Genomic DNA, 57,671 nt, shown 5'->3' on the forward strand with positions numbered 1-57,671 from the left:
CTCAACACACTGGCCGCGGCCGCGCTCGCGATGTCGACGATCATCATTCCGCCCGGAGGCGCGCCCGGCACGACGCCCCCACCGGACATCATCACGATCGACGTCGTGACCATCAACGGGTCGGGCTGCAAGGCGGGTACGGCAGCGGTCGCCGTGAGCCCGGACAACAAGGCGTTCACCGTCACCTACAGCGAGTTCATGGCGCAGGTCGGCCCCGAGGCGAAGCCGACCGACTTCCGCAAGAACTGCCAGCTGAACCTGCGCGTCAACGTGCCGTCCGGCTTCACCTACGGCATCGCGTCCACCGACTACCGCGGCTTCGCGCACCTCGAGCGCGGCGCCACGGCCCTGGAGAAGGCCAACTACTACTTCCAGGGCATGTCGGAAACGGCCTACAAGCAGCACAACTACAAGGGCCCGTTCAGCGACGACTGGCAGGCGACCGACACGACGGACGTCGCCGCGATCGTCTACCACCCGTGCGGTGAGAAGAGAAACTTCAACATCAACACGGAGCTGCGGGTCTCGGCGGGCACGTCGGACCCGAAGAAGGTCACGAGCTTCATCTCGATGGACTCGACCGACGGGTCGATCGAGACGACCTACCACTTCGCGTGGAAGACCTGTCCACCGAAGCCGTGATCCCGGTGCCGGGCACTTCGGGAAGAGGTGCCCGGCATCTCCGTTCTTCTGCGAAGATCGTCTCCTGACGACGTCTGGGGGGACGATCATGAATCTGCCTGTGCTGGCCGGTGTGGAGCCCGGCGCGGACTTCCACGCGATGGTGGACGCCATCGCCGAGCGGGTACGACCGGAGAAGAGCTGGGTCGCGGTCCTGCTCGACGACCAGCCGGACAGCTCCGCCCGCCTCGACCTGGTGCGGCTGGCCGTGATCGCGGCGCTGGAGCGCGGTGCCAGGGCGTTCCAGGTCGTCCCGGTCACCGCCTGCTACTGGCATCCGGTCGGCGGTGAGTGGCTCGTGTCGCGCGAGGAACCGGCCCGTCCGTTCACCTTCTCCAACGGCTCGGCGCAGCCGCCCGAACGCACGGTGACGCTGGCCGAGACCGGCAGCGGGACGGTGCTGGTGCGGGTGAACGGCACGCAGGTCGAGGTCCGGCCGCCGTCCGAACACCAGTGCCGGACTCTGCTGGAGTCAGGGGTGCGCGGCACGCCGCTGCGGTTCCCGGTCTTCCCGAGCTCGGGTCCGTCGATGATCGCGCGCGGCACCGGCCCGCACGAGCTCGTGCTGTGGCGGTGCGGTCTGCCCGCGACCCGGTTCCGGCTGCCCGGTCCCGTGCTCGCCGCGATCCACGTGACCGACCCGTACCTGGAGTCGCTGACCGCGCTGATCGAGGTCGACGGCGAGCTGGTGGTGCACTGCGAGGGCAACCAGGACACCGGCCTGCACGAGCTGCGCGTGCCGATCGGCTTCAGCGTCGCCGAGGAGGCCGAGCGCGACCTGTCGCCGCTGTACCTCGACCTGGACGAGCCGTGGCGGTTCGGCGTCTACTTCCGCCGCGCCGGGCAGTGGTGGAACCTGCACTACCGCGGTGGCGACATCACGCTCGAACCGTCGAGGGCCGTGCTGCACCAGCCGGGATCGGTCCCCTTCCACACCAAGATCGACGGCGCCGGCCGGGTGCTGTTCGGGCCCGACCACTCGACCGCCGGCCTGCGCGACACCGGCTGGACCGCGTGGGGTCCAGGCCTGGAGGACACGGTCATCCCCGTGCCGTCCGGTGAGCAGGTGCTGGCCCTGACGAAGATCGCGGGCCGACCGGCGCTGCTGACCCGCGAGGGCGATGCCCTCCGGGTGCGGCTGGAGACGGAGGCGCGCACGGTCGTGGAGCACGCCGGGCCGGTGGTACACCACTACGGGCTGCCGTGGGTGGCCGTGCAGCGCTCGGCCCACCTCGTCGAGGTGCTCGACGTCGCGACCGGCGCGGTGCTGCACCGCCTCGGCACGGCCTGACCGATGAAGGGCTCCTTCATCCACCTCACGTGGATGAAGGAGCCCTTCATCGTTGATCAGATCAGGAAGCGGTAGGCGGTGGTGCCCGGCGCCACGTGCTGGATCTTGAGCGGGGACTCCTTCATCCGGCCCCACAGCAGGTCGTAGTCCTCGCGACGGCCAAGCTCGATGCACACCAGCGCGGCGCCGGTCTCCCGGTTGTCGCGCTTGATGTACTCGAACTGCACGATGTCGTCGTCCTTGCCCAGCACCTCGTCGAGGAACCGCCGCAGCGCGCCAGGCTCCTGCGGGAACTCCACCAGGAAGTAGTGCTTGAGGCCGCGGTGGACCATCGACCGCTCGACGATCTCGGCGTAGCGCGAGACGTCGTTGTTGCCGCCGGAGAGCAGGCACACGACCGTCGAGTCGGGCGCCACCGTGATCTCCTCCAGCAACGCCGCCGAAGCGAGCGCGCCCGCGGGCTCGGCGATGATGCCGTCGATCTGGTACAGCTCCAGCATCTCCGTGCACACCGCGCCCTCGGCCACGGTGAGGAGCTCGGCGCCGCTGTCGCGCACCATCGGGAACGTCACGTCGCCCACCCTGCGCACGGCGGCGCCGTCGACGAACGAGTCGACCTCCGGCAGCGTGACCGGGGTGCCCGCCTGGATGGCGGCGATCATGCTCGCCGCGCCCGCCGGCTCCACGCCGATGACGCGGGTCTGCGGGAAGCGCTCGGCGAACCACGTGCCGACGCCCGACAGCAGTCCGCCGCCGCCCACCGGCACCACGACCACGTCGGGGGCGCCGCCGAGCTGCTGCACGATCTCCAGGCCGACGGTGCCCTGGCCCGCGACCGTGCGGCGGTCGTCGAACGCCGGGACCAGGGTCGCGCCCGTGGCCAGCGCGTACTCCTTGGCGAGCGCGGCCGCGTCGTCGTAGGTGTCGCCGTCGACGACCAGCTGCACCATGCCCTGGCCGAGCGCGGAGATGCGGTCGCGCTTCTGGCGCGGGGTGGTGCGGGGCACGTGCACGCGGCCGGGGATGCCGAGGCGGCGGCACGCGTAGGCCATGCCCTGGCCGTGGTTGCCCGCCGACGCGCAGACGGCGCCGCCGACGGCGAACTCGGTCTGGCAGAGCAGGTTGAACGCGCCGCGCAGCTTGTAGGACCGGCCGACCTGGAGGTCCTCGCGCTTGAACCACACCCGCGCGCCGGTCCTCTCGGACAGCCGCTGGTTCACCTCGAGCGGTGTGGTGCGGGCGACTCCACCGAGCCGGGCTGCGGCGGCGGACACCTCATCAGCGAAGGACATGACATTACATCTTTCGTGAACGACTCGGGTCTGGCACGCGTACCCCTGGAAAGACAGGGGAGGTACTCGTGTTTCGCCTTGTGGGCGTTCTGACGCTGCTCATGATGCTCTCCGCGGTTCCCGCGCACGCCCATGGCGCGCCCACCGACCCGGCGAGCAGGGCTTTCCTGTGTTCGCCCGGTCAGACCACAGCATCATCCTCGCCCTGCCGCAGTGCCGTTCAGGCGGGGTTGCCGTCCACGGAGTGGGACAACATCCGGCTGGCGAACGTGGCGGGGCAGGACGCGGCGAGGGTGCCGGACGGCAAGCTGTGCAGCGCCGGGATCCCGAAGTACGCCGGGCTCGACCTGCCCTCGGCGGAGTGGCCGGCGACGAAGCTCAGGAGCACGTCCTTCACCTACCGGGCGACGATCCCGCACCAGGGGTCGTTCCGCTTCTACGTGACCCGGGACGGCTACTCACCGACGCGCGCGCTGCGGTGGGCGGATCTGGAGCAGTTCCTGAGCGTGCCCACTCCCCCGCTGGTCAACGGCGCGTACGAGTTCAAGGTGCAGCTGCCGAAGCGGACCGGGCGCCACCTGATCTACACCGTCTGGCAGAACACCGACACGCCGGACACGTACTACTCGTGCACGGACGTCGAGATCGCCGCACCGGCACCCGCACCGGCACCCGCGCCCGCGCCTGCTCCCGCACCGGCGCCCCAGGCCAAACCGGCTCCGGCGACGCCGGTGACGACCTCCAGCTCCGCGGCACCGTCCACGCCGAGGTCGAGCACACCGCGTCCCGTTCCTGTTGCGTCGAGCGCCGAACAACCTCCGTCCAGCGCAACGAGGTTCGGCCTGTCCGCCGTGGTGGCGGCGCTGGGCGGCCTGGTCGTGATCGGCGGATTCATGTTGTGGCGCAAAAGAATTCTGTGAACGTCCCGGTCCCCGATAGGTCTGGACCATCCCTACGATGATCTTCGGGCGCGCAACCCTGCGATGGTGAGGTGTGTGCCCGGATGGCTCGAAAACTGGTGACACTGCTGGCTTTGCTCGGCGCCGCGCTCTTCCCGGTCGGCCTCTCGGCCACCGGCCCGGCCCAGGCCGCCCCGTTCAAGGTCCTCGGCTTCTACTACGGCACGAACGACCTCGCGCACATCTCGTTCGTCAAGGAAGCCAACCCGTGGCTGACCCGCGCCGGGCAGGAGAACGGTTTCACCTACGAGGCGACGACGGACTGGAACCGGCTGAACACCCTCACCCCGGCCCAGGCCCAGGTCGTGGTCTTCCTCGACGACCTGCCGAGCGGCACCCAGCGCGCGGGTTTCCAGCGCTACATGGAGGCGGGCGGCGCGTGGCTCGGCTTCCACGTCTCGGCGTTCACGCAGAACGCGAACGAGTGGTCGTGGTACCACAACACGTTCCTGGGCAAGGGGAACTTCGTCAACAACACCTGGGGGCCGACCACCGCGACGCTGAAGGTCGAGACCCGCACGCACCCGTCGACCGCACGCCTGCCGGAGAGGTTCACCTCCTCGGTGAGCGAGTGGTACAGCTGGTCGCGCGACCTGCGCACGAACCCGGACATCCAGATCCTCGCGAGTGTCGACCCGTCGAGCTTCCCGCTCGGCACCGACCCGAACCAGCAGTGGCGCAGCGGCTACTACCCGATCATGTGGACGAACAAGAACTACAAGATGATCTACGCGAACTTCGGCCACAACGCGATGGACTACGCCAGCAACAGGCCGCTGTCCTCCACCTTCGCGAGCGCGGACCAGAACAGGTTCCTGATCGACAGCCTGCTGTGGCTGGGAGGTGGCGGCACCCCGCAGCCGCAGCCCGACTGGAAGACGCTCGTCAACAAGGGCAACGGCAAGTGCGTCGACGCGCGGTCCGCGGGCCTCGCGAACGGCACGGTCGTCCAGCAGTACTCCTGCAACGGGACCACCGCGCAGAACTTCCGCGCGGTGCCCACGAGTGACGGCTACTCACGCCTGGAGTACCGCAACGACCCGGCCAAGGTGCTCGACGTGAGCGACGTGTCCACTTCGGACGGTGCGGGCATCCACCTGTGGGACTACGTCGGCGGCGCCAACCAGCAGTGGCGCGTCACGACCGGCGCCGACGGCTACTCGACGCTGACCGCGCGGCACTCGGGCAAGTGCCTGAGCGCGCCGGCGGGCGGCACGGACGGCGTGCAGCTGGTCCAGGCGACCTGCACCGGGTCGGCTGCGCAGAGCTTCAAGATCGGCTAGTGCGACTGAGCGCAGGCCCGGTCACGGTCACCCGTTCCCCCGGTCTCCTGGCAGCGGAGGCCGGGTGGGACGTGCCCAGGAACCCGTACATGTCGTTGAGCTGGTGCAACGCGGACACCGCGTCCCGCCACACCGGGCACGGCCACGCGCGATGGCGCCCGTACCAGGCGCGGCACGACTTGCACCGGTGCCGCTCGTTCGGCTCGTGCACGCGCAGCAGCCCACGCCACCACGGCAGGGCCGCGCGCAGCTGTTCGCGCAGCTCGTAGACCTCGTCCGGGGAGGCCGTCCGCGCGAGCTGGTCCATCGTCCGGTAGACGACGTCGATCACCGTCCGGTGAAAGGAACCCTGGCGCTCCGCAAGGGCCATGTCCGCGCTCCTCCTCACCGCAGTTGAGACAGGATCGTCAGGAGTCTATGTTGACCATAGGCGGGTTTCAACTGGCGAAAATCCCGTCACCCAGATAGCCCTTTCCGTGAGTGGAAACGCTCACCGCGCGCAACGGGGGGAGCCGGCAATGGCGGGGGAACGGTCCCTGGCTGACAAGCTCAACCACCTCTTCGCCGTGCACACCGCCCGTTCCGGCCAGGAGTACAGCAACGAGCAGGTGGCGGCGGCGATCGCGGACACCGGCGTGACGATCTCCCAGAGCTAGATCTGGCAGCTGCGCAAGGGCAAGAAGGACAACCCCACGTTCAAGCACTTGCAGGCACTGGCAGGCTTCTTCGGTGTGCCCGTGAGCTACTTCTTCGACGACGAGGTCACCGACCGGGTCGACGAGCAGCTGAAGTCGTTGCAGGACGAGCAGACCCGGCTGAACGAGCTCGCCGCGGGCAGCGACGCGCAGCTCATGGCCATGCGCGCGGGTGAGCTGTCGCCGGACCGCCGCCGCCTGGTGATGGAGCTGCTGGACGTCGTCTACCGACAGGAACAGGCCGAACGCGGCGAAGGATGACTCGTGGCCGAACGAGAGTTGCGCAGGCGGTGCCGCCGCCTGCTGAACGAGCTGGACATCCAGCCACCCCTCGACGTCGAGGAGCTCTGCCGCCGCGTCGGTGACCAGCGGGGCAAACCGATCAGGCTGATCGCGCACCCGATCCCGGTGCCCGGCCCGTTCGGCGTGTGGATCGCCACCGCGAAGGCCGACTACATCCTCTACCAGCGGGAAACGTCGAAGGCGCACCAGAACCACATCATCCTGCACGAGCTCGGGCACCTGCTGGCGGGCCACACCAGCGACGAGCAGGACGACGAGCTGCTCGCGGGCCTGTACCCCGACCTCGAACCGGACGCCGTGCGCAGGGCGTTGCGGCGCACCTCCTACGACACCGAGCACGAGCGCGAGGCCGAGACGGTCGCGACGATCATCCTCGAATGGGCGTCGGTGCTGGACAAGGTCGCGCCACGCGCCTCGGAGGGCCCCGCCCGGCGCATGGCCAGCTCGCTCGCCGACCGGCTGGGGTGGCTCTGACGTGGAGTACCTGAAGGAGACGCAGGGCATCGTCGCCCTGAGCTGCCTCGCGATCATGCTCTACCTGCTCGCCCGCCGCCCGCACGACCCACGGCTGCGCAGCGTCACCGGCCTGGTCGCCGGCTGGGCGATCGGGCACCCGTTCGGCAGGGCCGCGGCGGACGGCCGGTGGTTCCTCGGGCTCGACCCGATGGTCTGCCAGCTGATCCAGCACGCCATGCTGCAGATCGGCGTCTACGGCCTGATCTGCTTCTTCGTGTTCTCCGCGCTCGACGACGCGCGGGCGCGCAGGCAGGCGTTGGTCCAGCTGGCGCCGCTGGTCCTCGGCATCACGGTCATGACGTCGGCGGTGCTGGCGATTCCGGACGACCTGCGGGTCGCGGCGGCGCTCGTGCCGCACTCGCTGGGCGGCGGGCCGACCGGTGTCCTCGCGATCACGGTGTTCTACGCGATGGGCAACGGGTATCTGCTCTACGGGTTCGCGGCGATGTTCGTCTGGGCCCGCCGCTACGCCCGCGGCGCCGAACCGCGGCTGCGCAGGGGCCTGCTGATCACCTCGACCGGCCTCGGGCTGCTGGTGCCCGCCGACGCGATCTTCGTGGCGTCCAACGTGTCCCGCTACTTCGGCGAGCCGCTCCCCCGCTGGCTGCTCACCACCGCGGTGTGGTTCCTGCTGCCCGGCGTGCTGTTGTGCTGCGTCGGGGTCGTGTACCCGATCGCGGCGATGCGGCTCTCGGCGATGCGGCTGTGGTTGCGGCACCTGCGCGCCTACCACCGGCTCGCTCCGCTGTGGACGTTGCTGCACCAGTCGTTCCCCGAGGACGCGCTGCACCGCGTGCCGTCGAAGCGCGACGCGTTCTCGCTGCGGGGTGTGCACCGGCGCTACTACCGGCGCGTGATCGAGTGCCGGGACGGGCTGGTGCGGATCAGCCCGTACGTGGCCGAGACGCCGGAGGAGCTGCCTCTCGCCGACCGGCTGCGGGCCGGGCTGGAGACGCGGAGGTCGGGCGCGGTGACCCTGCGGCGCCCCATCGCGCTGGCCGTTCCAGACGGCGACGGGCTGGACGCCGACGTGCGGGAGCTCGAAAAGCTCGCGGTGGCGTTGCGCTGAGCTTATGGTCCGGGGGTGGACCTGCCCGTGATGCCGCCGGTGAAGCCGATGCTCGCGAAGTCCGTGCCCGAGCTGCCGCGCGGGACCGGTCTCGCGTACGAGCCGAAGTGGGACGGCTTCCGCTGCATCGTGTTCCGCGACGGCGACGAGGTGGAACTGGGCTCCCGCAACGACAAGCCGCTCACCCGCTACTTCCCCGAGGTCGTGGAGCTGCTCAAGGAGGCGCTGCCGCCGCGGTGCGTGGTCGACGGCGAGATCGTGCTGGTCACGCCGGACGGGCTGAGCTTCGACACGCTGCAGCTGCGCCTGCACCCCGCCGCCTCGCGGGTGCGCAAGCTGTCCGTGGAGACACCGGCGTCGTTCGTGGCGTTCGACGTACTGGCGTGCGGCGACCAGGACGTCACCGGGCTGCCGCTGGGCAAGCGCCGCACGATGCTGGAGGAGATCGTCACCGAGGTCCCCGGCGTCTACCTGACACCGTCCACGACGGACCCCGAAGTCGCGCAGGACTGGTTCACGCGGTTCGAGGGCGCCGGGTTCGACGGTGTGATGGTCAAGGCGGTCGACGGCGTCTACGAGCCGGACAAGCGCGTGATGTGGAAGGTGAAGCACGAGCGCACGGCCGACTGCGTGGTCGCGGGTTACCGGTGGCACAAGGACGGCGAGACCGTCGGGTCGCTGGTGCTCGGCCTCTACCAGGACGGCGAGCTGCGCAACGTGGGCGTGGCGAGCAGCTTCACCGCGGCCCGGCGCCGCGAGCTCGTCGAGGAGCTCAAGCCGCTGCTCGACCCCGCCGATCACCCGTGGGCGGCGTGGGCGACCTACGCCGGTCCCGGCATGAACAGCCGCTGGAACCCCGAGAAGCAGCTCCAGGTGGTGCTGCTCGACCCGTCGCGGGTCGCCGAGGTGCGCTACGAGCACGTGCAGGGCGGCCGGTTCCGGCACACCGCGCGGCTGGTGCGGTTCCGCCAGGACAAGGACCCGGAGCAGTGCACGTTCGAGCAGCTGGAGGAAGTCCCGCCGGCCGAGCTGGACGCGATGTTCCTGGAGGCGGAGCGCAGGCGGACAATCGAGCCGTGAAGGTGATCAAGCGGGACGGCACGCACGAGATCGAGATCCAGCGGTCGCGGTTCCTGTGCCACGTCGCCCGCGTCGCCTCCGAGCAGGAGGCGGCGGAGTTCTTCGCGCGGATCCGCAAGGAGCACTGGCAGGCCACCCACAACTGCACGGCGTTCCGCACCCGCGACACGCAGCGCTCGTCCGACGACGGCGAACCCGCGGGCACGGCCGGCGTGCCGATGCTGGAGGTGCTCACGCGCCGGGACCTCGTCGACACCGCCGTCGTCGTCACCCGCTACTACGGCGGCATCAAGCTCGGCGCGGGCGGCCTGGTCCGGGCCTACGGACGAGCCGTGTCGGAGGCGATCGACGAGCTGGGCACACTGACCCGCGAACGCCACGAGACCGTGCTGCTGGCCGTGGACCACGACCAGGCGGGCAGGCTGGAGAACGCGCTGCGCGCCGCCGGGTACCACGTCGCGGACGCCGAGTACGGCCACGACGTCACCTTCACGGTCCACACGAAGGACCCGGACGGCTTCGAGGTCTGGCTCGCCGCCCAGACCGGCGGCGCGGTGACCGCGATCAGGGGCGAGCCGGTCGACCTCGACGTGCCGTGAGCCGTGCCTGCTAAGTCTTCGGCTCCGGCGGCGGGTTGTCGGGTTTGCGGATCTCGACGAGCAGGTCGCGAATGTCACCGTTCATGTGCCCTTCATAGGGCGAACGCGTTGTTCGGTTCCGCCGGCTGGACGCCGGACAAACAACGACGGAACAATCCGGCGAGTGCCGAGACCCGAGCGCCCGCTGGATTCCGACGATGACGAGCTGCTCAGGTCCGCGTACGTGCACACGTGCGGCGGTGACGTCGAACAATGGCAGCGAAGATGGCACGAGGTCGCGGACAACGCGAAACCGGCCGATCCCGGGCGGGAACCGCCGTACCTCGGCCTCGGCGCCTTCCAGGCCGCGGACTCCGGCCGGTTTTTCGGCCGGGAGAAGCTCGTCGGACAACTGCTGAGGAAAGTGACCGAACACCCTTTCGTGGGTGTTTTCGGCGCTTCCGGATCTGGCAAGTCGTCGCGCAGAGGCCGGCCGACGTCTTCTCCCCCGGCCCGCACCCGCTGGCCCTGTGGGCCGGGTCCACCGCCGACCTCGTCGTGATCGACCAGTTCGAGGAGGTGACACCGCGCTGCGCGGCGGCTTCAGCCCGGACGGCGGGCTGCTCGCCACGGCCGTCGGGGACAAGGAGATCCGGCTGACCGACCCGCGCACCGCACGGGAGGCGGGCAGGCTGTCCGGGTTGCCCGCGGGCCCCTACGCGGTGACCTTCCACGGGACCCTGATGGCGACCTCGCACACGGACGGCGTGCTGCGGCTGTGGGACGTCGCCGATCCGGCGCGTCCGCGGCTGGTCACCCGGTTGACGGGGCACGACCGCGACGTCGCGGCCATCTCGTTCTCCCCCGACGGCACGTATCTGGCCTCGGGTGGCAACGACACGACGGTGCGGTTGTGGGAAGTGGACGTCGAGCGCGCGGCCGCGCGGTTGTGCGAACGGCATCCGGCGCCGCTGACGCCGCAGCAGTGGGCGGAGCACTTCCCGAAAAGGTGCCCTACCGGCAGGTCTGCCGGTAGGGCACCTTTTCGGGCTACGTGCAGGGAAGTACGTCCGGATCAGCGCCCGCCTTGGGAACCCACCGCACGTTCGCGAACGACGCCTGGAACGCGCCCTCGGTGTAGACCAGGAACGGCGTGTTGACGTTCTCCAGGTCCAGCCCCTTGTCGGCGAAGCAGCTGACCGCGACCTTCACGGTCGCCTTCTGTCCGATCGGGAGGCTCCGGAACGCTTGCGTGGCATCGAGTTCCGCCATGCACGGGTAGTTGCAGTGCGCGCTGATGACCGTGCGGGCGGCCGGGGCCTGGTGCACGATCACGTCGAACTCGAGGGCCGCGTTGGCGTTGCCGTAGCCGCGCAGGTCGCTGCCGGTCGGGCTCTGCAGGTACACCTGGCCGGGACCGCTGCCGGTCCACGTCGTCTTGAGCGCGTCCTGCTGCACGTTGACGTCGGACTGCACGACGTTGATGTTCGCCTGCGAGGCCTGGCCGTCGGGACCGATCTCGAGGCCCCAGTTCTCCGGTGAGCCGAGGTAGCTCTTGTACGGCGCGATGTCCGCGCGGTTGAAGATCTCCAGGTCCTCGGTGGCCTCGCCACCGCCACCGCCGGAGCAGGTGCCGCCGGGGCTCGACTCGTCGAGCGTGCCGACGTTGCCGGTCTGCCAGTCGCGCAGGCCGTAGCCGCGCTTGAACAGCGGGTCCTGGCTCGGGTCGTTGAGCGGTGTCTGGCAGGCGCTGCGCGGCCACGAGTAGGACAGCTTGCCGGTGAACCCGTTGTGGCGCCCGCGGATCAGCAGGTCCGCGATGCCCTGGCCCTCGGTGCCGGGCAGCCACGCGGCCACGAACGCGTCGGAGCGGTTGATCTCCTTGTTCATGTACATCGCGCGGCCGCCGACGTAGACGGTGATCACCGGCTTGCCCTTGCCGGACACCTTGTCCAGCACGGCGAGGTCCTTGGGGTACAGGCGCGCGGTCTCGAGCGTCCGCTTGCCGATGTCGCCCACACCCTCCGCGTACGGCGTCTCACCGATGACGGCGATGACGGCGTCGAACTGTGCGGGGTCGACGTTGTCCGCGTTCTCGGAGAACGTGACGTTGGCGGCGCCCAGGGTGTCCTGGATGCCCTTGAGGATGCTGGTGGCGTTGGGGAAGTCGGCGTTGGTGTTGCCGGTGCCCTGCCACGACAGCGTCCAGCCACCCGTCTGGTTGCCGATGTTGTCGGCGCTCTTGCCGACCACGAGAACCTTGCTGCGCTTGGACAACGGCAGCACGCGCTTGTTGTTCTTCAGCAGCACGGCGGACTCCCGCACGGCCTTGCGCGCGAGTTCCTTGTGCAGCAGCGCTTCCTGCTCCCCGGCGTGCTCCCGCTGCGAGGGCTTCGGCGCGTCGAACGTGCCGGCGCGCAGCTTGACGCGCAGGATGCGGGTGACGGCGTCGTCGATGCGGGCCATGGGGATCTGGCCGCTCTCGACCTGCTGGACGGTGTTGGCGATGAACGCCTTCCAGTCGTTGGGCACCATGATGATGTCCAGGCCGGCGTTGATCGCCTGCGGGCAACTCGCGTTGGTGCAGCCGGTGACCTGCCCGATGCCGTTCCAGTCGGAGACGAGCAGCCCGTCGAAGCCCATCTTGCCCTTGAGGATGCCGGTCTGCACGTACTTGCTGCCGTGCACCTTGCCCTCGTTGATGACGTCGTTCGTCCAGCTGTTGAACGAGATCATCACGGTCTGCGCACCCGCGGCCAGCGCCCCGTAGTAGCCCTGACCGTGAATGTTGATCATTTCCTGCTCGGTGCTGGCGTTGACGCCCTGGTCCTTGCCACCGGTGGTGCCGCCGTCACCGATGAAGTGCTTGGCGGTGGCGATCACGCCGTCCTCGCCGATGCGCTTCTTCGCGTTGTCCTGCAAGCCCTTGACGGCCTCGTACCCGTAGGCGCGCGTGATCCGCGGGTCCTCCGAGAACCCTTCGTACGTGCGCCCCCACCGGTCGTCCCTGACGACGGCGAGCGTCGGCGCGAACGCCCAGTCCTGCCCGGTGGCCCGGATCTGCTCGGCCGTGGCCTCACCGATGTCGCGGACGAGGCACGGGTCGTGCGCGGCGCCAAGCCCGATGTTGTGCGGGAACACCGTCGCGCCGTAAACGTTGTTGTTGCCGTGCACCGCGTCGATACCCCAGATGACGGGAATCTTGGTGCGCGTCTGCTTCGACGCCTCCCAGTAGGCGTCGGCGAGCTTCAGCCAGTCCTGCGGCGTGGCCTTCTTGTTGGCGCCGGGCCAGCTGCCACCACCGTTGAGCACCGACCCGAACCCGTAGGTCCTGACGTCGTCCGGGGTGATCGCGGCGATCTCCGGCTGCGTCATCTGACCGACCTTCTCGGCCAGCGTCATGTCCTTGAGGATGGCCTTGATCCTGGCCTCGTCCCTGCGGTCGCCCTTGAGCTGGCTCTCGACCTTCGGCCAGTCGCTGAGAGTGGGCAGCGACTTCTCGATGCGGGCACACCCGTGCTCAGTCCTGGGCTGCCCGATGACCGGTTGTTTCGGCCCCTGCGCTTCCGGCGCGGCAACGGCCGCTGTCGCGCTGGCGGCGAGCGTCAGCCCCAGCACTGCGGCGAGCGTGCTTCTCCACTGCATGCCGCAGATCCTCAACTTTGTGTTACGTCTGCGTCAATGGGAACGCTCTCACGACTTTGTTCCGGTACCCGATCGGGCCTCGTCCTGGCATCGCACGGGCGGGGGCACTGTGGTCCGGTCGGCCGCCGGGCCGCGCAGCCGGGCCACGCCGACCGGGTGGTTGCCTGGCGGCGGCCGGGTCGACACCGGGGTGTCCAGGCGCTGTCAGGGGGTCTGGGCTAGGCGTTGGCGCGGCGGGTTCCAGGGGATCAGGTCCGCCGCGGCCGGGTCGGTGAACGCCAGCACCGACTCGTCGAGCCGGAGGAACGTCAGGCCGCCCTCCTCCGTCTCGGACGCCTCGCCCGCCATCAGCAGCAGCGGGCGCCCGGCGATCCGCAGGAGCACCTCGGCCAGCACGCCCTCGTCGACGACGACGGTCACCTCGTCGACGTGGCCGGTGGGCAGTTCGGTCAGCGCTCGCCAGCGGGTGCTGCCGGTCCACAGCCGCTCGTCCTGGAGCTTGCCGCGGAAGTCGGCCCACGGGTCGATCCACAGGCCGAAGTCGGTGTCGTGCTGGTACGTGCCGACGCTGACGCCCTGGCCGTCGGCCAGGACGGCCTGCAGGCCCCACAGCTGGAGGAACGGCACGGACGGGTCGTGGAACTGAGGGCCGGTGCCGGGCACGTCCTCGCGCAGCGCCCATTCCACGCCCACCCACGACTCGACGTGGGTGCCGCGCAGCGAGGCGAACTCCCGCGCCCTGTCGGTCAGCCAGTCCTTCACAGCCGGAAAACAGGCCCCCGGAGCGAACCGGGGGCCGTCACCAGATCAGCCGGCGAGGGCGCGCACCCGGCGCAGGACCTCGTCCTTGCCCAGGGTGCGGGCCACGGCGTGGAGGTCCGGGCTGCGGGTCGAGCCGGTCAGCGACACGCGGATCAGCTGGGCCGCCTCCTTGATGGAGCCGGGGTAGGCGTCCGGGTTCTTCTTGAACTCCTTGGGGTTCGGCGCGAAGCCGTGCTTGCCCGCGAGCTCGCGGATCTGGCCGAACCACTCCTGGCCGTCCTCGAGGTCGGCGTAGCCGTCGGCGAAGTCGGCGGCGAAGGCCGAGATCAGCTCCGGGGGCAGGCCGCCGAGGCGCTCGTCGGTGCGGTCGGAGACCAGGGTGAACAGCGACGGGAAGAAGAAGCCGTAGGCCGCGCGGAAGTCCGACCACTTGCGGAGGTCCTTGCGCGGGTTCGCGACCTCGGGGCCGCGCTCGACCTGCAGGGCCGCGAGGGCCGCGTCGCGCTCGGCCGACAGCACGGTGACCAGTTCCGGGTCGTAGGTGGCTGCCCATGCCGAGATGCGGTCGATGATCTCCTCGCCGGACAGGGTGGCCACGTAGTCGGCGGCGATGTCCTCGAGCTTCACGAGGTCGACCAGCGGGCCCGCCACGCCGCACTCGGCGAGCGAGATCGGCGACGCCAGGGCCTCGGCCAGCGGGAGGTCGGCCAGGCGGGCGTTCACCAGGCCGCGCAGGTAGTACTGGACGGCCTCGGCAGGGAAGCCCGCCTCGATGAAGAACTCGACGGACGCCTCGGGGTCCTTGCGCTTGGACAGCTTGCGGCGGGAGCCGCCCTGCTGCTTCATCAGCGGCGCGATGTGGGCGTACTGGACGCGCTCGAAGCCCAGCGCGTCGAACAGCTGCAGGTGGGTCGGGACGGACGAGATCCACTCCTCGCCGCGGATCACCAGGTTCACGCGCATCAGGTGGTCGTCGACGGCGTGCGCGAAGTGGTACGTGGGCAGGCGCGGCGACTGGTCGGAGGCCTTGAGGATCACCACGTCGTTGCGGTTGGCCTCGTGCTCCAGCGGACCCCGGATGGCGTCGACGAACGACGTGCGCTCCCCCGCCTTGCCCGGCGACCGGAAGCGGACGACGTACGGGCGACCGGCGTCGAGAGCCTCCTGCACCTCGGCAGCCGTCTTGTCGCGCCAGATCGCCCAGCGGCCGTAGTAGCCGGTGGGGAGCTTCGTGGCCTGCTGGCGCGCGGTGATGTCCGCGAGCTCTTCCTTCGTGGCGAAGCAGAGGTACGCCTTGTCCTGGCGCAGCAGCTCGCGCACGTAGGTCAGGTAGATCTGCTCGCGCTGCGACTGGTGGTACGGGCCGTAGGCGCCCACGGAGTCGGCCTCGTCGGGCTCGATCCCGAAGTACTTGAACGCCCGGTTGAACTGGTCGACAGCGCCCTCGACCTCACGCGCCTGGTCGGTGTCCTCGACGCGCACGATGTAGGCACCGCCGGAGTGGGACGCGAGGTCGCGGTCGATCATGCCGACGTACAGGCCGCCGATGTGCAGGAAACCGGTCGGCGACGGGCCCAGGCGGGTGACCTTCGCGCCCTCCGGCAGCTGTCGCGGCGGGTACTGCTCCTCCCAGAAGGACGGCTCGGGCAGGTCCGAGGGGAACAGGGCGTCGACGACGGCACGGTCGAGCATCGCTGAGGGTCTCCAAAACCGGGGAAAGAAGTCTCCCCAGGTTATCAACGTGCGGGGACGGGGAACGCCACTGGGCATGAAGGCAGTCACTTGGCACGGCAAACGCGACGTCCGGGTCGACAGCGTGCCGGACCCGGCGCTCAAGGAACCGGAAGACGTCATCGTCAAGGTCACGTCGAGCGGCATCTGCGGGTCGGACCTGCACCTGTACGAGGTGCTCGGGCCGTTCCTCACCGAGGGCGACATCCTCGGCCACGAACCCATGGGCATCGTGGAGGAGGTCGGTGCGAACGTCACGAACCTCAAGCCCGGCGACCGGGTGGTGATCCCGTTCAACGTCTCGTGCAACTCCTGCGTGATGTGCAACCAGGGGCTGCAGAGCCAGTGCGAGACCACGCAGGTCCGCGAGCACGGGTCCGGTGCCGCGCTCTTCGGCTACACGAAGCTCTACGGCCAGGTTCCCGGCGGGCAGGCCGAGTACCTGCGGGTCCCGTTCGGCAACACGCTGCCGATCAAGGTGCCGGAGGGGCCGCCGGACGACAGGTTCGTCTATCTCAGCGACGTCCTTCCCACCGCGTGGCAGGCCGTCGAGTACGCGAACGTGCGGGACGGCAGCGTCGTCGCCGTCCTCGGCCTCGGCCCGATCGGCGACATGTGCTGCCGCATCGCGCGGCACCGGGGCGCCAGGGCCATCGGGATCGACCTCGTGCCGGAACGGCTCGCGCGGGCCAAGGCACGCGGTGTCGAGACGATCGACCTGCGCGGCGCTGGCAAGCGCCTCACCGACGTCGTCAGGGACATCACCACCGGGCCCGGCCCGGACGCGGTGATCGACGCGGTCGGCATGGAGGCTCACGGCGCGCCGGCGGCCAAGATCGCCCAGCAGCTCACGGGGCTGCTGCCGGACGCGATGGCGCAGAAGTTCATGAAGGAAGCGGGCATCGACCGCCTCCGGGCGCTCTACAGCGCGATCGACATGGTGCGGCGCGGCGGCACGATCTCGATCGTCGGCGTTTACGGCGGCATGGCCGACCCGATGCCGATGCTGACGATGTTCGACAAGCAGCTGCAGCTGCGGATGGGTCAGGCCAACGTGTGGCGCTGGGTTCCGGAGATCCTGCCGCTGCTCACGGACGACGACCCGCTGGGCGTGGACGACTTCGCCACGCACCGGCTACCGCTGCAGGACGCGCCCAAGGCGTACGAGACGTTCCAGAAGAAGGCCGACGGCATGGTCAAAGTGCTGCTCAAACCTTGATCGGCCTATCCTGCCCCGCATGGCCAAGTACCTCGACGTCCACCCGGTGAACCCGCAGAAGCGCGCCATCGACCAGGCCGTGCGGATCCTGCAGGAGGACGGCCTGATCGCGTACCCGACCGACTCCTGCTACGCGCTCGGCTGCCGCCTGGGCAACAAGGACGGCATCGACCGGATCCGCGAGATCCGCAAGCTGGACGACAAGCACCACTTCACGCTGATGTGCGAGAACTTCGCCCAGCTCGGCCAGTTCGTGGTGGTGGACAACGCGGTGTTCCGCGCGATCAAGGCGTCCACGCCGGGCAACTACACGTTCATCCTGCCCGCGACGAAGGAGGTGCCGCGCCGCATGATGCACCCGAAGAAGAAGACGGTGGGCGCGCGCATCCCGGACCACGTCGTGACGCAGGCGCTGCTGGAGGCGATGGGCGAGCCGCTGCTCACGTCCACGCTGCTGCTGCCGGACGAGGCCGAGCCGCTGGTGGACGGCTGGGAGATCAAGGAACGGCTCGACCACGTGGTGGACGCGGTGCTCGACTCGGGCGAGTGCGGCACCACGCCCACCACGGTGGTGGACTTCTCCAGCGGCGAGGCCGAGATCATCCGCTACGGCGCGGGCGACCCGGCCCGGTTCGAATAACCGCTACGACACGACCAGCGCGTAGTCGGCGTCGGTCGCGGCCGTCTCGACGTGGCCGTCCACGTTGACCGCGGTCGCGACGACCTCGACAGTCCAGGTGCCCGCCGCCGGTGCCTGGACGAGCACGTTCTCCACGGTGTCGATGGTGTTCGCGGTGCCGCCCGGGGTGGACCAGTTGCCCGCGAGCAGGCCGTTGTTGCCCCAGTAGACGGTGCCGTCGGGCGCGGTGACCTTCAACGACAGGTCGTTCACGATCGCCTTGGCCGCGGTCGGCGACCCGGCCGGGTCCGTGTAGGCCAAGGTGGCCCGCAGCGGCGTCTGGCCGGTGGACGTGACCGTGTACTTGCGGGTCTGCCCGGTGGTGACCAGGTCGGTCTCGTTCACCAGCACCGGCAGCTTCCAGCCACCGGCCTTCGCGCGGTCGTACAGGTTGCGCACCGACACGGTGCCCCAGCCTTGATGCGTGCGCGTCAGGTCGTGCGTGGTGCCGGTGAACGCGAACTGGTCGGCGGCGTTGATCAGCAGCGCCTTCGCGGTCGCCGCGTGCGGGCGGGACGCGAAGACGTCACGGGCCTTGCCGGGGCCGCCGTCGAACACGCCGTCCGCCCACATCTGGAACATCAGGCCCGCGTTGCCGCAGGTGATCGGCGTGGCGCCGGACGTGCCGCCGAAGGTCGAGGTGTAGGCGGCGTCGCCGCCGGACGTCGTGGTGTCGATGAGGTCGAAGAAGTTCGACAGCTCCGGCTTGATGCGGCCGTCGGCGGCAGGGCCGATCGACGCCGTGCCCGCCCACTTGTCGTCGGTGCGCGACAAGGTGTTGTAGTGCCGGTGGGCGCCGACCGACAGCACGTTCTTGGCCCACGCCTGCGGACGCGACGAACGGGTGCCGGTGTTGCTCTGCGACTGGCAGATCAGGATGTCGTGGTCGAACACGATCCGGTCCATCTGCTGTGATTCCGACGTGTAGGACGTGGTGAGCGAGCCACCCCAGCTGTTCGACTGGAACACCGCGCGGTACCGCCCTGCCGGGTCGACGAGCTGCTTGGTGTGCGCGTACCGGTCATCGACCTTGCTGTAGACGGCCACGATGCCCTGGCCTTCGGACAGCACGCCGCGGTGCGCGGCCGAGACGCCGGACGCGAAGATCTGCCCGTACGTCGAGGTCCCGTGCGAGTTCTCGGAAATGGCGGTGTGCTGCACCGGCGGACGGGCGCGGAACTCCTGGTGCGTGAGACGGAATCCGGCGTCCATCACCTCGCCCCGCACGCCCTGGCCGCGGTAGCCACCCGCGACCTCGACGTGGTTGGCACCGCTCGACTCGCGGGAGATCGCCATGTCGGTCTCGGGCGCCGACACCGGGTCGATCGCGATCACGGCGGGCAGCTTCGCGAGCCGCGCGGCCTGGTCCGGGTCCAGGGTGGCCAGGATGTGCTCACGGCTCGCTGAGACGACGTTCACCTCGCCGCCCAGGGACTTCACCTCGGCTGCGACGGTCTGCTGGTCGCGCGAGTCCTGTTCGGCCAGCGTGATCAGGTAGCCGGAGGAGCCGCCCAGTGCCATGATCTGCGGCTGGGCCTGGAACGGACGCACCTCGCGGACGTAGCTCAGCCGCGAGACGCGCGCGGTGCTCGTCATGCGGGCGACGTAGGTGCGGTCCTGGACGAACGCGCCGAGCCGCACGCCGAGGCCCTTGAGCTGGTGGCGCTGGGCGTCGGACAGGGTGGTGCGGAACTGCAGCAGGTAGGCGTTCTCAGCCGGGGCAGCGACGGCAGGAACGCCGCTGATCAGCGCGAACGCGGACAAAGCCGACAACATTGTGCGCAGCACGAATGGACCTCCAGATCGGCAGGGGTCGACGGTGACCGGAGGAAGTCACCGTCCGTGACCAGCACGTTACCGCGAAACACCAGGTCAGAACATCAGTCGAACGGCGGTGATCATCTTGACCGGGGGTGTAGAACAATCCCTTTGGCCGCCGATATTCACATTCACCCGGATGGTGCATCCGGAGTAACGTCGGGCGAGGTGGGCCCGACAAGCCCGGCAAAGCATTTCCGCGCGGAGGACGGATGCCTGTCTCACCTGAGCAGCTGATGGAAGAACTGCGCACGTTGTGCCGGGGGCGCGGGGTGCAGACTCCGGGAATCGACGTGCACGTCGGGCCTGCGCTGCGCCAGGTGTGCGGCATCGTCGAGTCCGACGGCGCGGAAGCCGTGCGAACGAAACTGCGGGACTGGGTGGCGAACGCGGCCCGCGCTTTCCCGGCGGAGGTGCGCAACGCCGTTCTGGCGCCGCTCGGACTGCACGAGGAAGCGCAGTTCCGGTTCCTCAACGAACGCATCGAGTGGCTCGCGAAGCAACAGGACCGCGGAGCGCGCACGGTGCGCAGGAGGATGGAGGCCGGACTGCAGCGCCTGGTGGAGGTGGCGCTGCAGCCGGCACCGTCGACGGCGCACGTGACGCCGTCGGAACTCTGGCACGTCAAGGAGTTCGACGCGCTGCTGAAGCTGGACGGCCCGACGCCCGCGTGCACGGAACGCCGGACCGTCGTGGCCGACACCGATGGTGTCAACGAGATCGCGTGGTCCATCACGATCCCTTCCCCCACGCCCGACGGCGCGCCTGGCGACCTGGACGTGGAGGTGTTGCACGGGGTCGAGCTCATCGGCCACGAGCGTCCGTCCCCGCGGCGCTTCCTCATGAAGCTGCGGTTGCCCCGACCCCTCAACACAGGACAAACGCACCAGTTCGCACTCGAGGTCAAAGTGCCGCGGGGACAGTCGATGCGTCCGACCTACGTGTTCTGGCCGGAGCGGATGTGCGAGTCGTTCCGGCTGAGGGTCCGGTTCGACCGGGAGGACCTGCCCGAGTCGGTGTGGGCCGTCGAGGAGGCCCTGGCACGTGACACCGACGACCTGACGCCCTGGCCGAAGAAGCTGCCCATCGACGAGATCGGTGAGATCGACGTGTCGTTCCCACATCCTCGTCAGGGCCGCGGTTACGGCGTTCAGTGGACGCCACGGGCCTAGCCGATCAGCATGTCAATGGCGAAATGCGGTTCCACGACTGACACCTCCCTTTGTGTGTGGATCAGGGAGAACCGCAGTCCGAAGTCGGGTCAGATCACCGAGATCGTGAAGAAGCTGCCGACCACGAATCCCACGAAAAGGCAGATCGCGGCAACCTTCACGACGGTGGCGAGTGAGCAGATCATTCTCATCGAGAAATTCACCTTCTCATTCTGACTGGCTTTCGGGCTGAAGTTCTCGCCGATGCACCAAGAGTGGCTTTCCGCCAGTCGAATGAGAACGGGTTTCCTGTTTCCTCTGAAATCAGGAAACCCTGGAAACGGCTATTTCTGGGCCGTGCGGCGCAGCGCCATCACGAGCAGCGCGTGCGAACTGCCGGCGTGCGGGAGCATGCCCTGCTGGACGAGGTCGAGCGCGTGGTGGAACGGCATGGTCCGCACGCGCAGGTCGGCCTCGCCGGGGCCGAGGTCGGGTTCGCCCTGGGTGAGGCCGGTCGCGAGGAAGATGTGGTCGACGTGGTTGCTGAGGCTGTCGGCGCCGTGGATCTGGCCGAGCCGCTCCCACTTCTCGGCTCTGAGACCGGTCTCCTCGGCGAGCTCACGCCGTGCCGCGGCCAGCGGGTCGGCGTCCGCGTCGTCGACGGCGCCGCCGGGCAGCCGCCACTCGGTGCCGCCGTGCGTGTAGATCCACTGCCGGGTGAGCACCACGTGGTCGTCGTCCTGGATGGCCAGGACCGTCACCGATCCCGGTGCCACCACGTGGGTGTAGGTGCTGTGTCCGCCGTCCGGCCTGACGACGTCGTCCGCGCGCACCTCGAACCACGGGGACCGGTGCACCACGTTGGTCGCCAAGCGCTGCCAGACCACCACCACACCAGCCGCCTCGTCGGAGCACGTCATCACCATGACTCACATGGAACCATCGCCGACCGCTTCAGTTAGTTCCAGTTGATCGTCAATCTCCTGCCAAATAGTGGACATCCGGTATCCAGGCGTTTGGGCCCGGACACACTACCGGGGAGGGGGTGAAGCCGTTGTCACCCACGTTCGCCCAGGAGGTTCGCCGCCTGCGCAACGAGCGCGGGCTCTCACTCAGCCGGTTGACGGACCTCGTTCCGTACAGCAAGGGCCACCTGAGCAAGATCGAGAACGGCCAGGTCCGGCCCAACCCGGAGATGGCGAAGATCCTCGACGACGTCCTGCAGGCGGGCGGGCGTCTGATCGAGCTCGCCGACGCTCCGGTCCGCCCGATCCCGAGCGACCACGCGGCCCTGCGCACCTACGACTCGATGTTCGACCACCACCGCGCACTGGGACGTCGCCTGAGCCCCGGCGTCGTCCTCGTCAGCCTGCGGCCCCAGGTGGACGTGCTGAGCTCCCTGGCCCGCTCCGCCGACGACCCCGGGCTGAGCCGCGGCCTCTGGCTGCTCGCCGCCCGGTACGCCGAGTACGCGGGCTGGATGGAGCAGGAACGGGGCGACGACGCCTCCGCCGCGGAGATGACCAGGCGGGCCGTCCAGTACGCGGCGAAGGGCGGTGACCGGGAGCTGGAGGCGTGGGCGCTGGTCCGTGCCGCCGAGTTCGCCCTGTACCGGGGAGATGCCCGCGGCACCGTGTCGTTCGCCCGCCGCGCGGGCGAGTCCAGCTCGCCCGCCATGAGGTCGGCGGCGGCCCTGCGCGAAGCTCAGGGCTACGCGCTCGCCGGCGCCGCGGACCGGTGCGAGCGGGCCCTCGACCGGGCCGCCCAGCTGCAGGAGGCCGTGCAGGAATCCCCTTACGGCACAACGAGCCTGGTGGACCAGGTGGCCGTCCACCGCGCCTGGTCGTTCTACGACCTCGGCCGCTACGCCGAGGCCGCCGCGATCCTCGACACCCAGGTGCCGCTGATCGCCCCGTCGGGCCTGCGCGCCCGCACCCGCTTCGGCCTGCGCCGCGCACTGGCCCACGCCGCCGCGGGCGACGTGGACCACGCGTGCGAACTCGTCGCCGACCTGCTCGACGACATCCGTCAGGTGCAGTCGGCGACCGTGCACATCGACCTGACGGCATTCAGCAGGCTGTTGTCCCGCCTGCGTCCGGCGGCGGGACGCGAGGTGGCCGGGGAAATCAGCGACATCCTGTTCTCCTGTTCGTAGCCGCTGGGCGCGAAACAGCCCCGGCGCGGAATAGCGAGGACACCGCTACACGGCCTGACGCCGGCTTTCCTGTTCCAGCGCTTCGGCCATCTGGGCCCACACCTCGGCGCATCCGCGCGCCATGTCCGCGACGAGTTCCCGGCAGTGCGACGGAACCCCGTCCACCACCGCGGCCCACTCCCCCGACGACACCGCGTGCGCCTCGAGCCAGCGCAGCACCAGCCGCCCGTGCTCGTTGAACCGCAGCGAGGGATCGCGCCGCAGGATCGGCAGGGTCGACGCCGGCGCCCGCACCTCGGCCCGTGCCGCCGGCACCTCGGCGTCGGCCTTCTCGGCGGCCCGCATCCGCTCCGGCACGGGGTCCAGCCCGGCGTTCAGGCGGCGCCGGACGTCCCGGACGGTGCCGGGCGACACCCCCGCCGCACGGGCGATGTCCCGCAACGACGCGGAAGGCCGTGCCTCGATCATCTCCCCGGCGAGCCGCCGTCCCGCTGCCGAGTTGACCGGACGGACCTTCCCGTCCCGCCCCACGCGGTTGGCGGCGCGCCCGCCCACGGCACGCCGCAGCACCCCGACGGACTTGGCCGCGAGCCCGGTGGACGCGGCGATGGCCCGGTCGGACCACTGCGGCCGCGACCGCAGCAACCGCCGGGCGGCGGCCTCGCGATCGGCGGTGGACAGCGTCGCGAGGTTCAGGGACACGGACAGGACGAACACCTCCTCGGCCGGTCCGTCGACGTACTCGACCTCGACGGAGGAGTACCCGCGCAACGCGGCCGCCCGCAGGCGGTGGGCACCGTCGACGACCTTCATGGAACCGCGGTGCACCACGATCGGCGCGAGTTCGGCTCCAGAGGACGCCAGTGAACGAACGAACTCCTCGCTGCAGCCACCGAGTCGCGGCGAGTCCGCGAGCTGCAGCACGTTGATGTCGACGAGCATGCGAAACAAAGCCCCCCAGGCTTGGTGTCTCCAGTACCCCCAGGTGTCCGGAGACCTCGAACCGCAGAGTAGCTACTTGGTCAACCGGCGCGCCACTCGATCGCGGGACAGACGTCCATGACCATCCGCAGCCCGGCGGCCTTGGTCCGCCGGTACGCCTCGTGGTCCACGACGCCGAGCTGGAACCACACGGCCTTCGCGCCGATCGAGACGGCGTCGTCCGCGAACCGGCCGGCGTCCTCGGAGCGGCGGAACACGTCGACGACGTCCACGGGGAACGGAATGTCCGCGAGCGTCGCGTACCCCTGCTCGCCGTGCACGGTCTCGGCCGCCGGGTGCACCGGCACGATCTTCCTGCCGCGCTGCTGCAGGAACCTGGCCACGCCGTGGGCCGCGCGGGACGGGTTGTCCGAGAGTCCGACGATGGCCCAGACCTGGCAGTTCTCGAGGATCCAGTCGACGTCTTCGCGCATACGACCACACTAACCTCGTGACGCCGGTCACATTCCGGTCCGGCTCGTCGAAAGCCGGGCGTGCCGATCGACGCGTGAGTAGAAACGGACACCCGGACACCGGAGCTGAGGAGATCGAGATGCGGTTCATGGTCATCGTCAAGGCGAACGAGGACTCCGAGAACGGCGTCATGCCCACGACCGAGGAGCTGGCCGCGATGGGCAACTACAACGAGGAGCTGGTCAAGGCGGGTGTGATGCTCGCGGGCGACGGTCTGTACCCGAGCTCCAAGGGCGCGCGGGTCGCGTTCGACGCCAAGGGCGCCACGACGGTCACCGACGGCCCGTTCGCCGAGACGAAGGAGCTGATCGCGGGCTTCTGGATCTGGGAGCTGCCCTCGATGCAGGACGCCGTCGAGTGGCTGAAGAAGGCGCCGTTCCGCAGCGGCGAGGTCGAGATCCGGCAGATTCACGGCGCCGAGGCGTTCGAGGACGTCACCACGCCCGAGATCAAGGCTCAGGAAGACCGTCTCCGCGAGCAGATCGCCGCCCGCAATCAGTGAGGCAGCGGCACCTCGGGGCACGAGTGGGCGGTCAGCGCGACGCTCAGCGTGAGCAGCGCGCGCGGTGAGGCCGGGCGGCAGCCGGTGAGCCGTTCGACCAGCCGCAGGCGGTGGTCCAGGGTGCTGCGGTGGATGTCCAGCCGCCGGGCCGCCGCCGCCCGGTTGCCGTCCTCGGCGATGAACGCCCGCAAGGCGTCCAGCAACGGCTGCTGGGCCACCACGGGTTCGATCATGCGGGCCAGCCGCTCGGCGACGTGCGGCTGGCGCAGCACCACGAAGTCCGCCAGCACGGTGCGCAGCTCGTAGACGCCGGGCGCGCGGCCGGCGGCGATCCGCAGCACGTCCTGCGCCGTCGCGCGCGCCGCCGCCAGGTCGCGCCGGGGAGCCCACGCGACCGCCATCCACACGTCGCCGCCGACGCGGTCGTACAGCTCCCTGGCCAGTCCGGCGTGCTGGTCCTGCGCGCACGGCAGCAGCACGTACCCGCCGCGGACGCCGTCGAGGACGAGCGCCTCGGCGTTGTCCCGCACCGCGTCCAGCACCGCGGCGGCGCCGTCCTCAGTGGACGCGCAGAACGCGATCACCGCGTAAGCCAGAGCAAGCCCCTCGAACCCGTTGTCGCGACCGGAGAGCAGCGTTCTGGCGAGCCGGCGGCGGGTCGCCACGTCCTCCACCGGGGGCAGGTCGAACGGGCTGAGGATGTCACGCAGCACGTCGTTGAGCGGCAAGCTGTCCAGAACGGTGGTCACGCGTCGCCTCCCTGAGGGCCTCACGGTGTCGCACCGCAAACGGTAGGCAACTGTCGACAGTCGGCACAGATGGCTTGAGCCAGCCTTAACGTTCACCCGAAAAGCGCTGAATCCGTTCAGCCGAGCGAGTTCGTGCGGCTCAGCGCGATCGCGGTGCCGAGAACGGCGAGGTCACGGGGGTTGACCGGGCTCAGCCCGGTGAGCTGCTCGATCTGCCACAACCGGTAGTCGATCGTGCTGCGGTGGATGAACAGCTTCTTGACAGCTTCCGCCCGGTTGCCGTCCGCCTCGAGCAGCGCGAGCACCGTCTCGACGAGAACGGGGTTCGCGAGCAACGGCGCGACGACCCTGCCGAGCTCGTCGCGCGCCTCCGGGGTCCGGATCACCGCGCTCTCGAACAACATGTCGTCGATCCGGTACACGCCCGGCGGCCGCCCGAGCGACGCGACCAGCGCGTCGATCTCGTCAACCTCGTTGCGCGCCAACGCGACGCGCGCGGCGGGCCGTTCCGCGAGGCAGAACCACACCTCGCCGCCGAGCTCCTCGCGCACCTCCCGGCACAACGGCAGCGCCACCGCCTCGGCGACGGGCAGCAGGAGGTGCCCGGACGTTGCCGGGAACACCGGCCCACGTTTGCGGAAAGCGCTTACCACCCTGTCCGTCACCACTCCCCGCACCGACACGACGGTGTAGAACGGGGCGGCGTCGTCCGGCGTGTCCCCGGCGAACAGCGCGTCCGCCAGCCCGTCGTCCTGCGCGCAGAACGCGGACATCAGCTCGGCGGCGAGCACGGTGCCCACGGCGGCCAGCGCACGGGCGTCACCGCCGTCGTCCAGCATGGTTTCCGTCAGCAACCTGTCGGTGGACCGCAGGGCGACGACCACCTGGGCGACGGGCACTCTCGCCGAAACGAGACGCGATCCGACGCGGTGGGCGACGGCCTCTGCCGCGTCCTCCCACCCGTCGGCGTCGGCGGCGGCCGCGCGGTAGACGGCGAGGAACTCCTCGTGCAGCAGGCGACCGGCGTCGACGAGCACGGGTCCCTCCCCTCTTTCCCTCTTCGAGGAAACCAGCACCGGCCCAGGGAATCCCCCAGGTGTCTTCCAGCGTCACGCCAGTGTCGTCCACCCTAACGTCGGGTGCACGTCCGGTCGCCCCACGGAATGGAGACCGAAGTGGCACCTGCGCTGCTCGCCCCGCCGCGGCCGCCGGTCCTCGCGCCCTCCCCCGAGGTGTGGCGCCAGTTCGCGCACGCCCTCGAGCCCGTCGAGTTCCGCCGCGGCGACGTGCTGCTGCGGCTGGGCGTGCGCACCGACGAGCTGTTCGTGATCCGCGCGGGCAAGGCCAAGACCTGCTGCACGTCCCCCGACGGCCGCGAGCTGGTGCTGGACTTCCACTGCGCAGGTGACGTCCTGGTGGAGCCGACGCTGTTCGACGCGGCGCCGTCGGTGTCGACGACGGTCGCGCTCACCGACGTCCACGCCGGCCGCATCTCGCGGGCCGACCTGATCCGGTGGCTGGCGTTGTGCCCGGAGATCACCGAACGGCTGCTGGGCTGCCTCGCCCGCCGGCAGCGCGAGTCGCACCAGATGCGCATGGACATCGTGCAGATGGACGCCCCCGCCCGCCTCGCGAAGGCGTTGCTGCGCCTCGCGGGACGCTTCGGCAGCGACCGGCGCGGCGCCCTGCTGATGATCGAGGACCTCACCCAGGAGGAGCTCGGCCAGTACATCGGCGCGCGCCGCGACACGGTCAACAAGACGCTCTCGGACTTCGCCGGGCGCGGCTGGATCTCGATCGAGCGCAAGAGCATCTTCCTCACCGACCCCGCCCAGCTCAGCCGCCGGGTGCGCGTCGGCATGCCCCACGTTCCCGCCCCACGTTGACCCGTCAGTGAAACGAGGAAGCAATGCCAACCGAGAACACCAGCAAGGGCAAGGTCGTGCTGGGAGTGGCCGCCGCGATCGTCATCGCGTCGATCGGCAACGCCGCCGTGTCCCTCGCGGCACAGGCGCTCGGCGCCGACCCGAACGTCGTGCAGGGCCTGCTGCCCCGCGGCTACGTCGTGCTGACCGCGCTGGGGGTGATCATCGCGGCGTTCGCGTGGGCGTCCATTCGCAAGCGCGCCAAGGATCCCGCCCGCACGCTCGGCAAGCTCGTGCCGATCGTGGTCGCGCTCTCACTCCTCGCCGACATTCCGGTCTTCTTCCTACCGGGCGCCTCACCGGTCGGCGTGGTCGCGTTGATGGTCATGCACGTCGTCGTGGCCGCCGTCGCCGTCCCGATCTTCCACCGCGTTCTCCCCCTTCGCACCCCCGTTGCCGCCTAACCCTTCCGGGTGGTTGATGAACGGCGCTTTTGTCCACCACACGTGGGCAAAAGCGCCGTTCATCGTTTTCGTGGTCACTCGGCGAGGCTGAGGGTGGGCCACGTCAGGGTGGTGGCGCCCCAGGTCAGGCCTCCGCCGAACGCGGTGAGCAACACCTTGTGGCCTGGTTGGAGTTCGCCGGAACGGACGCCGTGTGCCAGAGCGAGGGGAATCGAGGCGGCCGAGGTGTTGCCTACGTCGGTGATGTTGGAGATGAACTTGTCGCGCGGCACCTCGAGCTCGGCCGACACCGCGTCGAGGATCCGCGTGTTGGCCTGGTGCGCAATCACCCTGTCCACATCGGACGCCACCCAGCCCTGCCGCTTGATGGCGTTGCGCGACGACGCGGACATCCGGGCCACCGCGTTCGCGAACACCTCGCGTCCTTCCATCTGGAAGAACTTGTCGCCGTGCGGCACGATGCCGCGCGACGACCGCTGCCGCGACCCGCCGGCCGGAACCGTGATCAGGTCGGACAGTTCGCCGTCGGAGCCGAGGTCGAACGGACCGAGCGCGCCGGGTTCGTCGGCGGAACCGGCGCGCAGGACCACCGCGCCCGCGCCGTCGCCGAAGATCACGGACGTCGTGCGGTCCTGGGGGTTGAGGATCGTGGAGTAGGCGTCACCGCCGATCACGATCAGGCTGTCCACGATCCCGGACGTGATCAGACCGGCCCCGACTCCCAGCCCGTACACGAATCCCGTGCACACGGCCGCGATGTCGAACGCCGGGACGCCGTCGAGGCCGAGCCGCGACGCGATCTCCGGTGCCGTCGCGGGACAGGGCCGGTCGGGGGTCGTGGTCGCGAGGATCACCCCGCCCGCGCCCGGCACGCCCGCCGAGCGCAGGGCCCGTCGCGCCGCCTCGACCGAGAGGTCCGAGGTCGCCATGCCGGGTTCGACCACGTGTCTCGTGACGACCCCGATCCGGCTGCGGATCCACTCGTCGGTCGTGTCCAGTCTGGCTGTCAGCTCGTCGTTGGTGACCACTCGCGGCGGGAGCCATGCACCGAGTCCCGCGACCACCGCTGCGCGCATTCTGCGACCTTCCTCACCGGTTGTCCTCCAGCACTTCAGGCAGTAAGTGGCTGGGAAACCCTTGGAACACCACGGGACGCTGGAACCGTTCGACGGCCCGCACGCCGACCGAGGTGTGGAACGGGGACGTGGTCGCGGGCCACGGGCCGCCGTGGTGCATGGCGGGGGTCGTCGCGATGTCGTTGGGCCACTGGTTCCACACGACGCGCCCGGCGCGTCCGGTCAGCTCGGCGACCAGCTCGGGCAGGACGTCGTCGTCCTCGCCCTGCACGGTCGCGGTGAGCTGTCCCGGCAGCGCGGCGGCGAGTTCCAGCAGTTCGTTGCTGTCGCGGTAGGTGGCGACCACGGACACGGGCCCGAAGCACTCGTCCAACGCCTCGTCGTGGCCGGCCAGGATGTCGGCGGCGGTGGTGCGCAACAGGGTCGGCGCGTGACCGCCCGCTCCCGGCCCGCCTTCGACCAGCACGTCGAGGAACGCGGAGAGCGCCTCCACACCGGTCTCGAAGCGCTTGGCGACGAGCTTGTTGAACAACGGCTCCGCCCGCAGCGCGCGCACCTCGGCGGCGACGTCGCCGGCGAAACCCTCTGGTACGACCAGAAGCCCGGGTTTGGTGCACAGCTGCCCGCTCTGCTGCGACAACGCCTGCGCGAACCCGCGCGCGATCTCACCGCCGCGCTTCGCGACGGCGCGAGGCGTGACGAACACGGGGTTCACGCTGCCGAAGCCGCCGTAGAACGGGATCGGCTCGGGGCGGGTGGCGGCGAGGTGGTGCAGTTCGCGGCCGACGCGGGACGAGCCGATGAACGCGACCGCCTTGATCCGCGGGTCGAGCACGAGCTGCCGGGCGCAGCGCCGTCCGTGGACGAGCGCGAACACGCCCTTGGGCAGCACTTCCTCGACGACCTCCGCGGTGCGGTCGGCGAGATCGGGGTAGCTGTGGCTCGCCTTCACCACGACCGGGCAGCCGGCGGCCAGCGCGGAGGCCGTGTCGCTGCCCGCCACGGAGAACGCGAACGGGTAGGACGTGGAGCCGAAGACGGCGACCGGGCCGAGCGGGACCAGCATGCGGCGCAGGTCCGGCCGCGGCCCCGGCGGCCAGTGCACGTCCTCGTGGTCGATCACGACGCCGTTGACGGCGCCCGAGCGCAGGTACTCGGCGAACGAGCGCAGCTGGAAGGTCGTGCGCCCCACCTCCGCGCGCAGCCTGTCGCCGGGGAGCCTGCACTCCCACTCGGCCAGCGCCACCAGCTCCGCGCTCTCGCGGTCGAGCGCGCCGGCGACGGCGTCGAGGGCCGCCGCCCGGTCGTCCGGGCTGGTGCCGCCCCACTCGCGGGCGGCCTGTGCCGCCCGGTCCAGGACCTCCTCCACGGCGCGGGCCCTACTTGATGTAGTCGGGCGAGACCCGCGGCGGCCAGCTGGCGACGCTCAGCACCCCGAGGCTGTAGGCGCGGGAGACGAGCGCGGCGCGGTTGGGGGCCTTGAGCTTCTTGAGCATCGTGCCGACGTGGTACTCGACGCCCTGGCGCGACAGGAAGAGCCGGGAGGCGAGCCGGACGGTCGACTCACCGGTGGCGATGCCCTCCAGGATGCGGGCGTCGAGCTCGGTGAGGATGCGGTTGCGGTCGACGACGACGGCGTTGGGCTGCTCGCCCTTCTCCGCGTTCACGACGACGACGAACTGCACCAGGTCGCCGTGCGCGTCGTGGACGGCGATGCCGGTGATGTCGCCGGTGAACACGGCGTGGCGCGGGCCGATGCCGGCGAAGTGCTCGACGAAGCGCTGGCGGCGGCCTTCGACGAGACGGTCGAACTGCTTGCGCATCGGGCCGTGCACGCCGGGGTGCAGCAGGTCGTAGAAGCTGCGGCCGAGCAGCGACTCGCCGGAGTGGCCGAACTGGGCCACGAAGTCGTCGTTGGCCTCGACGACGCGCAGATCGAGGTCGAGACGCGCGAGGCAGAGACCGGACCGCTCGAGCAGGGAACGGAACACGTCGGCGTCCGGGACGACTCTTGCGCCGTTGAAGTGGTCAGGTGCGAGAGAACCAGCGGCAACAGTGTGCATGGGAGAGTATCCCTCTCGATCTCGTCGAAGTCGGCGTTCCGCGACTTGCCCGAAAAGAAGGCGATCCGGGTTTGTTCCCCGAATGCCGCCTTGACACGATTAATCGTAGAAAGCCCTGCCGAACGCGGTCAACGAGGCAGGAGGGGTGACCCCTAATGTTGTGGTAGGGGTGGGGCCGATGGTTCGGGTGCGGGTCCGCACATTTCGGTATGACGTTTCGGGTGCGTCTCACCTGAGCCCGTTTCAGGCTGCTGAGCTGCACCGATGCTGGCGATCCAACTGAGACGGCTGCTGCGGGGCGACAGTGTTGTTCCTCAACCGTGCGGGAAGAGCGCACAGGAAATTCGTAGAAGTGTCGACGGTGTTACACAGATGGCGGATATGCCCGCGCGAGGGCGGCGGGCAGTTCGGTGCGCCTGCGGATGCCGAGCTTGCGGAACGAGTTGGTGAGGTGCTTCTCGATCGCCCGTGAGGTCACGGAGAGTTCTTCCGCTATTTCGGCGTTGGTCAAACCCTGAACGACGAGCCCCGCGACCTTGAACTCGGTGCGGGTCAATGCCACGGCAATGCCGGGCGAATTACCGTCGAGTTCCTTCGCGATTCTCGTGGCCAGCCTTCCGGCACCTGATTGCAGCGCCAGCCGGTGCGCCTCGTGAAGATGGTGTTGCGCCTGTGGGTCGCCATCGGCGCGTTCGCGCGCGCCGAGCTGAAGCAGTGCCTTGGCTCGTTCGAACGGGTTGGCGTGCAGGATCTCGACGGCCTCGTGCAGCATCGCGAGGCCCTCGCGGTCGGGCGTGTAGCGGCCGAGCACGCGCAGCGCCCGTCCGATGCCGATCGGCGCGCCCCACTCCACCGCGCGGTCCCACGCCCGCGCGGCGGCTTCACGGGCCGCGGCCAGGTCGCCGAGCTGGGCGTGCAGCCTCGCCGTGGCGACGGACCACGGCAGCAGCACGGGATTGCGCCAGCCGACGCCGTCGAGCACGCGTCCGCAGTCCAGCAGTCCTTGCAGCGCCTGGGCGTGCTCTCCCGCCAGTGCCTTGGCCGCGGCGTGCAGCATCCGGTACACCGCGTCGCATCCGGCCGGTTCGTCCCGGTCGGGACGCGAGGAGAGGATCTTGCCGATCAGCTCGGGGTCACGCAGTTCCATCGCGACGGCGGTGAGCCCGATCGCGGCGGTCGTGGTGTCGCCGCGCCAGTCCAGCACGGCGAGGTCGAGGGCGTGCTCGGCGGCCCGGTGCGCCTCCCCCGGCTGGCCCAGGTGCAGGAGGACGAACGACTGCTGGGCGCGGATCAGCGCCTGGTCGACGGTGGTCGTCGCCCGGCTGAGCGCCTGGTCGAGCCACGGCACCGCTTCGTGGGCGGCGTCGGCGGCGGCAAGAGCCCTGATGAGCAGCGGAACCGCGGTGTGGACGTGCCGCGGGTGCGGGGTTTCCTGGTTCAGCGCGGTGCTCGCGATGGCCGCGATCTCGGGCGCGGGCAGGCGTGCGGTGAACACGGCCGCGTCGAGCAGGACCGCCCGCAGCTCGCGTTCGCCGGGCGTGCCGCCCTCGATCTGCCTCAGCCGCGGGACCGGGTCGGTGAGCAACGAGGGGTCCGCGTGCCACGCATACCGTTGGCGCGCTTCGAGCCGGTAGCCGAGTTCCTCGTCCTGGTTGAGGCCGGCGACTTCGTCGATGAGGTCGCGCACGGGCCGTGGTGCCTGGCCGAGCGCGGTGGGCGCGATCCGCACGAGCGCTGCCGCGCGTTCGCGGACGTCGCGGAAGAGCGGGACGGCGTGGGTGATGTGCCGGACGGACGCCGCCGGGTCGAAGAACCGTTCGGCGACGGCGAGGTCGACGAGCAGCCGGGCGCGGTCCTCGGAGTCGCCGGGGACGTCGCGGAGCGCACGCCGCAGGTACCGGGCGGCCACTTCCGGTGCGCCGCGCCGCAGTGCCGTGGCGGCGGCTTCCCGCAGCGTGCCGATCGCCCATCCGCCGGGGGTCGTGGTGACCGTGAGGAGCCGGGCGGCGACGAGTTCGGCGGGCCTGCCGTTGTCGTGCAACAGCTTCACGGCCCGTGCCTGCCATTCCTCGCGTTCGCCGACCGGCATCGACTCCTCGATCGCGTCCCGGACGGCGGGCCTGCCGGTCGTGAACCCGGCCTGCTCGAGGATCCGGTGCGCGGCACGGGCCTGCTGTTCGGTGAGACCGGCGAGCTGCCCGGCCAGGTCGTCGTCGCCGGCGAGCACGGCGGTGGCCTTGGCGAGGTCCTGGGCGTGCTTCGGCAGGGTGGCGAGCCCGCGCACGAGCCGTTCGGTGAGCCGGGCCGGCCGCAGGTGCCGGACGTGCGGCACCTGGTCGGGCGACGGGCTGGTGACGTGGCTCAGCACCGCGTCCAGGAACAGCGGGTTGCCGCCGGTGACGTCGTGGCAGGCGGCGACGAACCCGGCGTCGGGGGTTGTTCCGGTGCGGTGTGCGACGAGCTCGGCGATCGCCTGGGGCGACAGCGGTTCCGGCCGGATCTCGGTGCAGGGGAACGGGCGGTGCTCGCCGTCCCCGGTGGCCGCGACGAGCAGGAGCGGGTGCCCGTCCAGGGCTCTGGCGAGTCGGCCGAGCCAGCGCAGCGACGGGTCGTCCGCCCAGTGCAGGTCGTCGATCAGCAGGACGGTCGGTTCGTCCGCGCTCAGGGCGCGGGTGAGCGCGATGAGGCCGCTGATCGCCGCGTCCTCGACGGCGACGGCCGGCTCGGCGGGGGCGTCGTCGCAGAACACGGGCAGCGCGAGGCCGGCGGGCCCGGCGAACCAGCGTTCCCTGGTCCGCTCGCAGGCCTTGGCCAGGGCCGGGTCGAGCAGCTGGCGGGCGACGCCGAACGCGAAGTCCCGCTCCAGCGCGGAACAGGTCGCGGTGAGGACCCTCGTCTCGCCCGCGCGGTCGCGGACCGCGCCCAGCAGCGCGGACTTGCCGCAGCCGAGCTCCCCGGTGATGACGATCCGGTCGCCGCGGCCGGCGCGGACGCGGTGCAGCGCGCGCGTGAGCCGGCGCAGCTCCTCGGCCCGCTCGAGCAGGATCATCACGAGGCCAGGACGTCCGCCAGCTGCGCGCGGCTGGAGACGCCGAGCTTGCGGTAGGCCCGCGTCAGGTGGACCTCGACGGTCCGCACCGTCACGAAGAGGCGGTCGGCGATCGCCCGGTTCGTCACGCCGGCCGCGGCGAGGCCGACGACCTTGCGCTCGCTCGCGGTCAGCACCGCGAGGCTGTCCATTGTGGATGGTTCGCGCATCCGCCCGCCGACGCCGAGCAGCAACGTCCTGGCGGCGTCGGCCAGCGGCTTGCACCCGGCCCGCACCGCCAGCCCGACGGCGGTCCGCAGGTGCTTGCGCGCTTTTCTGGTCTCGCCCGCGCCGGTGTGGCGCCGGCCCAGCAGCAGCTCCGCCCGTGCCTGGTGCAGGGGTGAGGGCACGGCGGCGAACCCGTCGGCGGCGGCCTTCGCCATGTCGAGCGCACCCGGTCCGGTCGTCGTGAGAGCCCTGGCCAGCAACGAGAACGCGGCCGCCTCCCGCGACGGCCACACCTGCGCCAGCCGGTCCACCTCCCGCACGGCGGCGGTGGTGTCGCGGCCGGCGAGGGATAGGATCTGGACGACGTCGCTCCACGTCGGCAGCGTGCTGGGGTCGCTGAGCCCGGTGGCCTTCATGACCGCCGCGCAGGCCGCCATCCGGTCCGCGGCGAGCTCGATGTCGTCCCGCGCGTGGGCCAGCCATCCGCAGGCGCGGAGGTACTCGCGGTGCACGGGCGTCAGGTGCCGGATGTCGTCCTCGTCCACCTCGTGGAGCAGCTGCTCGGCGAGCGGGGTGTTGCCGGTCTGCACCGACAACCAGGCCAGCAGGATGAGGGCGCGCGGGAGCCGCCAGCCCCGTTCGCGCACGGCCCGGACGGCGGCCGACGCGTCCTTGGTGGCCCGGTCGAGCTCGCCCAGCGACTGGTGCACGAGCGCGCGGTGCACCAGCGAGCGGCACTGCGCGAGCGAGTCCCCGTTGCGGGAGAAGGCGTCGACGGCGCGGTCCAGCACGGCCAGTGCTTCCGCGGTGTGCCCGGCGATGCGCAGGACCGTCGCGGCGGACAGCATCGACCAGTCCGTGAGCGCGTCGGGGTCCGCGAGCGCGGCCCGTGCGTAGCTCACGGCGTCGTCCATCGATCCGCCGCCGCGCATGGTGGCTTCCGCGACCACGCCGAGCAGGCACCGTTGTGCCGTGGTGTCCGCGGCTTCCGGAGGTCGTGCGCCCGCGACGGCGGACGCCACCGCGTGGACGTCGTCGAGGTCGATCGACAGCCGCACGGCGTCGAGCAGCGTCGCCATGTCCTCCGACAGCGCGGGATCCCTGGCGATCCGCAGGAACGTGCGCGTCCGGCCGGTCAGCGCGTGCTTGACGGCGAGCGCGGCCCGCAGATCGGGGTCGGTGGTGCGGTGGAACGCGGCGGCGAGGTGCTCGCAGGCCTGTGCGGGGTCGTGCCGGGACAGTCCGGTGGCGAGGTTGACCCGCAGTTCGATGTCGTCCGGGTGCAGCTCGACGAGACGCCGCAGGTAGCGCTCGGCGTTGCGGGACTTGCCGCCGGCCGCGGCCTCGCGCAGCACCTGCGACATCCAGGGCGTGTCGACGGCGGGCAGGTGCACGAGCTGGTCGGCGACCGCCCGCACGTCCTGCCCCGACTCGTCGAGCACGATCGCCGCCCGGTGCCGCAGGTCGAGGACCTCGGCCGGGTCCAGCACGGCGAGCACGCCCGCCCGGTACCACTCGCGGATGTGGTCGGGCAGCCCGTCGCCGAGCAGATGATGCTGTCGCAGTGCGGAAATCCCGTTCTCGGCGAGCCGTGCCGACACCCCGGCGAGCGGGGCGACGAGCTCGTCGCGGTCCACGACCACCAGCGCGGTGGCGATCGCGCACAGGTGTTCCGGCTGGTCGCGCAGCCGTCGTGCGGCGACGAGCTCGACGGACTCCCGGCGCAGCGCGTGGGTCGCCTGGATGTCGGAGAGCACGGTGGTGAGGTGGCGCGGGATGCCACCGGAGAGCCGCAGGCACAGGTCGGTGAAGACGTCGTCCGGGGTGAAGTTCAGGGTCGCGGTGATCATGTCGCGGATCTGCCGCGTCGTGAGCGGCCGCAGGCCGGCGACGTGGGCGCGGGCCAGGTCGACGGTGAGCGGCGAGGTGTGCGACAGGACGAGGCCGACCCGCTCCTCGCCGAGCCTGCGCACGACGAAGTCCACCCACCGCGCGGTCTCGTCGTCACAGGCGTCGAGGTCGTCGAGCACCAGGCAGACGGGCGTGCGTTCGGCCAACGTCACGACATCGCGCCACATGCGCCGATAGGCGCGGTGGAGGTCGGCCGGGGCCGGATCGGTCAGTTCCGGAACGACCACGCCCGCCTGGACGAGGAGCCGGCGGGCGACGGCGAGGGGGCGGCGTTCACCCCGGCCGACCGCGGACAGCACGGTCGCTCCCGCTCGGGACTCGGTGGCGGCCGTCCGGCGCAGCACGGCGGACTTGCCGGAGCCTCGGGCACCGCGTACGAGCACCGCCTGCCCGCCTGCTCCTCGCCGAGCGGCGGCCGTGTGGCGCGCGATCGTGGTGAGCACGCTCTCACGACCGAACAGCTCTGTGCCGGGTTCCGACAGGGTGTTCACCACCTACCGCCTCAGGCTCGAAGAGATGACCTGCGCAGAGGATAAATGTCCCTGGTGACCGGACCGCAAACACCGCGAGGCAAGTGTCAAAGTCTGATGCGGTGATTCCGCAAAGTGCGGGTGGTGAATCCGAGGGTGGTTCCAGCACTTGAGCTAATACGCGGCGACGCGGCCGGGCACCACCCGGTAGAGGCTCGGTTTCTCGGGCAGGAACGCGAGCCCGAACCGGGTGAGGAACCGCCCGAACTCCGCGTCCACGAAGTCGTCGTCCGGCAGTCCGTCCCACGTGTCGGCCACGGCTCTGGCGACGTCGACCGCGGTGCCGTCGTAGACGACGAGGTCGGGCAGGTCGTCGGCGAAGTAGCCGCGCACCAGCGAGATGGGCGCCACGCTGTCGTCGAGGAAGCCCACCACGTCCCACCTGCCCTCGGTCGCCTCGGTGAGCGCGAGGCGACCGGCGACCTCGGAGGAGGTGGCGTAGGTGACGCGGTAGCCCCGCCGCACCAGCTCCTCGATCACCGCGAGAGCCGGGAGGGCCTGTCCCTGGGCGGGGTTGGCGAAGATCGCGACGTGCCGCCGTCCCGTCATCATCGATGACCACCTCTCTGCGAACGACGACGTGTCTGCTTGGAGTTCTACGGCATGGAATGCTCGGGAATCCCTCACTTTCCTTTGTTGGCGAGCCGGAATCCGCTTCCCGTTTTGGTCCCGAGCCGACCGGCGGCGACGAGGTGGCGCAGTTCGTCCGCGGGGACGGGTTCGCCGGTCTGCGACGCCGCGGCGAGTGCCTCGAGAATGGCGAGCGAGACGTCCAGACCAATGGTGTCGAGGAGCGTGAAAGGCCCCATCGGGTGCTGGAACGCGGTCACGACCGCGGTGTCGATCTCCTCGACGGTGACGTCGGTGCGGCCGAGCATTCCGATGGCGTCGTTCAGATACGGGAACAGCACGTGGTTCACGATGAACCCGACGCGGTCGGCGCAGTCGACGGCGGTCTTGCGCAACCACTTCACGAGTGCGTGGGCGGTGGCGTGGACGTCGTCGGCGGTGTGCTCGGTGCGGACGACCTCGACGAGCTTCATGACCGGGGCGGGGTTGAAGAAGTGCAGCCCGATCACGTCCGCCGGGCGGCTCGTGGCGTCGGCGCAGCCGGTGACGGACAGGCTGGAGGTGGTGGTGGCGATGATCGCGCCGGGCTTGAGGACGGCGTCGACGGCTTGCAGCACAGGGCGTTTGACGTCCATGTCCTCGGCGACGGCCTCGATGACGATGTCCGCGTCGCTCAGGGCCTCGTAGCCGGTCGCGACGGTGAGCCTGGCGAGGACGTCCTGACGGTCCTGTTCGGACATCCGTCCTTTCTGGACCAGCCGGGTGAGGGACGAGCGGATCCGGTCGGCCGCCTGCTCGGCCTTGTCCCGTGTGCGGGCGATGAGCGTGGTCGGGATGCCCGCCACGACGAGGATCTCGGCGATGCCGCGGCCCATCACCCCGGCGCCGACGACGCCGGCCGCGCGGATCTCGCGCGGTTCGCCGTCGCTGACGCGGGTGCGGGGCGGCGGGATGATCTCGCCGTGGTCGTCGTAGCGGTGGAAGCCCCTGCCGGTTTTGCGGCCGAGGTGTCCCTGCTCGACCATGCGGTCGAGCAGGGGTGAGGGGCGGTAGGAGCCGGAGCCGGTGCTCTCGTGCAGCGCGATGAGGGCGGCCCTGACGGTGTCGAGCCCGATGAGGTCGAGCAGGTGCAGTGGCCCGAACTTGAGGCCGCAGCCCAGTTTCATGGCGGTGTCGAGGTCCTCGACCGTCGCGTAGCCGGCGTCGGCGAGGTCGATCGTGCGGTTCATGCACGCGTAGAGCAGCGCGGTGGCGGCCTCGGCCGGGCGGCCGCCGAGGTTCACGATCTCGGTGCCGGCCAGCCGGACCGCCGTGCGCGCCAGGTGCAGCGCCTCTGGTGCGGCCGTGGACGTGCCGATCAGGGCGGCGTGCTGCCCGTACGGCGGCGGGATGAAGTAGCGCAGGCCGACGACCCGGTCCGGCGCACCGGACGCGATGGCCAGCTTCGCGACCGGCAGCGTCGACGTGGTGGTGAGGAAGACCGTGCCGGGCGCGCACTGTTCGACGAGCTGTTGCAGCACGGTCTGTTTGGTGTCGTAGTCCTCCGGCAGCGCCTCGACGACGAGGTCGGCGCGTTTGAGGTCGACCAGTTCGGTCGCGAGGCCCAGCCGGGGCCCGCCCAGCCTGCGCTGGACGCGGGACAGCACGTCGAGATCGCTGTCCACGCCGATGACCTCGGCCCCGTTCGCGAGCAGGACCTTGGTGAGGCCCTCACCGAGGCCGCCGAGCCCCACCACACCGATCACCAATGACATGTCCGTGTCCTTCTCAGAGACCGAGTTCTTCGTCGAGCATCGCGAACATCTCGTCGTCCGAGGCCGACTCGAAGTCCTTCTCGGTGCCGGAGTCCTTCTCGGTGCCGGTGTTCCTCAGCGACGCCCACTTGGTGCGCAGAACGTCGAGCCTGCCCGCGATCTGCTGGTGCAGCGCGTCGTCCACAGTGGCCGCGTTCAACGCCCTCTCGAACGCGTCGAGGTCGGCGAGCACGCTCGGCAGCCCGGCTTCCGGCGCGTCGGCCAGCAGCTCGGACTTGAGGTGCGCCACCAGTTCCGCGGGTGTCGGGTAGTCGAACACGAGCGTGGCGGGCAGCCGCAGCCCGGTCGCGCCGCCGAGCCGGTTGCGCAGTTCGACCGCGGTGAGCGAGTCGAAGCCGAGGTCGGAGAACTGGCGGTCCTCCTCGATGACCTCGCCGTCGGCGTGGCCGAGCACCTCGGCGACCTGGCCGCGGACGAGGTCGAGCAGCGCGTCCGTGCGTCCCTGGTCGGTCAGGTTCGCGAGGCGCTGGACGAGCGAGTCCGCGGTTTCCTGGCCTGCCACCGCCTTCTTCGCCTTGGTGCGCACGAGGCCGCGCAGCAGCGGTGCGACCTCGTGGTTGCGCAGGACGCCGAAGTCGAGCCTGACCGGGATGGTGTGGGCGTGGCCGGTCCGGATCGCCTCGTCGAAGAGGGTGGTGCCGAGTTCCGCGGTGATCGCGGGCATGCCGTTGCGGGCCAGGCGTTCGGCGTCCTGGGCGCTGAGCATGCCGGTGTCCCAGGCACCCCAGGCGAGGCTCGCCGCCTTCTGGTGGTGCGCCTTGCGGAGCGCGGCCAGTGCGTCGAGGAACGCGTTGCCCGCCGCGTAGGCGGCCTGGCCCGCGTTGCCGAACGTGCCGGCGACGCTGCTGAACAGCACGAGGTTGGCTTGCGGTGCCAGTTCGTGCAGGTACCAGGCGGCGTCGGCCTTCGGCTGGAGCACCGGGTCGATGCGGTCGAGCGTCAGCGACTCGATCGTGGCGTCGTCCAGCACGCCTGCCGCGTGGATGATCGTGGCCGGGGTGTGGGTGCTCAGCAGCTCGGCGAGTTCGCCGCGGTCGCTGACGTCGCACGCGACGACCGTGACGTTCGCGTCGAGGTCCACGTCCGCCTGGCCGCTGCGGTTCACCAGGACGAGGTCCCCGACGCCGTGGTTCTCGACGAGGTGCCGGGCGATGATCCGGCCCAGGCCGCCCGTGCCGCCGGTGATGAGGACCTTGCCGTACTCGACGGTGTTCTCGGTGCGTTCCGCCCTGGTGAGCCTGCCTCCGAGGATCTCGCCGTCGCGCAGGACGACCTGGGGTTCGCCGGCGTTCACCGCCTGGCGCAGCACGGCGAGGCTGGAGCGCCGGTCGTCGAGGTCGAGCAACCCGAAGCTGCCGGGGTGCTCGGACTGCGCGACCCGCACCAGTCCCCACACCGCCGCGGCGACCGGGTCCGGGATGTCTCCCTCGGTGGCCGCGACGGCGTTCTTCGTGACGAACCAGAGCCGTCCGCCGCGTCCGCTGGTGATCCACTCCTGGACGGCGATCAGCGCGTCCGACACGGCGGCGTGCGCGGAGTCCACGACGTCGTCCGAGTAGGCCGTGATCTCGGTCAGCACGACCTCGGCGTCGGCGGACTCGATGGTGTCGTGGACACGTCCGGCGACGAGGTGGTCGACGAGTCCGAAGTGGTCGGTGCCCGCGATCGCCACCTGAGCGCCGATCGGCTCGGTGACGGTGATCGGCGTCCAGCCGAGCGTGAAGAGCGCGTCGCGCGTGGTGTTCTCGGCGAGCTGCCCGGCGTTGACGGCCCGCACCACCAGCGACTCGACCTCGGCGACCGGGTTGCCCTGCGGGTCGGCGACGACGATGCGCATCGCCCCGCTCTCGTCCCGCGTCATCCGCACCCGGACGCTGTCCGCTCCGGTGGCGTGGATCTTCACGCCCTCCCAGCTGAACGGCAGCCCCGCGCCCTGGTCGCCTTCGGCGAGCAGCGCGGTGTGCAGGGTGGCGTCGAGCAGCGCCGGGTGGATGCCGAACGCGCCGGGCTCGATCCCTTCCGGCAGCGCGACCTCCGCGTACACGGCGCCGTCGTGGCGCCACGCCTTCCGGAGCCCGCGGAACGTTTCCCCGTACGCGAACCCGATCTCCGCGAACCTGTCGTAAACCCCTTCCAGCTCAACCGGTTCCCCGACGGGCCAGGTGTCGAGCCGCTCGCCCTGCTGGTCGCTGCTGCCGAGGACACCGCTGGCGTTCTCGGTCCACGGCAGGTCCGTGTCCTCCGGCCTGCTGTAGATCGTGACGGTGCGCTTGCCGCCGTCCTCGGCGCTGATGGCGACCTGCAGCTGCACACCGCCCTGCTCGGGCAGCATCAGCGGCGCCGCGATCGTGAGCTCTTCCAGCGTGTCGAGCCCGAGTTCCTCGGCTGCCCTGAGCGCGACCTCGACCAGCGCCGCGCCGGGAACGAGCGCGCGTCCCATGATCACGTGGTCGGCCAGCCACGCGTGGGTCCTGAGCGCGATCCGGCTGGTGAACAGGTGGCCGTCCTGCCCGGCGAGCTGCACGGCGGCGCCGAGCAGCGGGTGCCCGATCCCGCTCAGGCCCGCGGCCTTGACGTCGCCGGAGCTCTCCACGACCTTCGGCCAGTACGACTGCCTGCGGAACGCGTACGTGGGCAGGTCGATCCTCCTGGCGCCGCGCAGCAACGGCGACCAGTCGACGCCGACGCCCTCCACGTGCGCCTGCCCGAGCGCGGTGAGCACCCCGGTGATCTCGCTCCGCCCCCGCTTGAGCACGGGAATCGCCCCGTCCACCAACGGCGTCAGCGCCGCGTCGGGCCCGATCTCGATGAACGTCTGGTCTCCCAGCGCGGTCACGTTGTCGTGGAACCGCACGGCGTCCCGGACGTGGTTGACCCAGTAGTCCGCCGTCGTGACGTCGCCGCTCGCCTGGAACGCGATCCGCGGCTCGCTGAAGGTGATCTCCGCGATCGCCTCCCGGAAGTCCGGCAGCATCGGCTCCATCAACGGCGAGTGGAACGCGTGACTGACGTTGAGCCGCTTGTACTTCCACTGCTTGGCGATCTTGAGGACCTCGTCCTCCTCGCCCGCCAGCACCACGGTCCGCGGCCCGTTGATCGCCGCGATCGACACGTTGCCCGTGAGGTACGGCGTGACCTCGTCCTCCGAGGCGATGACCGACACCATCGCGCCACCGGCCGGGAGGTTCTGCATGAGCGCGGCCCGTGCCGTGATCAGCAGGCAGGCGTCCTCGAGGCTCAGCACCCCGGCGACGTGCGCCGCCGCCACCTCACCGATGGAGTGCCCGGCGACGTGGTCCGGCGTCACCCCGAACGACTCGACGAGCCGGTAGAGCGCCACCTCGACCGCGAACAACGCCGGCTGCGCGAACCCGGTCTGGTTGAGCGCCTCCTGGTCCTCGCCCCACATGACCTCGCGCAGCGCCGGGTCGAGGTGCTGCAGCACGGTGTCGAGCGCTTCGGCGAACACGGGGTACGTCTCGTACAGCTCCCGTCCCATGCCGATGCGCTGGGATCCCTGCCCGCTGAACAGGAACGCGGTGGGCTTCCTCTTCGCCAGGCCTCGTGCCACGACCTCGCCGTCCAGCACCACGGCCCGGTGGTCGAACAACGTCCTGGTGGTCAGCAACGAGTACGCGATGTCGGCGGCCGGCGCGCTGACCTGCTTGATCCGCTCGATCTGCCCGTCCAGCGCCGCGTCGGACCGTGCCGACACGACCAGCGGAATCGATCCGGACTGGCTGGCCCCCAGGGGGTCGCGAGACCCCATCCCAATCTTCTCAGGCGGGTCTGACATTTCCGGGGCCTCGAGAATCACGTGGGCGTTCGTGCCCGAGATGCCGAACGACGACACCGCCGCCCGCCGCGGCCGTGACACCTCGGGCCACGCGGTGTTCTCCTGCAGCAGCTCGACCGCGCCCTCGCTCCAGTCGACGTGCGACGAGGGCGTCGAGGCGTGCAGCGTCCGCGGCAGCACGCCGTGCCGCATCGCCTGCACCATCTTGATGACGCCCGCGACACCGGCAGCGGCCTGCGTGTGACCGATGTTCGACTTGATGCCGCCCAGCAGCAGCGGGACCGAGCGATCCTGCCCGTAGGTGGCCATCAGTGCCTGAGCCTCGATGGGGTCGCCCAAAGAAGTACCGGTGCCATGTGCCTCAACGGCGTCGACATCAGCAGCGGTCAGCCCTGCAGACGCCAGCGCCTGACGGATGACCCTCTGCTGCGACGGCCCGTTGGGCGCCGTCAGGCCGTTGGAAGCGCCGTCCTGGTTGATCGCCGACCCGCGCACGACCGCCAGAATCGTGTGGCCGTTGCGCACGGCATCGGACTGACGTTCCAGCACGAGCAGACCAACACCCTCGGACCACCCGACACCATCGGCGGAATCCGAGAACGCCTTGCACCGGCCGTCCTCCGCCAGGCCCCTCTGCCGCGAGAACCCGACGAACGAGCCCGGCGTCGACATGACGGTCACACCACCGGCCAGCGCCAGCGAGCACTCACCAGCCCGAAGAGCCTGCATGGCCCAGTGCAGCGCCACGAGAGAGGACGAGCACGCGGTGTCGATCGACACCGACGGTCCCTCAAGCCCGAGCGCGTACGACACCCGCCCGGAGATCACCGAGGGCGACGCACCGGTCGACCCGAAGCCCTCGCTGTCCGCGCCGCCGATGAGCTGCGTGTAGTCGTTGTACATGACACCGGCGAACACACCGGTCGAGCTGCCCCGCAACGACGCCGGCGCGATGCCCGCCCGTTCCAGCGCCTCCCACGCGGTCTCCAGCATGAGCCGCTGCTGCGCGTCCGTCGCGACCGCCTCGCGCGGCGACATCCCGAAGAACTCGGGGTCGAACAGGTCGGCGTCGTGCAGGAAGCCGCCGGCCCGCACGTACGAGGTGCCGGGGTGGTCGGGGTCGGGGTGGAACAACGTGTCGAGGTCCCAGCCGCGGTTCGTCGGGAACGGCGTGATCGCGTCGACGCCGTCGACCACCAGCTGCCACAGGTCCTCCGGCGACGACACACCGCCGGGGTAACGGCAGGCCATGCCGACGATCACGATCGGATCGTCCGAAGTGGACACCAGAGCGGGCAGGTCCGGCACCTCGGACACCGCGCCGAGCAGTTCGTCCTTGAGGTACGCCGCCAGCTGGGCGGACGACGGGTAGTCGAACACCACGGTCGCCGGCAGCTTCAGCCCGGTGACGGCGGTGAGCCGGTTGCGCAGCTCGACCGCGGTGAGCGAGTCGAACCCGAGCTCCTGGAACGCCCGCGCCGGATCGACCGCCGCGATCGTGTCGTAGCCGAGCACCGCCGCGACCTCGCCGCGCACGAGATCCACCAGCGCGTCCAACCGGCCGGTTTCGTCCAGAACGGACAGTCGCTGCACGAGCCCGGACGCCGTTTCCGACCCGGCGACCTTCCGCCGCGCCTTGACCCGGATCAGCCCGCGCAGCAACGGCTTCACGTCACCGTTCTGCTTCAGCGCGCCCAGGTCGAGCCGCACCGGCACCACCGCGGCCTCGGTCCCGGCGACCGCCGCGTCGAACAGCCGCAGCCCCAGCTCGGACGAGATGGCGGGCATGCCGGAACGCCGCATCCGTTCGGCGTCCTCGGCCGACAGCATGCCGGTGTCCCAGGCGCCCCAGGCCAGCGACACACCGGGCAGGCCGTTGAGCTGCCGGTGCGTGGCCAGCGCGTCGAGGAAGGCGTTGCCGGCGGCGTAGTTGCCCTGTCCGGCGTTGCCGAACACCCCGGCCGCCGACGAGAACAGCACGAACCGCGTGGCCTCGGTGGCGAGGTCGTGCAGGTTCAGCGCCGCGTCGACCTTGGCGCGCAGCACGCCGTCGACCCGCTCCGGCGTGAGCGACTCGATCACGCCGTCGTCGAGCACACCGGCCGCGTGCACCACACCGCGAACCCTGTGCTGCTTCAGCAACTCCCACAGCGCGGCCCGGTCGGCGACGTCGCAGGCGACGACGGAGACCCGTGCTCCCAACGCCTCCAGCTCGCTGACGTCACCCTGTCCGCTGCGGCTGACCAGGATCAGCTCGGTGACACCGTGGTTCTCCACGAGGTGGCGCGCGACGATCCTGCCCAGCCCGCCGGTGCCACCGGTGACCAGAACCGGGCTCTCCCAGGCACCATCGCCGGTTCCGGCGGCGATCCGCCCGAGGCGCGCCGCCCGTGCCTCACCGTCACGGATCTGCAGCTGCGGCTCGTCGAGGTCCAGCACACCGAGCAACGTCGCGAGCGACGACTCCTCGGCGTCCAGGTCGATCAAGCCGAACCGGTCGGGATGCTCGGTCTGCGCACTACGCACCAGCCCCCACACCGCCGCACCGGCCAGGTCGTCGCCTTCGACCGCGCCGCGCGTGACGAACACGAGCCGCCCGTCGCGGTCCTCCCGGATCCACTCCTGCAGCAGCTCCAACACGCGGTGCGTCGTCGTCCTGACCGACTCCGCGTTCTGCTCCCCCGCGACCGGCACGAGCACAACGTCGGTGTCGGTCAGGGAAAGCAGGCCCTCGACCCGTCCGACCGACAGCCCCAGCACGTCCGGCCCGAGCACGCTGACCGTCTTGCCCGCCGCGGCCGGCGGCACCGCGACCGGCGTCCACTGGACCGAGAACAACGCGTCCAGCTCGGCGGGCTGCTCCGCGGCGGCCGCCCGCATCACCAGCGACTCGACCGACGCCACCGGGTTGCCTGCCGGGTCGGCCAGCGCGATCCGCAGTCCGTTGTCGTCGCGCGTCATCTTGACCCGCAACGCGGTGGCTCCGGTGGCGTGCAGCGACACGTTCTCCCAGGCGAACGGCAGGCCGGCGGCGCCGCTCTCGTCGAGCAGCGAGGCGTGCAGCGCCGCGTCCAGCAACGCCGGGTGCAGCCCGAACGGCTTCACGTTCACGTCGTCGGGCAACGCCACCTCGGCATACGTGGTGTCGCCGTCCCGCCAGGCCGCCCGCAGCCCGCGGAACATGCCGTCGTAGGCGAAGCCGGCCTCGGCGAACTTCTCGTAGCAGCCCTCGACGTCCACCGCTTCGGCCTGAGGCGGCCACACGGACGCGTCGAACTCGACTCGCTGCTCCCCCTTGGCCAGCACGCCGCTGACGACCTGCGTCCACGGCGCGTCGCCGCCCTCGTCCGGCCGCGCGTGAATCGTGAACGTCCGCCGCTCCTCGCCCGCGGACACCTTCATCTGCAACGCCAGCCCGCCGTGCTCCGGCAGCACGACCGGGGCCGACAACGTCAGCTCCTCCAGCCGGTCCAGCCCGACCTCGTCCCCGGCCCGCAGCGCGAGCTCGACGAGCGCCGCACCCGGCACCATCACGCGTCCCATGATCGTGTGGTTGCGGATCCACGGGTGCGTGCGCAGCGCCAGCCTGCTGGTGAACAGGAACCCTTCCCCGTCAGCGAGTTCCGCCGACGCGATGAGCAGCGGGTGCCCGACCGCGACCATGCCGATCCCGGACGCGTCGTCCCCGCCGATCCGCACCGCCGGCCAGTACCGCTGGTGGTGGAACGCGTACGTGGGCAGGTCGATCTTCCTGCCGCCGCGGCAGAACACGCTCCAGTCGACCTTCACGCCGTCGACGTGCAGCCTGGCCAGCGCGGTCAACGCCGCCACGCGCTCGCCCCTGTCCTTGCGCAGCACGGGAATCGCGTCCTCGACCAGCGCCGAGAGCACCCCGTCCGGCCCGACCTCGAGGAACGTGGTGGCACCCCGCTCGCGCAGCTTCTCGACATTCTCGTGGAACCGCACCGCGTCCCGGACGTGGCCGACCCAGTACTCGACCGTCGTGACGTCGCCACTGGCGACGACCGGAATGCTCGGCTGGGAGAACGTCACCTCCGCCAGCGCCTCGCGGAAGTCGTCGAGCATCGGCTCCATCAACGGCGAGTGGAACGCGTGACTGACCTTGAGCCGCTTGCTCTTCCACCGCTCGGCGATCCGGAGCACCTCGTCCTCGTCACCCGCGATGACCACCGACCTGGGCCCGTTGATCGCCGCGATCGACACCCGCTCGGTGAGGTGAGGCGTCACCTCCTCCTCGGAGGCGATCAGCGACACCATCGCGCCTCCGGCCGGGAGGTTCTGCATGAGCGCGGCCCGTGCCGTGACCAGCAGGCACGCGTCTTCCAGGCTCAGCACCCCGGCCACGTGCGCCGCCGCGATCTCCCCGATCGAATGCCCGGCCACCTGATCCGGCCGGACACCCCAGGACTCGACCAGCCGGTACAGCGCCACCTCGACCGCGAACAACGCCGGCTGCGTGAACCCGGTCTGGTTCAGCGCCTCCTGGTCGTCACCCCACATGACCTCGCGGACCGCCGGGTCCAGGTACATCAGCACGGCGTCCAGCGCCTCGGCGAACACGGGGAACGCCTCGTACAGCTCACGCCCCATGCCGACGCGCTGCGACCCCTGCCCGGAGAACAGCACCGCGAGCGACCGCTGCGACTGCGCGGTCCCCTGCGCCAGCACCTCGTCGCCGAGCACCACGGCCCGGTGGTCGAACTGCGCGCGCGTGGTCAGCAACGAGTGGGCGATGTCCTCCGGCGCCCCTTGGGCCGCCTTGACCCGTTCGACCTGGCCCGGCAACGCCTCCGCCGTCTTGGCCGACACCACGAACGGCACCGCCTCGGCGAGCCCGCCCGATCCCGCCGCCGCAGCGTTTCCGGCCGCAGCCTCCCCAGCCGTGCCGTTCGCCGCTGGATCGATCCCGGCTGGGGCCCCTCCGGGGGAGACCGAGGTCCCCATCCCAATCATCTCAGGCAGGTCTGACACTTCCGGGGCCTCGAGAATCACGTGGGCGTTCGTGCCGGACAGACCGAACGACGAGACACCCGCCCGCCGTGGCCGCGACACCTCGGGCCACGGCGTAGGTTCGGTGACCAGCTCGACCGCGCCCTCGCTCCAGTCGACGTGCGTGGACGGCTCGGTGACGTGCAGGGTCGGCGGCACGACGCCGTGCCGCATCGCCTGCACCATCTTGATCACACCGGCGACACCGGCCGCGGCCTGCGTGTGGCCGATGTTCGACTTGATGCCACCGAGCAGCAGCGGGACCGAGCGATCCTGCCCGTAGGTCGCGAGCAGCGCCTGGGCCTCGATCGGGTCACCCAAAGTCGTGCCGGTGCCGTGTGCCTCGACGGCGTCGACGTCCGCAGTGGACAGTCCGGCCGACGCCAGCGCCTGCCGGATCACCCGCTGCTGCGACGGCCCGTTCGGCGCGGTCAGCCCGTTGGAAGCACCGTCCTGGTTGATGGCGGAACCCCGCACGACAGCCAGGATCGTGTGCCCGTTGCGCACGGCATCCGACTGCCGCTCCATCACCAGCAGGCCGACGCCCTCGGACCAGCCGACACCGTCGGCGGAGTCCGAGAACGCCTTGCAGCGCCCGTCCTCCGCCAGCCCGCGCTGCCGCGAGAACCCGACGAACGCCCCCGGCGTCGACATCACCGTCACACCACCGGCCAGCGCCAGCGTGCACTCACCGGCCCGCAGCGCCTGCGCCGCGAGGTGCATCGCGACCAGCGACGACGAGCACGCGGTGTCGATCGACACCGATGGCCCCTCGAACCCGAAGGTGTAGGAGACGCGGCCGGACACCACCGACGGCGACGTGCCGGCACCCTGGTGCCCCTCGGAGTCGGCTTCGAGGATCTGCGCGTAGTCCGAGTACATGACACCGGCGAACACACCGGTCCGCGATCCGCGCAGCGAGGTCGGGTCGATCCCGGCCCGCTCCAACGCCTCCCACGTCGTCTCCAGCAGGATGCGCTGCTGCCCGTCCGTGCCGAGCGCCTCGCGCGGCGACATGCCGAAGAACGCCGGGTCGAACTGGTCCGCGTCGTGCAGGAAGCCACCGGCGCGGGCGTAGGACGTGCCGAGGTGGTCGGGGTCCGGGTGGAACAACGAGTCGAGGTCCCAGCCGCGGTTCGTCGGGAACGGCGTGATCGCGTCGACACCGTTCACCACGAGGTCCCACAACGTCTCCGGCGACGTCACGCCACCGGGGAACCGGCAGGCCATGCCGACGATGACGATCGGATCGTCCGAAGTGGACACCAGCGCGGGCAGCTCGGAGCTCTCCTGCACCGCGCCGAACAGTTCGGCGTGCAGATGATCGGCGAGCGCGATGGCCGTCGGGTAGTCGAACACCAGCGTCGCCGGCAGCCGCAGCCCGGTCGCCTCGGTCAGCTGGTTGCGCAGCTCGACGGCCGTCAGCGAGTCGAACCCGAGGTCCTGGAACGCCCGCGTGGCGTCCACCGCGTCGATCGACGAGTGGCCGAGCACCGCCGACACCTGCGTGCGCACCAGGTCCACGAGCGCCGCACGACGGTCCGCGACGTTCATCGCGCCGAGCTTCTGCACGAGCCCGGACGCCGTGGCCGACCCCGCCGCCGCCCGCCGCGTCTTGACCCGGATCAGCCCCTGCAGCAACGGCGCCACCGCACCGCGCGCCCGCAGCGTCGCCAGGTCCAGCCGCACCGGAACGGTCAGCGCCGCCCCGCTCGCGACCGCCGCGTCGAACAGCTCCAGTCCCTGCCGCACCGTGATGGGCGGCAGGCCGGCGGCGGTCATCCGCGCGGCTTCGGCCTCGGTCAGTTCTCCGGTCATGCCGCTGACCCCGGACCACACACCCCACGCCATCGACGTCGCGGGCAGCCCCTGAGCCTTCCGGTGCGCGGCGAGGGCGTCGAGGAACGCGTTGCCCGCCGCGTAGTTGGCCTGCCCGGCGTTGCCGAACACCCCGGCCGCCGACGAGAACACCACGAACGCCGTGAGGTCGCTGGTCAGCTCGTGCAGGTGCCACGCGGCGTCGGCCTTGGGCTTCACCACGTTCGCGACGCGCTCGGGCGTCATCGACTCGATCACGCCGTCGTCCAGCACACCGGCCGCGTGCACAACGCCTCGAACCTCGTGCCGCGCAAGGAGTTCCGCGACGGCGTCCCGGTCGGTCACGTCACACGCCGCGACGGTGACCTGTGCTCCCAGCGCTTCCAGCTCGGCCGTGTCCGCCTGCCCGCGGCGGCTGACGAGCAGCAGCTCGCGCACACCGTGCGCCTCGACGAGGTGCTTCGCGACGACCGCGCCCAGCCCGCCGGTGCCACCGGTGACGAGAACCTTGCCCTCCCACCGGACTTCGGCGGGCTCGTTCGTGATCCGCGCGAGCCGGGCGGCCAGCACCTGACCGTCCCGGACGACCAGCTGCGGCTCGTCGACCCCGAACGCCACGGAAACCATTGCGGTGGAAAGGTTGTTGCCGCACAGGTCGATCAGCCCGAACCGCTGCGGGTGCTCCGACTGCGCCGACCGCACCAGACCCCACACCGCGGCGGCTCCCAGGTCGTCGCCCGTGGTCGCGCCCCGTGTGACGAACGTGAGCTTGCCGCCCCTGCCGCTGCTGATCCACTCCTGCACCAGCTCCAGCACGCGGCTCGTGGTGGCGTGCGTGCCGGCGAGCACGTCGTCGCCGCCAACGACGGGCACCAGGACCAGTCCGGCGTCCGTGTCCGCGATCGCGTCGACCACGGGGAACCCGAGGCCGAGCACGTCCGGTCCGAGCACCGCGACCGACTCGGGAGCGGCGATGTCCTCTTGCGTGACCGGCACCCACTCCAGCCCGAACAGTTCGCTCTGCCGGGCCTCTGCGAGCTGCTCGGCGTTGACCGCCCGCACGACCACGGCCTCGACGGTGGCGACCGGCGCTCCCGTGACGTCGGCCAGCGCGATGGTCCTGCGCATGCCGCCCTCGTCGCGAGTCAGCTTGACGCGCAGCTCGCTCGCTCCGGTGGCGTGCAGCGAAACGCCCTCCCACGAGAACGGCAGCCCCGCGTCGAGCGTCTCGTCCAGCAACGCCGCGTGCAACGCCGAGTCGAGCAACGCCGGGTGCAGCCCGTAGGCCGTGCCGTCGACGTCCTCGGGCAGCGAGAGCTCGGCGTAGATCTCGTCGCCGACCCGCCACGCGGCCTTGAGGTTCTGGAACGCGTGCCCGTAAGCGAAGCCCACGGTCGCGAACCGCTCGTAGCACTCCTCGTAGTCCATCGCCACGGCACCGGCAGGCGGCCAGACCGTCGTTTCGAAATGGTTGCTGGTCGTGCCGCGCGCCAGGAACCCGGTCGCGTGCTGCGTCCACGGGCCGTCCGGCGCGTCCTCTGGCCGCGAGTGGATCGCGAACTGCCGGCGCCCACCGTGGTCCGTTCCCACTTTCAGCTGAATCTGCACGGCCCCGCGCTCGGGCAGCACGAGCGGCGCGGCGAGCGTGAGGTCGTCGACCCGGTCGAGCCCGACCTCGTCCGCGGCCCGCAGCGCGAGCTCGATCAGCACGGCGGCGGGCACCAGCGTGCGCCCCATGATCACGTGGTCCGCGAGCCACGAATGCGTGCTCAGCGACACCCGGCTGGTGAACACGACGCCTTCGCCCTCGGCCAGCTCGACCGCCGCCCCGAGCAACGGGTGCGCCACGCCGACCAGCCCCAGCCCGGACGCGTCCGACGCCCGCCCGGCGCTCGCCGGCCAGTACCGCTGCCGGTTGAACGGGTAGGTGGGCAGCTCGACCCGCTTACCGCCCTCGTAGAACCGCGTCCAGTCAACATTGACGCCGTCAACATGTACTTGACCGAGTGCAGTCAACATTGATTCAACATCGGACTTGACGCGCGTCAACGTCGGAATCAACCCGTCAACCATCGCCGTCAACTGCGCATCCGGCCCCACCTCGACCAGCGTCACGTCACCCAACCGAGTGACGTTGTCGTGGAACCGCACCGCATCGCGAACGTGCCGCACCCAGTACTCGGCCGTCGTGACGTCCCCGGACGCGCTGATCGGCACGACCGGCTCGGCGAACCGAATCTCCGCGATCGCCTCACGGAAGTCGTCGAGCATCGGCTCCATCAACGGCGAGTGGAACGCATGACTGACGTTGAGCCGCTTGTGCTTCCACCGCTCCGCAACCGCCAGCACCTCGTCCTCGACACCCGCGATCACCACCGAGCGCGGCCCGTTGACGGCGGCGATCGACACGTTCGCGCTGAGATGCGGCACAACCTCTTCTTCGGACGCGACGACCGACACCATCGCGCCGCCCTCCGGCAACGCCTGCATGAGCGCCGACCGAGCCGTAACCAGCAGACACGCGTCCTCAAGGCTCAACACCCCGGCCACGTGCGCCGCCGCGATCTCCCCGATCGAATGCCCGACCAGATGATCCGGCTTCACCCCGAACCACTCCAGCAACCGGAACAGCGCCACCTCAACCGCGAAAATCGCCGGCTGCGCAAACCCGGTCTGGTTCAACGCCTCCTGGTCATCACCCCACATGACCTCCCGCAGAGCCGGGTCGAGGTTCACCAGCGCCGCATCGAGCGCCTCCGCGAACACCGGGAACGCCTCATACAGCTCCCGCGCCATCCCGACCCGCTGCGACCCCTGCCCGGAGAACACCACGGCAAGCGGCCGGTTCCGCACCACACCACTGGCGAGCTCGACGCCGTTCCACACCACAGCGCGGTGCTCGAACAACGCACGCGTGGTCACCAACGAGAACCCGACGTCCACGGCGGACACGCCACTGTCCACCAGCGCGCTGATCCGCTCGACCTGCGCCTTCAACGACGCCCGCGACTTGGCCGACACCACCAACGGCGCTGGCACTCCCACCGGAGCTGACCCAGCCGTGCCGTTCACCGCTGGATCGATCCCGGCTGGGGCCCCTCCGGGGGAGACCGAGGTCCCCATCCCAATCATCTCAGGCAGGTCCGACAATTCCGGAGCCTCGAGAATCACGTGGGCGTTGGTGCCCGAGACGCCGAACGACGAGACGGCGGCACGGCGTGCACGGCCGACCGCGGGCCATTCGGTGTTGCCCGTCAGCAGCCTGACCGAACCGGCCTCCCAGTCCACGTGGGACGACGGCGAGTCGATGTGCAGCGTCTGCGGCACGACGCCGTGGCGCAGCGCCTGGACCATCTTGATCACGCCCGCGACACCCGCGGCGGCCTGCGTGTGCCCGATGTTCGACTTGATCGAGCCGAGCAGCAGCGGCTCGGAGCGGTCCTGGCCGTAGGTCGCCAGCAGCGCCTGCGCCTCGATCGGGTCACCCAGCGTCGTGCCGGTGCCGTGCGCCTCGACGACGTCAACGTCCGCAGTGGACAGTCCGGCCGACGCCAGCGCCTGCCGGATCACCCGCTGCTGCGACGGCCCGTTCGGCGCGGTCAGCCCGTTGGAAGCACCGTCCTGGTTGACCGCGGAACCACGCACGACCGCGAGAACCGTGTGGCCGTTGCGCCGCGCGTCGGACAGACGTTCCAGCACGACCACACCGACACCCTCGGACCAGCCGACGCCGTCGGCGGAGTCGGAGAACGCCTTGCACCGGCCGTCGGGCGAGAGCCCGCGCTGCCGGGAGAACCCGATGAACGCGCCCGGCGAGGCCAGCACGGTCACACCACCGGCGAGCGCCAAAGAGCATTCACCGGCGCGGAGAGCCTGCATAGCCCAGTGCATGGCCACCAACGACGACGAGCAGGCCGTGTCGAGAGTGACCGCGGGCCCCTCGAAGCCGAACGTGTAGGAGACACGGCCGGACACGACCGAAGGGGAACCGCCAGTCGTCTGGTAGCCCTCGGAGTCGCCTTCGAGCAGCAGCGAGTAGTCGTTGTACATGACGCCGGCGAACACACCGGTCGGGCTGCCCTTCAACGCGACGGGGTCGATGCCCGCGCGTTCCAGCGCCTCCCACGACGCCTCGAGCAGGAGTCGCTGCTGGGCATCGGTCGACATGGCCTCGCGCGGCGACATGCCGAAGAACTCCGGGTCGAACAGGTCCGCGTCGTGGATGAAGCCACCGGACTTCGTGTACGAGGTGCCGACGTGGTCGGGGTCCGGGTGGTAGAGCGAGTCGAGGTCCCAGCCGCGGTTGGTCGGGAACTCCGTGATGGCGTCGCGGCCTTCGATCACGAGGTCCCACAGCTGTTCCGGCGTGGTGACGCCGCCGGGATAGCGGCAGGCCATGCCGACGATCACGATCGGATCGTCCGAAGTGGACGTCAGCGCGGGCAGCACCGGCAACGCCTGATCGGCGCCGAACAGTTCGTCGCGCAGGAAACCGGCGAGCACCTGGGACGTCGGGTAGTCGAAGATCAACGTGCTCGGCAGCCGCAGCCCGGTGACGTTCGTCAGCCGGTTGCGCAGGTCGACCGCCGTGAGCGAGTCGAACCCGAGGTCCTGGAACGCCTTGGCCGGATCCACCGCGGCAGCACCGTCGTGGCCGAGCACGGCCGCGACCTCGGTGCGCACCAGATCCAGCAGGGCGGCGAGACGTGCTTCCGGTGCCATCGCGGTGAGTCGCTGAACGAGCCCGGAGTCGGCCTGGGCCGCGGCACGCCGGGCCCGCGTCCGGATCAAGCCGCGCAGCAATGGCCGGATCTCACCGTGCCCGCGCAACGTCGCGAGGTCGAGGCGCAACGGCAGCAGCACCGCGTCCTCACCGGCGATCGCCGCGTCGAACAGCGCGAGCCCCTGCTCCACCGACAGCGGCGGCGTGCCGCCGCGCGCCATGCGTTCGGCGTCGGCCTCCGACAGCATGCCGGTCTGGTTCCACGCGCCCCACGCCAGCGACACGGCGGGAAGCCCCGCGGCCCTGCGGTGCTCGGCGAGCGCGTCGAGGAACGCGTTGCCCGCCGCGTAGTTCGCCTGCCCGGCGGCGCCGAACGTCCCGGCGGCGCTGGAGAAGAGGACGAACTTGTCGAGGTTCTTGGTGAGCTCGTGGAGGTTCCACGCGGCGTCGACCTTGGGGCGCAGCACGGTCGCGAGACGCTCCGGCGTGAGCGATTCGACCACACCGTCGTCCAGCACACCGGCGGTGTGCACGACGCTGCGCACCTTGTGCTTCTTCAACACCTTCTGCAACGCCTTGCGGTCACTGACATCGCACGCGACCACGGCGACCTTGGCGTCCAAATCGGACACGTCCGCCTTGCCGGTGCGGCTCACCAGCACGAGTTCCTTGACGCCGTAGCGTTCGACCAGGTGCCTGGCGACCACCCGTCCCAGCCCACCGGTCCCGCCGGTGATCAGCACCGGCCCGGTGAACTCGCCGGGCTCCGCAGCCTCGGCCCGCGCGAGCCGTGCCGCGAACACCTCACCGCCGCGCACCCGCAGCTGCGGTTCGTCGATCGCGAGAACCTGCTCTGCCACCTCACCGTCGGTGTCGATGAGCGTGAACCGGCCGGGGTGCTCGTTCTGCGCGGCCCGGACCAGACCGTGCACCGCACTCGCGGCGAGATCGCCCTCGCGCGTCACGAACACCAGCCGCTCGGCCCGCTCCTCGGCGATCCAGCGCTGCACCAGTTCCAGCGCACGTGCGGCGAGAGCGTGCGTCCGCTCGACGACGTCCCCGTCGCCGGCGAACTCCTCCACCACCACAGCGGCCGCACCCGCATCGGGCAGCGACACCGGCACCCAGTCGAGCCGGAACAACGAATCCCGCTCGACAGCGCTGACCTGCTCGGTCACCGCGCGCGTCACCAGCGACCCGATCGTCGCCACGGGCGCACCCGCCGCGTCCGCGACCGCGATCTCCCACGCGTCCCCGTTGCGCCGCAACCGGACCCTGACCGCTCCCGCACCGACGGCGTGCAGCGACACGCCTTCCCACGAGAACGGCAGCCCCGCCTCGGCGCCGTCGAAGAACCCGCCGGCGTGCAGCGCGGCGTCGAGCAACGCCGGGTGCAGCCCGAACGCTCCTCCGTCCACGCCTTCGGGCAGCGCGACCTCGGCGAACACCTCGCCGTCCGTGCGCCACACGGCCCGCAGCCCCTGGAACACCGGCCCGTACTCGAACCCGTTCTCCGCGAAGCGTTCGTAAGCGCCGTCGACCTCAACGGCCTCAGCACCTCGCGGCGGCCACACCGCGGCATCGAAGTCGCTGCCGACGGCACCGCTGGCCAGGAACCCGGTCGCGTGCCGCGTCCACGCCACGTCCTCACCGTCCGGCCGCGAGAACACCTCGACCGCGCGCCGCCCGTTCTCCTCGGCACCGACCGCGACCTGGACCCGGACCGCCCCCTGCTCCGGCAGCACGAGCGGCGCGGCCAGCGTCAGCTCCTCGACGCGGTCCAGCCCGACCTCGTCCCCGGCCCGCACCGCGAGCTCCAGGAACGCGGTGCCGGGCAGCAACACCTGCCCGGACACCCTGTGGTCCGCGAGCCACGGGTGCGTGCTCAGCGACAGCCTGCTCGTGAACAGGTACCCGTCCGCCCCGGCAACGTCGACCGCCGTTCCGAGCAACGGGTGTTCGACCCCGGTGAGCCCCAGCGCCCCGGCGTCACCGGCCTTGCGCACCGGCTTCGGCCAGAACATCTGGTGCTCGAACGCGTAGGTGGGCAGATCAACCTTCCGTCCACCGCTGTACAGCCGCGTCCAGTCAACATTGACTCCGTCAACATGTACTTGACCGAGTGCAGTCAACATTGACGCGACCTCGCCGCGGTCACGCCTCAACACGGCCGTGGAGCCGTCCACCATCGCGCTCAACTGCGCGTCGGGCCCGACCTCCAGCAGAACGACGTCACCCAGTCGCGTGACGTTGTCGTGGAACCGCACCGCGTCCCGGACGTGATTCACCCAGTACTCGACCGTGGTGACATCGCCGGATGTCGACATTCCGACAACCGGCTCACGGAACACGATCCCGCTGATCGCCTCGCGGAAGTCGTCGAGCATCGGCTCCATCAACGGCGAGTGGAACGCATGACTGACGTTGAGCCGCTTGTGCTTCCACCGCTGGGCAACAGCCAGCACCTCGTCTTCGACACCCGCGATCACCACGGCGCGGGGTCCGTTGACGGCGGCGATCGACACCCCAGCGGTCAGATGCGGCACGACATCGTCTTCGGACGCGATCACCGACACCATCGCGCCGCCCTCCGGCAACGCCTGCATGAGCGCCGACCGAGCCGTAACCAGCAGGCACGCGTCCTCAAGGCTCAACACCCCGGCCACGTGCGCCGCCGCGATCTCCCCGATCGAATGCCCGACCAGGTGGTCCGGCTTGACCCCGAACCACTCCAGCAACCGGTACAGCGCCACCTCAACCGCGAAAATCGCCGGCTGCGCAAACCCGGTCTGGTTCAACGCCTCCTGATCATCACCCCACATGACCTCCCGCAGGGCCGGATCAAGGTTCACCAACGCCGCATCGAGCGCCTCCGCAAACACCGGGAACGCCTCATACAGCTCCCGCGCCATCCCGACCCGCTGCGACCCCTGACCGGAGAACACCACGGCAAGCGGCTTCCCGCCAGCAACACCCTCAGCAACAACATCACCGTCGAGCAAAACGGCCCGATGGTCGAACAACGCACGCGTAGTCGCCAACGAGAACCCGACGTCCACAGCGGACACACCACTGTCCACCAACGCCGTGATCCGCTCGATCTGACCCCGCAGCGCCCCGGCCGACTTCGCCGACACCACCAACGGCACCGGTGCCGCCGCG

Annotated in this window: 39 protein-coding genes (2 of these 39 cut by a window edge); 19 read left to right on the forward strand and 20 right to left on the reverse strand. The window is 70.5% G+C overall.

Features of this window, described 5'->3' with window-relative positions; all coding sequences use genetic code 11:
* Positions 1–642 carry the 3' portion of a DUF4360 domain-containing protein gene (locus tag IEZ09_RS12115; RefSeq protein ID WP_189253745.1) on the forward strand. The gene continues 3 nt to the left of window position 1, outside the view, so 642 of the gene's 645 nt are visible here — the last part of the coding sequence; the start codon falls outside the window, past its left edge; its stop codon occupies positions 640–642.
* A gap of 88 nt (positions 643–730) precedes the next feature.
* On the forward strand, positions 731–1,972 hold the full coding sequence (locus IEZ09_RS12120; RefSeq protein WP_189253746.1) for a hypothetical protein: 1,242 nt from the start codon (positions 731–733) through the stop codon (positions 1,970–1,972).
* Between the two features lie 56 nt (positions 1,973–2,028).
* Here IEZ09_RS12120 and ilvA read toward each other — a convergent pair whose 3' ends face one another.
* Positions 2,029–3,264 (reverse strand): threonine ammonia-lyase IlvA, encoded by a 1,236-nt coding sequence (ilvA, locus tag IEZ09_RS12125; protein WP_189253747.1) that lies wholly within the window; start codon positions 3,262–3,264, stop codon positions 2,029–2,031.
* A 68-nt stretch (positions 3,265–3,332) separates the two neighbouring features.
* On the opposite strand from ilvA, the gene IEZ09_RS12130 reads away from it, so the two are divergent.
* Together IEZ09_RS12130 and IEZ09_RS12135 are read left to right on the forward strand one after the other, a co-directional pair.
* On the forward strand, positions 3,333–4,184 hold the full coding sequence (locus IEZ09_RS12130) for a lytic polysaccharide monooxygenase auxiliary activity family 9 protein (protein WP_189253748.1): 852 nt from the start codon (positions 3,333–3,335) through the stop codon (positions 4,182–4,184).
* Between the two features lie 83 nt (positions 4,185–4,267).
* Entirely contained in the window at positions 4,268–5,506 is a 1,239-nt protein-coding gene (locus IEZ09_RS12135) for an RICIN domain-containing protein (RefSeq protein ID WP_189253749.1), read from the forward strand.
* Here the strand turns inward: IEZ09_RS12135 and IEZ09_RS12140 are convergent.
* Positions 5,493–5,876: a hypothetical protein gene (locus tag IEZ09_RS12140; protein WP_189253750.1), complete on the reverse strand. Its 384-nt coding sequence runs from the start codon at positions 5,874–5,876 to the stop codon at positions 5,493–5,495. The genes IEZ09_RS12135 and IEZ09_RS12140 overlap by 14 nt on opposite strands.
* A gap of 148 nt (positions 5,877–6,024) precedes the next feature.
* On the opposite strand from IEZ09_RS12140, the gene IEZ09_RS46325 reads away from it, so the two are divergent.
* The 7 genes from IEZ09_RS46325 to IEZ09_RS47835 all read left to right on the forward strand — a co-directional run bounded on the left by IEZ09_RS46325 (position 6,025) and on the right by IEZ09_RS47835 (position 10,309).
* The gene (locus IEZ09_RS46325) at positions 6,025–6,162 is read left to right on the forward strand and encodes a hypothetical protein (RefSeq protein WP_229812478.1); all 138 of its coding nucleotides are present in this window, start codon (positions 6,025–6,027) and stop codon (positions 6,160–6,162) included.
* Positions 6,163–6,210: 48 nt separating this feature from the next.
* Positions 6,211–6,462, forward strand: coding sequence for a hypothetical protein (locus tag IEZ09_RS46330; RefSeq protein ID WP_229812479.1), 252 nt, complete (start codon positions 6,211–6,213; stop codon positions 6,460–6,462).
* A gap of 3 nt (positions 6,463–6,465) precedes the next feature.
* Positions 6,466–6,978 (forward strand): ImmA/IrrE family metallo-endopeptidase, encoded by a 513-nt coding sequence (locus tag IEZ09_RS12150; protein WP_189253751.1) that lies wholly within the window; start codon positions 6,466–6,468, stop codon positions 6,976–6,978.
* A 1-nt stretch (position 6,979) separates the two neighbouring features.
* Positions 6,980–8,089 (forward strand): MAB_1171c family putative transporter, encoded by a 1,110-nt coding sequence (locus tag IEZ09_RS12155; protein WP_189253752.1) that lies wholly within the window; start codon positions 6,980–6,982, stop codon positions 8,087–8,089.
* A 15-nt stretch (positions 8,090–8,104) separates the two neighbouring features.
* Entirely contained in the window at positions 8,105–9,169 is a 1,065-nt protein-coding gene (locus IEZ09_RS12160) for an ATP-dependent DNA ligase (RefSeq protein ID WP_189253753.1), read from the forward strand.
* Complete coding sequence (locus IEZ09_RS12165) at positions 9,166–9,768, forward strand: YigZ family protein (protein ID WP_189253754.1); 603 nt, start codon at positions 9,166–9,168, stop codon at positions 9,766–9,768. The genes IEZ09_RS12160 and IEZ09_RS12165 overlap by 4 nt, the downstream gene beginning before the upstream one ends.
* Positions 9,769–9,991: 223 nt before the next feature.
* Entirely contained in the window at positions 9,992–10,309 is a 318-nt protein-coding gene (locus IEZ09_RS47835; RefSeq protein WP_368856144.1) for an nSTAND1 domain-containing NTPase, read from the forward strand.
* A 153-nt stretch (positions 10,310–10,462) separates the two neighbouring features.
* Here the strand turns inward: IEZ09_RS47835 and IEZ09_RS46335 are convergent, their stop codons facing one another.
* Positions 10,463–10,648, reverse strand: coding sequence for a hypothetical protein (locus IEZ09_RS46335; RefSeq protein ID WP_229812480.1), 186 nt, complete (start codon positions 10,646–10,648; stop codon positions 10,463–10,465).
* Between IEZ09_RS46335 and IEZ09_RS47840 the strand changes: the two genes are divergently transcribed.
* On the forward strand, positions 10,569–10,907 hold the full coding sequence (locus tag IEZ09_RS47840) for a WD40 repeat domain-containing protein (RefSeq protein ID WP_368856145.1): 339 nt from the start codon (positions 10,569–10,571) through the stop codon (positions 10,905–10,907). The genes IEZ09_RS46335 and IEZ09_RS47840 overlap by 80 nt on opposite strands.
* On the opposite strand, the gene IEZ09_RS12180 is transcribed toward IEZ09_RS47840, so the two are convergent.
* From IEZ09_RS12180 to IEZ09_RS12190, 3 genes are all read right to left on the reverse strand, one after another.
* Positions 10,798–13,392, reverse strand: coding sequence for a glycoside hydrolase family 3 protein (locus IEZ09_RS12180; RefSeq protein WP_189253757.1), 2,595 nt, complete (start codon positions 13,390–13,392; stop codon positions 10,798–10,800). The two genes, IEZ09_RS47840 and IEZ09_RS12180, sit on opposite strands and share 110 nt — an antisense overlap.
* A gap of 204 nt (positions 13,393–13,596) precedes the next feature.
* On the reverse strand, positions 13,597–14,154 hold the full coding sequence (locus tag IEZ09_RS12185) for a hypothetical protein (RefSeq protein WP_229812481.1): 558 nt from the start codon (positions 14,152–14,154) through the stop codon (positions 13,597–13,599).
* Between the two features lie 45 nt (positions 14,155–14,199).
* Entirely contained in the window at positions 14,200–15,846 is a 1,647-nt protein-coding gene (locus tag IEZ09_RS12190; RefSeq protein WP_189253758.1) for a glutamate--tRNA ligase, read from the reverse strand.
* Positions 15,847–15,922: 76 nt separating this feature from the next.
* Between IEZ09_RS12190 and IEZ09_RS12195 the strand changes: the two genes are divergently transcribed.
* Positions 15,923–17,104 (forward strand): zinc-dependent alcohol dehydrogenase, encoded by a 1,182-nt coding sequence (locus IEZ09_RS12195; RefSeq protein ID WP_189253759.1) that lies wholly within the window; start codon positions 15,923–15,925, stop codon positions 17,102–17,104.
* A gap of 19 nt (positions 17,105–17,123) precedes the next feature.
* Positions 17,124–17,744 carry an L-threonylcarbamoyladenylate synthase gene (locus tag IEZ09_RS12200; RefSeq protein WP_189253760.1) on the forward strand — a complete coding sequence of 207 codons (621 nt, stop codon included), beginning with the start codon at positions 17,124–17,126 and terminating at the stop codon, positions 17,742–17,744.
* Positions 17,745–17,747: 3 nt separating this feature from the next.
* Here the strand turns inward: IEZ09_RS12200 and IEZ09_RS12205 are convergent, their stop codons facing one another.
* Positions 17,748–19,571, reverse strand: coding sequence for a S8 family serine peptidase (locus IEZ09_RS12205; RefSeq protein ID WP_229812482.1), 1,824 nt, complete (start codon positions 19,569–19,571; stop codon positions 17,748–17,750).
* 242 nt (positions 19,572–19,813) lie between these two features.
* Between IEZ09_RS12205 and IEZ09_RS12210 the strand changes: the two genes are divergently transcribed.
* Positions 19,814–20,773 carry a hypothetical protein gene (locus IEZ09_RS12210; protein ID WP_189253761.1) on the forward strand — a complete coding sequence of 320 codons (960 nt, stop codon included), beginning with the start codon at positions 19,814–19,816 and terminating at the stop codon, positions 20,771–20,773.
* A 323-nt stretch (positions 20,774–21,096) separates the two neighbouring features.
* Here IEZ09_RS12210 and IEZ09_RS12215 read toward each other — a convergent pair whose 3' ends face one another.
* Entirely contained in the window at positions 21,097–21,678 is a 582-nt protein-coding gene (locus tag IEZ09_RS12215) for an NUDIX domain-containing protein (RefSeq protein ID WP_229812483.1), read from the reverse strand.
* A 128-nt stretch (positions 21,679–21,806) separates the two neighbouring features.
* Here IEZ09_RS12215 and IEZ09_RS12220 point away from each other — a divergent pair, with 128 nt between their 5' ends.
* The gene (locus tag IEZ09_RS12220) at positions 21,807–22,907 is read left to right on the forward strand and encodes a helix-turn-helix transcriptional regulator (protein WP_189253762.1); all 1,101 of its coding nucleotides are present in this window, start codon (positions 21,807–21,809) and stop codon (positions 22,905–22,907) included.
* 45 nt (positions 22,908–22,952) lie between these two features.
* On the opposite strand, the gene IEZ09_RS12225 is transcribed toward IEZ09_RS12220, so the two are convergent.
* Positions 22,953–23,849: a ParB/RepB/Spo0J family partition protein gene (locus IEZ09_RS12225; protein ID WP_189253763.1), complete on the reverse strand. Its 897-nt coding sequence runs from the start codon at positions 23,847–23,849 to the stop codon at positions 22,953–22,955.
* Between the two features lie 80 nt (positions 23,850–23,929).
* Positions 23,930–24,322 carry a CoA-binding protein gene (locus IEZ09_RS12230; protein ID WP_189253764.1) on the reverse strand — a complete coding sequence of 131 codons (393 nt, stop codon included), beginning with the start codon at positions 24,320–24,322 and terminating at the stop codon, positions 23,930–23,932.
* Between the two features lie 119 nt (positions 24,323–24,441).
* Between IEZ09_RS12230 and IEZ09_RS12235 the strand changes: the two genes are divergently transcribed.
* The gene (locus IEZ09_RS12235; RefSeq protein ID WP_189253765.1) at positions 24,442–24,864 is read left to right on the forward strand and encodes a YciI family protein; all 423 of its coding nucleotides are present in this window, start codon (positions 24,442–24,444) and stop codon (positions 24,862–24,864) included.
* Here the strand turns inward: IEZ09_RS12235 and IEZ09_RS12240 are convergent.
* Positions 24,858–25,613 (reverse strand): PucR family transcriptional regulator, encoded by a 756-nt coding sequence (locus IEZ09_RS12240; RefSeq protein ID WP_189253766.1) that lies wholly within the window; start codon positions 25,611–25,613, stop codon positions 24,858–24,860. The genes IEZ09_RS12235 and IEZ09_RS12240 overlap by 7 nt on opposite strands.
* 116 nt (positions 25,614–25,729) lie before the next feature.
* Positions 25,730–26,650, reverse strand: a complete 921-nt coding sequence (locus tag IEZ09_RS12245; RefSeq protein WP_189253767.1) for a PucR family transcriptional regulator — start codon at positions 26,648–26,650, stop codon at positions 25,730–25,732.
* A 138-nt stretch (positions 26,651–26,788) separates the two neighbouring features.
* Here IEZ09_RS12245 and IEZ09_RS12250 point away from each other — a divergent pair, with 138 nt between their 5' ends.
* Both IEZ09_RS12250 and IEZ09_RS12255 read left to right on the forward strand, forming a co-directional pair.
* Positions 26,789–27,499 carry a Crp/Fnr family transcriptional regulator gene (locus IEZ09_RS12250; RefSeq protein ID WP_189253768.1) on the forward strand — a complete coding sequence of 237 codons (711 nt, stop codon included), beginning with the start codon at positions 26,789–26,791 and terminating at the stop codon, positions 27,497–27,499.
* A gap of 23 nt (positions 27,500–27,522) precedes the next feature.
* A complete protein-coding gene (locus IEZ09_RS12255) occupies positions 27,523–27,942 on the forward strand; it encodes a DUF6069 family protein (RefSeq protein ID WP_189253769.1) in 420 nt (139 codons plus the stop codon).
* Positions 27,943–28,016: 74 nt separating this feature from the next.
* Here IEZ09_RS12255 and IEZ09_RS12260 read toward each other — a convergent pair whose 3' ends face one another.
* From IEZ09_RS12260 to IEZ09_RS12295, 8 genes are all read right to left on the reverse strand, one after another.
* Positions 28,017–29,018: a beta-ketoacyl-ACP synthase III gene (locus IEZ09_RS12260; protein WP_189253770.1), complete on the reverse strand. Its 1,002-nt coding sequence runs from the start codon at positions 29,016–29,018 to the stop codon at positions 28,017–28,019.
* A gap of 13 nt (positions 29,019–29,031) precedes the next feature.
* Complete coding sequence (locus IEZ09_RS12265) at positions 29,032–30,387, reverse strand: aldehyde dehydrogenase family protein (RefSeq protein WP_189253771.1); 1,356 nt, start codon at positions 30,385–30,387, stop codon at positions 29,032–29,034.
* 10 nt (positions 30,388–30,397) lie between these two features.
* Positions 30,398–31,081 carry a PAS domain-containing protein gene (locus tag IEZ09_RS12270; protein ID WP_189253772.1) on the reverse strand — a complete coding sequence of 228 codons (684 nt, stop codon included), beginning with the start codon at positions 31,079–31,081 and terminating at the stop codon, positions 30,398–30,400.
* Between the two features lie 364 nt (positions 31,082–31,445).
* Positions 31,446–34,130 (reverse strand): ATP-binding protein, encoded by a 2,685-nt coding sequence (locus IEZ09_RS12275; RefSeq protein WP_229812488.1) that lies wholly within the window; start codon positions 34,128–34,130, stop codon positions 31,446–31,448.
* Positions 34,130–36,739, reverse strand: a complete 2,610-nt coding sequence (locus tag IEZ09_RS12280) for a LuxR family transcriptional regulator (RefSeq protein WP_189253774.1) — start codon at positions 36,737–36,739, stop codon at positions 34,130–34,132. The genes IEZ09_RS12275 and IEZ09_RS12280 overlap by 1 nt, the downstream gene beginning before the upstream one ends.
* 153 nt (positions 36,740–36,892) lie before the next feature.
* Positions 36,893–37,330, reverse strand: a complete 438-nt coding sequence (locus IEZ09_RS12285; protein WP_189253775.1) for a glycosyltransferase — start codon at positions 37,328–37,330, stop codon at positions 36,893–36,895.
* 71 nt (positions 37,331–37,401) lie between these two features.
* Complete coding sequence (locus IEZ09_RS12290) at positions 37,402–39,102, reverse strand: 3-hydroxyacyl-CoA dehydrogenase family protein (RefSeq protein WP_229812484.1); 1,701 nt, start codon at positions 39,100–39,102, stop codon at positions 37,402–37,404.
* A gap of 13 nt (positions 39,103–39,115) precedes the next feature.
* Positions 39,116–57,671 carry the 3' portion of a type I polyketide synthase gene (locus IEZ09_RS12295; RefSeq protein WP_189253776.1) on the reverse strand. It continues 11,207 nt past the right edge of the window, so only the last 18,556 of its 29,763 coding nucleotides appear in the window; its start codon lies off the right edge, out of view; its stop codon occupies positions 39,116–39,118.

The organism is Lentzea flava, assembly GCF_014648475.1.
Classification (GTDB): domain Bacteria; phylum Actinomycetota; class Actinomycetes; order Mycobacteriales; family Pseudonocardiaceae; genus Lentzea; species Lentzea flava.

Bases quoted from the DNA above. Each gene is read 5' to 3' on its own strand.
- IEZ09_RS12275 (WP_229812488.1), bottom strand. From the start codon at position 34,130: ATGATCCTGCTCGAGCGGGCCGAGGAGCTGCGCCGGCTCACGCGCGCG.
- IEZ09_RS12235 (WP_189253765.1), top strand. From the start codon at position 24,442: ATGCGGTTCATGGTCATCGTCAAGGCGAACGAGGACTCCGAGAACGGC.
- IEZ09_RS12270 (WP_189253772.1), bottom strand. From the start codon at position 31,081: ATGCACACTGTTGCCGCTGGTTCTCTCGCACCTGACCACTTCAACGGC.
- IEZ09_RS12255 (WP_189253769.1), top strand. From the start codon at position 27,523: ATGCCAACCGAGAACACCAGCAAGGGCAAGGTCGTGCTGGGAGTGGCC.
- IEZ09_RS12120 (WP_189253746.1), top strand. From the start codon at position 731: ATGAATCTGCCTGTGCTGGCCGGTGTGGAGCCCGGCGCGGACTTCCAC.
- IEZ09_RS12210 (WP_189253761.1), top strand. From the start codon at position 19,814: ATGCCTGTCTCACCTGAGCAGCTGATGGAAGAACTGCGCACGTTGTGC.
- IEZ09_RS12225 (WP_189253763.1), bottom strand. From the start codon at position 23,849: ATGCTCGTCGACATCAACGTGCTGCAGCTCGCGGACTCGCCGCGACTC.
- IEZ09_RS46325 (WP_229812478.1), top strand. From the start codon at position 6,025: ATGGCGGGGGAACGGTCCCTGGCTGACAAGCTCAACCACCTCTTCGCC.
- IEZ09_RS12230 (WP_189253764.1), bottom strand. From the start codon at position 24,322: ATGCGCGAAGACGTCGACTGGATCCTCGAGAACTGCCAGGTCTGGGCC.
- IEZ09_RS12190 (WP_189253758.1), bottom strand. From the start codon at position 15,846: ATGCTCGACCGTGCCGTCGTCGACGCCCTGTTCCCCTCGGACCTGCCC.
- IEZ09_RS12200 (WP_189253760.1), top strand. From the start codon at position 17,124: ATGGCCAAGTACCTCGACGTCCACCCGGTGAACCCGCAGAAGCGCGCC.
- IEZ09_RS12180 (WP_189253757.1), bottom strand. From the start codon at position 13,392: ATGCAGTGGAGAAGCACGCTCGCCGCAGTGCTGGGGCTGACGCTCGCC.
- ilvA (WP_189253747.1), bottom strand. From the start codon at position 3,264: ATGTCCTTCGCTGATGAGGTGTCCGCCGCCGCAGCCCGGCTCGGTGGA.
- IEZ09_RS12195 (WP_189253759.1), top strand. From the start codon at position 15,923: ATGAAGGCAGTCACTTGGCACGGCAAACGCGACGTCCGGGTCGACAGC.
- IEZ09_RS12215 (WP_229812483.1), bottom strand. From the start codon at position 21,678: ATGGTGATGACGTGCTCCGACGAGGCGGCTGGTGTGGTGGTGGTCTGG.
- IEZ09_RS12290 (WP_229812484.1), bottom strand. From the start codon at position 39,102: ATGTCATTGGTGATCGGTGTGGTGGGGCTCGGCGGCCTCGGTGAGGGC.
- IEZ09_RS12135 (WP_189253749.1), top strand. From the start codon at position 4,268: ATGGCTCGAAAACTGGTGACACTGCTGGCTTTGCTCGGCGCCGCGCTC.
- IEZ09_RS12285 (WP_189253775.1), bottom strand. From the start codon at position 37,330: ATGATGACGGGACGGCGGCACGTCGCGATCTTCGCCAACCCCGCCCAG.
- IEZ09_RS12140 (WP_189253750.1), bottom strand. From the start codon at position 5,876: ATGGCCCTTGCGGAGCGCCAGGGTTCCTTTCACCGGACGGTGATCGAC.
- IEZ09_RS12260 (WP_189253770.1), bottom strand. From the start codon at position 29,018: ATGCGCGCAGCGGTGGTCGCGGGACTCGGTGCATGGCTCCCGCCGCGA.